This window comes from Citrobacter sp. MGH110 (genome assembly GCF_001037515.1).
GTDB lineage: Bacteria > Pseudomonadota > Gammaproteobacteria > Enterobacterales > Enterobacteriaceae > Citrobacter > Citrobacter portucalensis.
In genome coordinates this window covers 597,034-653,253 of the sequence record NZ_KQ089830.1, presented here as the reverse complement: position 1 = coordinate 653,253, position 56,220 = coordinate 597,034, and the positions used below count along the sequence as shown (strand labels likewise).

General features: G+C 52.9%; 63 protein-coding genes, 1 pseudogene, 1 riboswitch and 1 other annotated feature (2 of these 66 cut by a window edge). Of the genes and pseudogenes, 32 read left to right on the top strand and 32 right to left on the bottom strand.

Going from position 1 to position 56,220, the window contains the following annotated elements; all coding sequences use genetic code 11:
- The 20 genes from cobU to pduF form a co-directional block, all read right to left on the bottom strand.
- Positions 1-458, bottom strand: partial view of a bifunctional adenosylcobinamide kinase/adenosylcobinamide-phosphate guanylyltransferase gene (gene cobU / locus SK38_RS03030; RefSeq protein ID WP_048216012.1) — the 5' portion only. It extends 88 nt beyond the left edge of the window; the window shows 458 of its 546 coding nt (coding positions 1-458); it begins with the start codon at positions 456-458; its stop codon lies off the left edge, out of view.
- Positions 455-1,975 carry a cobyric acid synthase gene (locus SK38_RS03025; protein WP_048216011.1) on the bottom strand — a complete coding sequence of 507 codons (1,521 nt, stop codon included), beginning with the start codon at positions 1,973-1,975 and terminating at the stop codon, positions 455-457. The genes cobU and SK38_RS03025 overlap by 4 nt, the downstream gene beginning before the upstream one ends.
- Positions 1,972-2,787 carry an energy-coupling factor ABC transporter ATP-binding protein gene (locus SK38_RS03020; RefSeq protein WP_003839037.1) on the bottom strand — a complete coding sequence of 272 codons (816 nt, stop codon included), beginning with the start codon at positions 2,785-2,787 and terminating at the stop codon, positions 1,972-1,974. The genes SK38_RS03025 and SK38_RS03020 overlap by 4 nt, the downstream gene beginning before the upstream one ends.
- 8 nt (positions 2,788-2,795) lie before the next feature.
- Positions 2,796-3,473: an energy-coupling factor ABC transporter transmembrane protein gene (locus tag SK38_RS03015; protein WP_003834087.1), complete on the bottom strand. Its 678-nt coding sequence runs from the start codon at positions 3,471-3,473 to the stop codon at positions 2,796-2,798.
- Positions 3,460-3,741, bottom strand: coding sequence for an energy-coupling factor ABC transporter substrate-binding protein (locus SK38_RS03010; protein ID WP_003030289.1), 282 nt, complete (start codon positions 3,739-3,741; stop codon positions 3,460-3,462). The genes SK38_RS03015 and SK38_RS03010 overlap by 14 nt, the downstream gene beginning before the upstream one ends.
- 2 nt (positions 3,742-3,743) lie before the next feature.
- The gene (gene cbiM, locus SK38_RS03005) at positions 3,744-4,481 is read right to left on the bottom strand and encodes a cobalt ECF transporter S component CbiM (RefSeq protein ID WP_003834098.1); all 738 of its coding nucleotides are present in this window, start codon (positions 4,479-4,481) and stop codon (positions 3,744-3,746) included.
- A complete protein-coding gene (locus SK38_RS03000) occupies positions 4,478-5,191 on the bottom strand; it encodes a cobalt-factor II C(20)-methyltransferase (RefSeq protein WP_048216010.1) in 714 nt (237 codons plus the stop codon). The genes cbiM and SK38_RS03000 overlap by 4 nt, the downstream gene beginning before the upstream one ends.
- Entirely contained in the window at positions 5,188-5,982 is a 795-nt protein-coding gene (gene cbiK / locus SK38_RS02995; RefSeq protein WP_048235110.1) for a sirohydrochlorin cobaltochelatase, read from the bottom strand. The genes SK38_RS03000 and cbiK overlap by 4 nt, the downstream gene beginning before the upstream one ends.
- Positions 5,983-5,992: 10 nt before the next feature.
- On the bottom strand, positions 5,993-6,778 hold the full coding sequence (locus SK38_RS02990; RefSeq protein ID WP_008785136.1) for a cobalt-precorrin-6A reductase: 786 nt from the start codon (positions 6,776-6,778) through the stop codon (positions 5,993-5,995).
- Positions 6,775-7,500, bottom strand: a complete 726-nt coding sequence (locus tag SK38_RS02985) for a precorrin-3B C(17)-methyltransferase (RefSeq protein ID WP_048235108.1) — start codon at positions 7,498-7,500, stop codon at positions 6,775-6,777. The genes SK38_RS02990 and SK38_RS02985 overlap by 4 nt, the downstream gene beginning before the upstream one ends.
- The gene (gene cbiG / locus SK38_RS02980; protein WP_003834107.1) at positions 7,500-8,555 is read right to left on the bottom strand and encodes a cobalt-precorrin 5A hydrolase; all 1,056 of its coding nucleotides are present in this window, start codon (positions 8,553-8,555) and stop codon (positions 7,500-7,502) included. Before cbiG ends, SK38_RS02985 begins: the two co-directional genes overlap by 1 nt.
- Complete coding sequence (locus SK38_RS02975; RefSeq protein WP_003030275.1) at positions 8,536-9,309, bottom strand: cobalt-precorrin-4 methyltransferase; 774 nt, start codon at positions 9,307-9,309, stop codon at positions 8,536-8,538. The genes cbiG and SK38_RS02975 overlap by 20 nt, the downstream gene beginning before the upstream one ends.
- Positions 9,302-9,871: a decarboxylating cobalt-precorrin-6B (C(15))-methyltransferase gene (locus SK38_RS02970; protein WP_048235107.1), complete on the bottom strand. Its 570-nt coding sequence runs from the start codon at positions 9,869-9,871 to the stop codon at positions 9,302-9,304. Before SK38_RS02970 ends, SK38_RS02975 begins: the two co-directional genes overlap by 8 nt.
- The gene (locus SK38_RS02965; RefSeq protein ID WP_048235106.1) at positions 9,861-10,466 is read right to left on the bottom strand and encodes a cobalt-precorrin-7 (C(5))-methyltransferase; all 606 of its coding nucleotides are present in this window, start codon (positions 10,464-10,466) and stop codon (positions 9,861-9,863) included. The genes SK38_RS02970 and SK38_RS02965 overlap by 11 nt, the downstream gene beginning before the upstream one ends.
- Complete coding sequence (gene cbiD / locus SK38_RS02960; protein WP_048235104.1) at positions 10,460-11,596, bottom strand: cobalt-precorrin-5B (C(1))-methyltransferase CbiD; 1,137 nt, start codon at positions 11,594-11,596, stop codon at positions 10,460-10,462. The genes SK38_RS02965 and cbiD overlap by 7 nt, the downstream gene beginning before the upstream one ends.
- Positions 11,593-12,225: a cobalt-precorrin-8 methylmutase gene (locus SK38_RS02955; protein WP_008785140.1), complete on the bottom strand. Its 633-nt coding sequence runs from the start codon at positions 12,223-12,225 to the stop codon at positions 11,593-11,595. The genes cbiD and SK38_RS02955 overlap by 4 nt, the downstream gene beginning before the upstream one ends.
- Positions 12,226-12,235: 10 nt before the next feature.
- Positions 12,236-13,195 (bottom strand): adenosylcobinamide-phosphate synthase CbiB, encoded by a 960-nt coding sequence (gene cbiB / locus SK38_RS02950; RefSeq protein ID WP_048235101.1) that lies wholly within the window; start codon positions 13,193-13,195, stop codon positions 12,236-12,238.
- Positions 13,192-14,571: a cobyrinic acid a,c-diamide synthase CobB gene (locus tag SK38_RS02945; RefSeq protein WP_048235100.1), complete on the bottom strand. Its 1,380-nt coding sequence runs from the start codon at positions 14,569-14,571 to the stop codon at positions 13,192-13,194. The genes cbiB and SK38_RS02945 overlap by 4 nt, the downstream gene beginning before the upstream one ends.
- Positions 14,572-14,659: 88 nt before the next feature.
- Positions 14,660-14,834, bottom strand: a riboswitch (cobalamin riboswitch).
- Between the two features lie 332 nt (positions 14,835-15,166).
- Positions 15,167-16,078, bottom strand: a complete 912-nt coding sequence (pocR, locus tag SK38_RS02940; protein WP_003834122.1) for a transcriptional regulator PocR — start codon at positions 16,076-16,078, stop codon at positions 15,167-15,169.
- A gap of 203 nt (positions 16,079-16,281) precedes the next feature.
- Positions 16,282-17,091, bottom strand: coding sequence for a propanediol diffusion facilitator PduF (gene pduF, locus SK38_RS02935; RefSeq protein ID WP_003030258.1), 810 nt, complete (start codon positions 17,089-17,091; stop codon positions 16,282-16,284).
- A 525-nt stretch (positions 17,092-17,616) separates the two neighbouring features.
- On the opposite strand from pduF, the gene pduA reads away from it, so the two are divergent.
- The 21 genes from pduA to SK38_RS02830 all read left to right on the top strand — a co-directional run bounded on the left by pduA (position 17,617) and on the right by SK38_RS02830 (position 34,377).
- Positions 17,617-17,898, top strand: coding sequence for a propanediol utilization microcompartment protein PduA (pduA, locus tag SK38_RS02930; RefSeq protein ID WP_003030255.1), 282 nt, complete (start codon positions 17,617-17,619; stop codon positions 17,896-17,898).
- On the top strand, positions 17,898-18,710 hold the full coding sequence (pduB, locus tag SK38_RS02925) for a propanediol utilization microcompartment protein PduB (RefSeq protein ID WP_003834129.1): 813 nt from the start codon (positions 17,898-17,900) through the stop codon (positions 18,708-18,710). The genes pduA and pduB overlap by 1 nt, the downstream gene beginning before the upstream one ends.
- A gap of 18 nt (positions 18,711-18,728) precedes the next feature.
- Positions 18,729-20,393, top strand: coding sequence for a propanediol dehydratase large subunit PduC (gene pduC, locus SK38_RS02920; protein ID WP_003030249.1), 1,665 nt, complete (start codon positions 18,729-18,731; stop codon positions 20,391-20,393).
- A 10-nt stretch (positions 20,394-20,403) separates the two neighbouring features.
- Complete coding sequence (gene pduD, locus SK38_RS02915) at positions 20,404-21,078, top strand: propanediol dehydratase medium subunit PduD (protein ID WP_003834131.1); 675 nt, start codon at positions 20,404-20,406, stop codon at positions 21,076-21,078.
- A gap of 14 nt (positions 21,079-21,092) precedes the next feature.
- Positions 21,093-21,611: a propanediol dehydratase small subunit PduE gene (pduE, locus tag SK38_RS02910; RefSeq protein WP_003030243.1), complete on the top strand. Its 519-nt coding sequence runs from the start codon at positions 21,093-21,095 to the stop codon at positions 21,609-21,611.
- Positions 21,612-21,626: 15 nt separating this feature from the next.
- Positions 21,627-23,459, top strand: a complete 1,833-nt coding sequence (locus SK38_RS02905) for a diol dehydratase reactivase subunit alpha (RefSeq protein ID WP_048235098.1) — start codon at positions 21,627-21,629, stop codon at positions 23,457-23,459.
- Positions 23,449-23,799: a glycerol dehydratase reactivase beta/small subunit family protein gene (locus SK38_RS02900; RefSeq protein ID WP_003834139.1), complete on the top strand. Its 351-nt coding sequence runs from the start codon at positions 23,449-23,451 to the stop codon at positions 23,797-23,799. Before SK38_RS02905 ends, SK38_RS02900 begins: the two co-directional genes overlap by 11 nt.
- A 19-nt stretch (positions 23,800-23,818) precedes the next feature.
- Positions 23,819-24,094 (top strand): propanediol utilization microcompartment protein PduJ, encoded by a 276-nt coding sequence (gene pduJ, locus SK38_RS02895; RefSeq protein WP_001057752.1) that lies wholly within the window; start codon positions 23,819-23,821, stop codon positions 24,092-24,094.
- 24 nt (positions 24,095-24,118) lie between these two features.
- A complete protein-coding gene (locus SK38_RS02890; protein WP_048235096.1) occupies positions 24,119-24,583 on the top strand; it encodes a BMC domain-containing protein in 465 nt (154 codons plus the stop codon).
- On the top strand, positions 24,583-25,215 hold the full coding sequence (locus SK38_RS02885; protein WP_008785145.1) for a phosphate propanoyltransferase: 633 nt from the start codon (positions 24,583-24,585) through the stop codon (positions 25,213-25,215). Before SK38_RS02890 ends, SK38_RS02885 begins: the two co-directional genes overlap by 1 nt.
- Positions 25,212-25,703, top strand: a complete 492-nt coding sequence (gene pduM, locus SK38_RS02880) for a microcompartment protein PduM (protein ID WP_048235095.1) — start codon at positions 25,212-25,214, stop codon at positions 25,701-25,703. The genes SK38_RS02885 and pduM overlap by 4 nt, the downstream gene beginning before the upstream one ends.
- Before the next feature lie 3 nt (positions 25,704-25,706).
- On the top strand, positions 25,707-25,982 hold the full coding sequence (locus tag SK38_RS02875) for a EutN/CcmL family microcompartment protein (protein WP_003030211.1): 276 nt from the start codon (positions 25,707-25,709) through the stop codon (positions 25,980-25,982).
- Between the two features lie 8 nt (positions 25,983-25,990).
- Positions 25,991-26,998 (top strand): two-domain cob(I)yrinic acid a,c-diamide adenosyltransferase PduO, encoded by a 1,008-nt coding sequence (gene pduO / locus SK38_RS02870; RefSeq protein ID WP_048235094.1) that lies wholly within the window; start codon positions 25,991-25,993, stop codon positions 26,996-26,998.
- Entirely contained in the window at positions 26,995-28,380 is a 1,386-nt protein-coding gene (gene pduP, locus SK38_RS02865) for a CoA-acylating propionaldehyde dehydrogenase PduP (RefSeq protein WP_048215996.1), read from the top strand. The genes pduO and pduP overlap by 4 nt, the downstream gene beginning before the upstream one ends.
- 10 nt (positions 28,381-28,390) lie before the next feature.
- A complete protein-coding gene (locus SK38_RS02860; RefSeq protein WP_048235093.1) occupies positions 28,391-29,503 on the top strand; it encodes a 1-propanol dehydrogenase PduQ in 1,113 nt (370 codons plus the stop codon).
- The gene (gene pduS, locus SK38_RS02855) at positions 29,500-30,855 is read left to right on the top strand and encodes a cobalamin reductase PduS (RefSeq protein ID WP_048235091.1); all 1,356 of its coding nucleotides are present in this window, start codon (positions 29,500-29,502) and stop codon (positions 30,853-30,855) included. The genes SK38_RS02860 and pduS overlap by 4 nt, the downstream gene beginning before the upstream one ends.
- A 2-nt stretch (positions 30,856-30,857) precedes the next feature.
- A complete protein-coding gene (gene pduT / locus SK38_RS02850; protein WP_048235090.1) occupies positions 30,858-31,412 on the top strand; it encodes a propanediol utilization microcompartment protein PduT in 555 nt (184 codons plus the stop codon).
- Complete coding sequence (gene pduU, locus SK38_RS02845) at positions 31,412-31,762, top strand: propanediol utilization microcompartment protein PduU (protein ID WP_008785151.1); 351 nt, start codon at positions 31,412-31,414, stop codon at positions 31,760-31,762. Before pduT ends, pduU begins: the two co-directional genes overlap by 1 nt.
- A 4-nt stretch (positions 31,763-31,766) precedes the next feature.
- Entirely contained in the window at positions 31,767-32,219 is a 453-nt protein-coding gene (pduV, locus tag SK38_RS02840; protein ID WP_008785152.1) for a propanediol utilization protein PduV, read from the top strand.
- Positions 32,204-33,418 (top strand): acetate/propionate family kinase, encoded by a 1,215-nt coding sequence (locus SK38_RS02835; RefSeq protein WP_048235088.1) that lies wholly within the window; start codon positions 32,204-32,206, stop codon positions 33,416-33,418. Before pduV ends, SK38_RS02835 begins: the two co-directional genes overlap by 16 nt.
- Positions 33,419-33,510: 92 nt before the next feature.
- Complete coding sequence (locus tag SK38_RS02830; RefSeq protein WP_003834174.1) at positions 33,511-34,377, top strand: GHMP family kinase ATP-binding protein; 867 nt, start codon at positions 33,511-33,513, stop codon at positions 34,375-34,377.
- A gap of 40 nt (positions 34,378-34,417) precedes the next feature.
- On the opposite strand, the gene SK38_RS02825 is transcribed toward SK38_RS02830, so the two are convergent.
- The 7 genes from SK38_RS02825 to phsA all read right to left on the bottom strand — a co-directional run bounded on the left by SK38_RS02825 (position 34,418) and on the right by phsA (position 41,691).
- Positions 34,418-34,753: a DUF496 family protein gene (locus SK38_RS02825; RefSeq protein WP_003834176.1), complete on the bottom strand. Its 336-nt coding sequence runs from the start codon at positions 34,751-34,753 to the stop codon at positions 34,418-34,420.
- A gap of 238 nt (positions 34,754-34,991) precedes the next feature.
- Positions 34,992-36,050, bottom strand: coding sequence for an FUSC family protein (locus SK38_RS02820; RefSeq protein WP_048235087.1), 1,059 nt, complete (start codon positions 36,048-36,050; stop codon positions 34,992-34,994).
- Positions 36,051-36,157: 107 nt separating this feature from the next.
- Positions 36,158-36,625, bottom strand: coding sequence for a DNA gyrase inhibitor SbmC (sbmC, locus tag SK38_RS02815; protein ID WP_008785156.1), 468 nt, complete (start codon positions 36,623-36,625; stop codon positions 36,158-36,160).
- 123 nt (positions 36,626-36,748) lie between these two features.
- Entirely contained in the window at positions 36,749-37,921 is a 1,173-nt protein-coding gene (gene dacD / locus SK38_RS02810) for a serine-type D-Ala-D-Ala carboxypeptidase DacD (protein ID WP_048235085.1), read from the bottom strand.
- 139 nt (positions 37,922-38,060) lie between these two features.
- The gene (gene phsC / locus SK38_RS02805; protein ID WP_048215989.1) at positions 38,061-38,828 is read right to left on the bottom strand and encodes a thiosulfate reductase cytochrome B subunit; all 768 of its coding nucleotides are present in this window, start codon (positions 38,826-38,828) and stop codon (positions 38,061-38,063) included.
- On the bottom strand, positions 38,825-39,403 hold the full coding sequence (gene phsB, locus SK38_RS02800) for a thiosulfate reductase electron transport protein PhsB (protein ID WP_048215988.1): 579 nt from the start codon (positions 39,401-39,403) through the stop codon (positions 38,825-38,827). Before phsB ends, phsC begins: the two co-directional genes overlap by 4 nt.
- 14 nt (positions 39,404-39,417) lie before the next feature.
- On the bottom strand, positions 39,418-41,691 hold the full coding sequence (phsA, locus tag SK38_RS02795; RefSeq protein ID WP_048235084.1) for a thiosulfate reductase PhsA: 2,274 nt from the start codon (positions 41,689-41,691) through the stop codon (positions 39,418-39,420).
- A 399-nt stretch (positions 41,692-42,090) separates the two neighbouring features.
- Between phsA and sbcB the strand changes: the two genes are divergently transcribed.
- On the top strand, positions 42,091-43,515 hold the full coding sequence (gene sbcB, locus SK38_RS02790) for an exodeoxyribonuclease I (protein ID WP_048215987.1): 1,425 nt from the start codon (positions 42,091-42,093) through the stop codon (positions 43,513-43,515).
- Between the two features lie 59 nt (positions 43,516-43,574).
- On the opposite strand, the gene plaP is transcribed toward sbcB, so the two are convergent.
- The 4 genes and pseudogenes from plaP to SK38_RS02775 form a co-directional block, all read right to left on the bottom strand.
- Entirely contained in the window at positions 43,575-44,936 is a 1,362-nt protein-coding gene (gene plaP, locus SK38_RS02785; protein WP_003834188.1) for a putrescine/proton symporter PlaP, read from the bottom strand.
- The gene (yoeI, locus tag SK38_RS25370; protein ID WP_099045591.1) at positions 44,926-44,988 is read right to left on the bottom strand and encodes a membrane protein YoeI; all 63 of its coding nucleotides are present in this window, start codon (positions 44,986-44,988) and stop codon (positions 44,926-44,928) included. Before yoeI ends, plaP begins: the two co-directional genes overlap by 11 nt.
- Before the next feature lie 162 nt (positions 44,989-45,150).
- Positions 45,151-46,135, bottom strand: a pseudogene (locus SK38_RS02780) (LysR family transcriptional regulator).
- Positions 46,136-46,176: 41 nt separating this feature from the next.
- A complete protein-coding gene (locus tag SK38_RS02775) occupies positions 46,177-47,001 on the bottom strand; it encodes an SDR family oxidoreductase (protein WP_008785162.1) in 825 nt (274 codons plus the stop codon).
- A 174-nt stretch (positions 47,002-47,175) separates the two neighbouring features.
- On the opposite strand from SK38_RS02775, the gene hisL reads away from it, so the two are divergent.
- From hisL to hisIE, 9 genes are all read left to right on the top strand, one after another.
- Positions 47,176-47,223, top strand: a complete 48-nt coding sequence (gene hisL / locus SK38_RS24865; protein ID WP_100250077.1) for a his operon leader peptide — start codon at positions 47,176-47,178, stop codon at positions 47,221-47,223.
- Positions 47,199-47,321: a sequence feature (His leader region), on the top strand. It overlaps the preceding gene by 25 nt.
- A gap of 45 nt (positions 47,322-47,366) precedes the next feature.
- Complete coding sequence (hisG, locus tag SK38_RS02770) at positions 47,367-48,266, top strand: ATP phosphoribosyltransferase (protein ID WP_003834191.1); 900 nt, start codon at positions 47,367-47,369, stop codon at positions 48,264-48,266.
- 127 nt (positions 48,267-48,393) lie between these two features.
- Positions 48,394-49,698: a histidinol dehydrogenase gene (gene hisD / locus SK38_RS02765; RefSeq protein WP_048235082.1), complete on the top strand. Its 1,305-nt coding sequence runs from the start codon at positions 48,394-48,396 to the stop codon at positions 49,696-49,698.
- The gene (gene hisC, locus SK38_RS02760; RefSeq protein WP_048235080.1) at positions 49,695-50,774 is read left to right on the top strand and encodes a histidinol-phosphate transaminase; all 1,080 of its coding nucleotides are present in this window, start codon (positions 49,695-49,697) and stop codon (positions 50,772-50,774) included. Before hisD ends, hisC begins: the two co-directional genes overlap by 4 nt.
- A complete protein-coding gene (gene hisB, locus SK38_RS02755) occupies positions 50,771-51,838 on the top strand; it encodes a bifunctional histidinol-phosphatase/imidazoleglycerol-phosphate dehydratase HisB (RefSeq protein WP_000080054.1) in 1,068 nt (355 codons plus the stop codon). The genes hisC and hisB overlap by 4 nt, the downstream gene beginning before the upstream one ends.
- Positions 51,838-52,428, top strand: coding sequence for an imidazole glycerol phosphate synthase subunit HisH (gene hisH / locus SK38_RS02750; protein WP_048215981.1), 591 nt, complete (start codon positions 51,838-51,840; stop codon positions 52,426-52,428). Before hisB ends, hisH begins: the two co-directional genes overlap by 1 nt.
- Positions 52,428-53,165, top strand: coding sequence for a 1-(5-phosphoribosyl)-5-[(5-phosphoribosylamino)methylideneamino]imidazole-4-carboxamide isomerase (hisA, locus tag SK38_RS02745; RefSeq protein WP_048235079.1), 738 nt, complete (start codon positions 52,428-52,430; stop codon positions 53,163-53,165). Before hisH ends, hisA begins: the two co-directional genes overlap by 1 nt.
- Positions 53,147-53,923, top strand: coding sequence for an imidazole glycerol phosphate synthase subunit HisF (gene hisF, locus SK38_RS02740; protein WP_000880132.1), 777 nt, complete (start codon positions 53,147-53,149; stop codon positions 53,921-53,923). Before hisA ends, hisF begins: the two co-directional genes overlap by 19 nt.
- On the top strand, positions 53,917-54,528 hold the full coding sequence (gene hisIE / locus SK38_RS02735; RefSeq protein WP_048235078.1) for a bifunctional phosphoribosyl-AMP cyclohydrolase/phosphoribosyl-ATP diphosphatase HisIE: 612 nt from the start codon (positions 53,917-53,919) through the stop codon (positions 54,526-54,528). Before hisF ends, hisIE begins: the two co-directional genes overlap by 7 nt.
- Before the next feature lie 55 nt (positions 54,529-54,583).
- Here hisIE and wzzB read toward each other — a convergent pair whose 3' ends face one another.
- Positions 54,584-55,567, bottom strand: a complete 984-nt coding sequence (gene wzzB / locus SK38_RS02730; RefSeq protein WP_048235076.1) for an LPS O-antigen chain length determinant protein WzzB — start codon at positions 55,565-55,567, stop codon at positions 54,584-54,586.
- 399 nt (positions 55,568-55,966) lie between these two features.
- Between wzzB and SK38_RS02725 the strand changes: the two genes are divergently transcribed.
- Positions 55,967-56,220, top strand: partial view of an NAD-dependent epimerase gene (locus SK38_RS02725; RefSeq protein ID WP_048235074.1) — the 5' end (the start) only. 751 nt of this gene lie beyond the right edge of the window; 254 of the gene's 1,005 nt are visible here — the first part of the coding sequence; it begins with the start codon at positions 55,967-55,969; the stop codon falls past the right edge of the window.

Sequence of the window (56,220 nt, the reverse complement as noted above, 5' to 3'; positions counted from 1 at the left end):
TCACGAAAATGCCGCGCCAGACGGTTCTCCGGCACAATCCCCATTCCCACTTCGTTAGTGACCAACACGATCTTTGCCGGGCAGCGCTGACAGGCTGCGATCAGCGAACGGATTTCACCTTCGATAGACTGCTCCATCGCCGCGTAATCCCAGCTGTCCGGATCGCTTTCACCGCCCAGCGCAAACAGCAAGTTGGTCACCATCGTGGTGATGCATTCCAGCAGAATAGCTTCCTGAGGATCGTTCGTGTCCGTGATCAGTTCATCAAGATGTTGCCAACGTTCGGCTGTCCGCCAGTGCGCAGGACGTCCATCGCGATGATGCTGAATTCGCGCAGCCATCTCCTCATCAAAAATCTGCGAAGTCGCGATATACAAAACGTTTGGGGAATCAGCGATCAGCGCTTCCGCATGCCGACTCTTACCGCTTCGCGCGCCGCCAGTAACCAGAATCATCATACTGGCTCCCGGTGTTGCTGCATGATGGTATAAATTTTTTCAATATCGATGTGTTGCCGCATCGCATCCGCCAGCAGATCAAACTGCTGCGATTTATATTGCGCGTAATGGAAGGTGGAATCCAGCGGAGCTAACCCTTTACGTTCTCGCAGGCCATTGACCAACGCACGGGTGAAATCATCGCTGTCGAAAAGACCGTGAAGATAGGTGCCGAACGCCAGGCCATCCGGAGTGACCGCGCCGTCAACAACGTTGCCGCCGTCTTTGTGCAACGTCATCACCGACCGGCATTCATCGGTTAATGCTGTTTCGCCCATATGAATTTCATAACCGCGAACGGATAACCCCGCCGTGCCCGCCAGCCAGTCAGGCAGCGATGAAGACATTTGTCCCTCAACCAGGGTCGTGGTTTTGTGCTGGGCAAAATGGGTGACTGTATTAAGTAAGCCCAGACCCGGCAGCGTACCGAGGCCCGACTCTACTTCATCAATGATGGTGTCGCCGAGCATTTGATAGCCGCCACAAATCCCAACCACCGGTACGTTATTACGATGTAATTGCACGACGCCATGCGCCATCCCGCTTTCACGCAGCCACACCAGATCGCCAAGGGTGTTTTTGCTACCCGGCAAAATCACCAGATCGGCCCCCGCCAGCTCTTCAGGCTGGCGAACATAGCGCACGCGCACGTCCGGCTGAGCAGCAAGCGCATTGAAATCAGTAAAGTTAGAAATGTGCGGTATTTGAACTACGGCGATATCGATATCGCGTTTGTCAGTGCGCAAATACTTGCCCTTTTGCAGCGCAACGCCGTCTTCATCTTCCAGATCAACATCCAGCCATGGCATCACGCCCAATACCGGAACACCGGTCAGCGCTTCAATTTGCTCGATACCGGAGTGCAGTAGCGTCACATCACCGCGAAACTTGTTGATGATCACCCCTTTTACCCGCGCGCGTTCGTGATCGTGCAACAGCGCCAGCGTGCCGTAAATGGAGGCGAACACCCCGCCACGATCGATATCCGCCACCAAAACGACAGGGCACTGCGCCATCTCTGCCATACCCATATTGACGATATCGCGATCGCGCAGGTTAATCTCTGCCGGGCTCCCCGCACCTTCCAGCACCAGCACATCGAACTCCTGCGCCAGGCTATTATAAACTGACAAGATCTGTTCCCGCAGACGTGGCTTGTACTCGTGGTAACTCACCGCGTCCATATCGGTTGCCACTTTACCCATCAGCACTACCTGCGCTTTTCGATCGCTGGTCGGTTTAAGCAACACCGGGTTCATACGCACATCTGGCGTAATGCCTGCGGCTTCGGCCTGAAAAATTTGCGCGCGGCCCATTTCTTTTCCCTCTGGCGTAATGCCAGAGTTCAGCGCCATGTTCTGCGATTTGAACGGCGCGGTATGCAGTCCATCCTGATAAAAAATACGACACAGCCCGGCGACCAATACGCTTTTACCCACATCAGATGCCGTTCCCTGCAACATTATTGCCTGCGTCATGACGCCTCCTTCAGTGCGTTCTCTCGCATACAGCTAAAAAATTCAGCCTCTGTTTTACACAGCGGGAAGCCCAACTCTGTATGCAGCTTCACCAGCCAAGGCTGAGTTAATCCCGCTTGTTCAATAAGATCCGTACGGGCGAAAACGTCGCCTGGCGTACCGTGCGTGAGCACTTCGCCCCGGCGTAAAACGTACACCGCATCGCTGACTTCATAGATAAGATCGATATCATGGCTGGAAATTACGACGTGGTTTCCTTGCGCAACGATGCGTTTGATTATCTCAATCATCTGCGTGCGGCCTGACGGGTCGAGGCCCGCAGTAGGTTCATCCAGCAGCAGATACTGCGCCTGCAACACCAACGCCCCGGCAATCGCTACGCGTTTTTTTTGCCCATGGCTTAAACACTGAATGGGCTGATGGCGAAAATGCTGGGCGTCGACCAGCGTAAGCGCATCTTCCACGCGGCGAGCGATTTCAGCTTCATCCACCCCAAGATTGCGCAGGCTAAAGGCGATATCGCTGTCGATATCGGTATAAAAGATTTGCTGATCGGGGTCCTGAAATACCGTTGCCACCTGTTGACGCAGCGCCAGCAGGCCGCGCTTGCTGTAATCCAGCGGTTTGCCCTGCCACATCACCGCGCCTTGCTGTGGGCGCAATAAGCCACTCAGGTTCATAAACAGCGTGGATTTCCCGCAGCCATTAGCGCCTACCAGTCCGGTGACGGCATGCGTCGAAAAATCCAGAGTTAGCCCTTTGAGGATCGGGTCATCCTGATAGCGAAACCAAAGCGCTGAGGTGGCAAGCATACTTTTCCTTACAGGTGAAAATCACCCTGATACAGTTTGATATCCAGTGTGGTGGTCATTTGCTGGTAGCGGATCAACACACGGGTAAACAGCAATCCCACCAGCATTGCCAGAGAGCGGTAGCCCAACGGCAAGCTACGATAACCAAAACGCAGCGTTTGTGCGCGATGAATAGCCAGCGCCTCGTCTAACAGGATAAAAATAAACCGCCAGGTCAGCAGGATCTGCTCAGTTAGCAGGCGAGGAACGTGCGCGCGTTTGAGTAAGATAATTAATTGCGGAAACGGCAGATTCAGTACCAGCCAGAAGGTTGCCGCCAACGCGGCAAGGCTGCGCCAGAAGGTTTCATTGGCGGTTACCAGGCCTGGTGCGCTGATCCCCAACCAGTAACTTCCCACAGGTATGCTGGCCAACAGCGTCTGTGGATCGCGGCTGATGCTAAACAAAATGGTCACCACGCCAACCGTGAGAAAACCAAATGGCAATGCCATCCAACGGCACCAGCGCCAGAAGGAAATACGCAGCAGCCAGCAGCTCAGCGCGGCAATAAGTAAAAGCTCAATACCCTGCCCCAATGGGGGCAGAGTAAACGCCAGAATCATCATCACCAGCCAGAGCAGAAATTTCCGCACCGGCGAGACATGAACCCAACGGCTTTGATAGCTAAGCCTGTCAAGCCCGGTCATCACGGCGTTGCCTGCCCTTGGTGTAACCCAGGATATAGAAAATCACGGCTGCGCCAAGCGATCCCTGGAGCGTAAACAGCAGACTTTCAATTTCACCGCTTGCGGGTTCATACAACGGCTGGAACCAGGGCTCATAATGCGGGGCAATAGCCTGAATCTGGCTTTCCGCCTCACCATCTGAACCGCCGTACTCCCCACCGTGGTTGATAAAGAACGGCAGGATCACCAGCGCCACTACCATGCCCAATATAATCAGCGTCTTTTTCATCGTTAATGCCCTTGTGCGGTTATCAACTGGCGTTTGGTTAGCTGATCGTAAATCAGCACGGTAAGTAACCCTTCCGCAATCGCAATTGGGATCTGCGTCAGGCAGAAAATCCCCATGAACTTAATGATTGAGCCGGTAGCACCAGCAGAGGGATCCGGGAACGCAACGCCCAGCTGTACAGAAGTCACAAAATAGGTGACGAGATCCGCCAGCATCGCACACAGGAAGACGCAGACATCACGACGCAGCCCTGCGCGGCAGGCCATTTTCCACACCATGTAACCCACTACCGGGCCAATTACCGCCATCGACATGCCGTTCGCGCCGAGCGTTGTCAAACCACCGTGTGCCAGCAGCAGAGCCTGGAACAGCAGGACAATCGCCCCAAGGATGGCTACCACGCCCGGTCCAAACAGGATAACCGCCAGGCCTACACCGGTAGGATGTGAGCAGCTTCCAGTAACGGAAGGAATTTTCAGCGCCGACAGCACAAAAATAAAGGCGCCACACAGGGCCAGCAAAACCTTCTGGTGGTTATCCTCCTGCACGATTTGGCGCAGACGTACCAGTCCGTACCACAGGCAGGGTAAAAACAGCAGCCACCAGGCCAGCGCCCACATCGGCGGCAAGAAACCTTCCATAATGTGCATGGCGAACGCTTGTTCAGGAACAATCATCAGTAATAGCGCCGCAGCCAACCCGCTGAAAGACAGCTGTTTTAGCTGTTGTTCAAGCTTCATTGTGCATACTCCCACTGTTTATTGACCAGAATGGTCGAGAAGTAAGGCAGCGGCTGATCGTCGCTCACCTCATCGAGATGACGCCAGCACTGTTCACCTGGCAGCGTGGCTTCAGACATCATTAATGCACAGTCCAACAAACCCTCTTGTTGTAGCAGCGCTTTAATACGCGCAAAACGACCGTACACTTTCATCAACACCAGACTGTCATGCTGTTTTAACGCTTGCTGGATTTCCGCTTCCGGTGCGGTACAGGAGACCACCGCCAGTGACTGCTGTTCCATAGCGAGCGGCGTTTTGGAACGCGCGGCAATCGCGGCGAAAGACGTGACGCCAGGAACGATTTCCAGCCAGTCAGGACAACCAATACGCTGAAGTAAAAAGACCCAGGTGCTGAACAGCATCGCATCGCCGAGAGTGATAAACCCCACCTGCTTACCGGCCTCGACTTCCTGAACCAGCGCGGCAGCAACTTCATCCCAGACGGCCTCTTTTTCAGCGCTATCGGCACTCATAGGAAAATGGCAGCAGCGGACTTCGGTCTGTTCACCGATATACTCACGTACAATCGACAATGCCAGACTGTCGCCGCCTTTACGCCCGGCAGGCGCATAGAGAATATCCAGCTCGCCCAGCGTGCGTGCGGCACGCACGGTAATCAAGTCGGAAGCACCTGGCCCGGTGCTCAGTGCATACAGTTTTCCGCTCATGCTGCTTCCTCCATCGCCACATTAAGCGCCTGCTGTAAATGTGCCACGAACATGGCGCGAACCGCTGGGTTCTCACCCAGACCACTAAGCCACGGCGTAGCCGGTATCCCTGCTGCATTGAACAACGTTTTCCAGGAATCATCTTCGTCGGAGGCCATATCGTTGATGGCATGGTCGCCAGCGACTAACATCAGCGGCATCAGATGCACCGCCGTCACCCCTTCCTTGATCAAGCCCTCAATAATAATATCCACTTCTGGATAGCTTTCCACTGCGCCTACCCGCGCCGGAAAGCGCTGCGCCGTCATCATGTGGTCGAGACAGGCATAGGCGGCAAAAGCATGGTGGCTGGCACCGTGTCCCATAAAGACCACTTTTTCACTTTCGCCAAGCGCCGGCATCTGCTGTTGCAGCGCCAGCATCAACTGTGCGTAATCTTCATGGCTGCTCAGCAGCGGTACGCCGAGCGTCAGGCGTGAAAACAGCGGACGCATACTTTGCACTTCGCGGACAATTTTTTCGTATTCGTCACCATTAATAATGTGCAGCGACTGAATAGCCACATCCTGATACCCCTGCTCCGCCAGTTTTTGCAGCGCCTGCAGCGGCGTGTCGATTTCAATGCCGTCGCGCTGCTTGAGCTTGCGGATTATCATCCCGGAGGTAAACGCCCGGAACAGGTCGCGGTCAGGGCAGCTAGCTGCAAGATCGCGCTCACAGGCCACGATATTTTTCTCGCAGGTGTCGTGATAGCTGGTGCCAAAGCTGACCACCAGAAGCGCCTTTTTCATCTCAAACTCCTTAAGCAGTGGCCAGCCAGCGCGTTAAACGCGCCCCAAAGGCGGCCTGACTTTCCAGTAACTCTTCTCCCGTCACCAACGGTGCCGGACGTGTAATCACGATGCAGGGGATTCCGGCATCCAGACAGGGTTGAACCTTTTCCTGATAACCACCTTCAGCGCCAGATGCTTTGGTGATCACCACATCAGCCTGGCACTGGCGATAAAACGCAGCGTTGAACTCGGCGCTAAACGGTCCGCACAGTGCGAAGATTTCACCGACGCCAAATCCCAGATCCGCGCATTGCTGAATGACCTCAGGAACAGGCAGAACGCGCGCCAGCAGCGTTTTTTCAGGCAACCCTTCGCGCCAGATAGCCAGATCTTTACTGCCGGTCGTCAGCAGCACACGATCGCCGAAGCGTCGCGCCAACTCACAGGCTTGCTGAATGCTTTGTACGGTATACAGGTGCGGGTGAGTTAAACCACTCAACTGCTCAGGGCGCTGGTAGCGGCTCAGCAGTACGCCCGCCGCTTCGCAGGCGCTCATGATGTTGCGGCTCACCACCTCGGCGTACGGATGCGAGGCATCGATCACCCAGCGCGTCCGATTTTCCTGTAGCCAGGCAATCATTTGTTCGCGCTCCAGACGCCCGCAGCGCACCTGGCCTTTGATGTCTCCCGCCAGTTGTTTCCCTGTTGGGGTTGCAACTGACAGGGTGTAGGCCACGTTTGCCGCATCCAGTTGCTGGCACAGCATGCGCGCATCGCTCGTACCGCCCATGACCAGCACATCACCGTAATTCACAGCACATAACCTCGTGGCGTGATCATCAGGCCGTCCTGAACATAGGTTGTTTTGTTACCCACGATCACAAGGCTGGTCATATCAACCGGTTCGAAATCCATTTCACCGAGCGTGGTTAACCATTTTTCCTGCTTTTTACGTCCGGCAGACTTCACAATACCCACCGGCGTTTGTGCGCTTTTGCTGGCGGAAAGCAGTTCAAATGCGCGCGCCAGATGACCTTCGCGACCCCGACTGCGCGGGTTGTAGAAACAGATAACAAAGTCTGCCTCACCGGCGGCAACGATGCGTTTTTCGATAACCGGCCATGGCGTTAACAGATCGCTTAAGCTGATGTGGCAGAAGTCGTGCATCAGCGGCGCGCCCAGCAAAGAGGCCGCGGCAATGCTGGCGGTCATGCCAGGGATGAGCCTGACCTCAACATCCAGCTTTTGCTTGCTGACCAGTTCGAGCACCAGCCCGGCCATACCGTAAATCCCCGCGTCACCGCTACTGATCAGCGCCACGTTGTGACCCGCCAGTGCCAGTTCGATCGCCGCCTGGCAGCGTTCAATCTCTTTGCACATTCCGGTTTTGATCACCTGCTTGTCACCCGTGAACGCTTTTACCAGATGGGTGTAGGTTTTATAGCCAACGATGATTTCCGCTGCCTGCAGTGCTTCAACGGCTTCCATGGTCATCATTGCCTGCGAGCCAGGGCCAATTCCAATTACGCTTAACATCAGTGTGAAACTCCCAAAGTGATAGTGACGCCCTGTTCTCGCAGGGTCTCGCCCAACAGTTTTCCGTGGCTCAACAGCCAGGCTGCAGGACCGGAAACGCTTCCTGTACCCACCGTTTTGCGAACAAACGATGAGGCTGGAAAACGGTGCTCATGCTCACGCAGCGCGTCAGCAGTAAAGGTTTCGAAAGGAACGCGGCAGCACGAAGCCAGTTGGATAAGTCCCTGTTCATCCTTTTTCAGCGTGATGCTGCCAATCGCTTTTAGTGCCAACGGATCGAGCTGTTGAGCTTCAAGTTGCCGGGCAAGCAGCGCAGCCAGCAGAGGGAACGGCGTATCACGGCGACAGCCAATTCCGGCCACAACCCGCTGTGGCACCAACTTCCAGTGCGGAACAGGCAGGTCAGGTAAATTGGTGCGTAAGGTGATGCACACCAACGCATCCAGTTCGGGAAGCTGATTGAGATCGGTTACCGTGATAAAACCACGGCGATCACAATGGCTGACATCCTGGGTCAGTTCGTCATCCCACCACAGGCCAACCCGTTTGTTGCTGACCAGCATCTGATTAACGATCTTCACCGCCGAACGGAAATCACTCATCCGGGCATTCAGTTGAAATGCCAGCGTATCCAGTGCCGCCATATCGTTCACATCCGTCGCGGTAGTGATAACCGGGTCAGCGCCCAGCATGCCCGCCAGATAACGCGCCAACGCATTGGCACCGCCCGCGTGACCGGAGAGCAGGCTGATGACATGCTGGGCACGTTCATCAATGACCACCACCGCCGGATCGCAGAATTTGTCGTTGACCAGCGGGGCCAGTACGCGCACCGCAATGCCGGTCGCACCGATAAAAATCAGCGCCGAATAATTCGTAAACGCTTCGCGGGCGGTATTCGCAAAGCCGTTTTCAAAGGGAATAAACCCCTCCTCCAGCAGCTTTTCACTGGTAAAACAGGTAACCGGCAGCATAGCTGCCAGACGTTTCGCCAGCACAACGCCGCCAGGAGTCAGGCAAAAAAGCGCAATTGACTCAGGCTTTACGGTATTCATGGCTAAAGTCCGCCGCATAGAGTTTGGAGTAGTGATACTCCGAGCCCAGGAAATTACCGACCAGAATAAGGGCCGTTTTACGGATCCCCGCATCGCGAACCTTGTCGCCAATATCCGCCAGGGTCCCGCGCACGGTCTGGCTTTCCGGCCAAGTTGCTTTATAGATCACCGCCACGGGCGTGGTCGCCGGATAGCCGCCTTCAATAAGACGCTCGGCCACCCGATGAATACGCTGGACGGAAAGATAAATCGCCATTGATGTCTGATGGCTGGCAAAAGACTCCAGCTGTTCACGCTCTGGTACCGGGGTGCGGCCTTCCAGGCGCGTAATGATCAGGCTCTGTGAAACTTCAGGTACGGTGTACTCCACGCCCAGCTCCGCCGCCGCGCCGAGGAACGCGCTGACGCCGGGGACCACCTGCCAGTCAATCCCGCGTTTGGTCAGCTCCTCACCCTGCTCGCGTACGGAACCGTACAACGAGACATCACCGGTTTGCAGGCGCACAACGGTCTTGCCCGCTTTCACTCCGGCCTCCATCAGATCAAGGATCTGCTCCAGATGCAGTTCGGCACTGTCGTGACATTCAGCACCGGCAGGGCAATACTCCAGCAATTCAGTGTTAATCAGCGATCCGGCGTAGATAACAACCTGCGCCTGCTGCAGCAACCGGTAACCTTTGAGGGTAATCAGCTCGCGATCGCCAGGACCTGCGCCAACAAACCACACGCTACGGGGATCAAAAATCTCAGACATGGTTTCCTTCCTTCTGACAGGCGATAACAAATACGGGGTTATTCGGTTTAAAATAGTGACCATTGCCAAGCGAGGTAAGCGAGGAAACCTGTAGCTGCAGGCAATCCACTCCCTGTACGCCAAGATGATCCAGATGTGCCAGCGCGGTGTTGAGGTTTTCCTGGAGGATAAACGTCATCACCAAACGCCCTGCGGGATGCAATTGGCGCATCGACCAGTCAATCAGTTCGGTCAGATGGCCGCCGCTACCGCCCATAAAAATGGCATCGGCTTTTTCAGCGATGGTCATGGGAGCAACGCCGGGAAAAATATCGATATTTGCGCAGGCAAAATGCTGGCGGTTTTCATCCAGCAATCTGAGCGCCGCCGGGTTACGTTCGATGGCCGTTACACGTAATCCGGGATATTGCAACGCGGCTTCTATCGACACGCTGCCGGTTCCGGCACCAATATCAATCAGGTGACTGGCGCGGTGTAATTCAAGTTTTGAGAGGGCAAGTGCGCGTACCGCTTCTTTGGTCATCGGCACTTTCTCTCCACGCAGAAACAGCTCATCTTTCATCAAGGATCACCACTGCATTCATGTCATAGTCAGCGTTAACTTCACGCACAGGCAGGAAATGGATCTGTTCGTTTTCCATCGCCAGGTTTTCGCCAATCACCATCCAGCGATGCCCCTTGCCTCGGGCAATGAGCTGCTGCGCGATTTCACGCGGGCCACACAGCGCATCAGTCACCATCGCCACCTTGTTATGTCGCGCCAGCTCATCAAAACAGACGCTGCGGCCATGGCTACTGGTCAGCCACATATCGTTCATATCAATACCGGACTGCGCGCACAGGTACTGCACCGCACTAATGCCGGGAATAATCCGCACATTCTCAATACCAAAATGCGCCACCATGCGCGTCCCGATGCCGTAAAACAGGGGATCGCCAGACGCCAGTACCACAACATGCTTCTCCTGGTGCGCGCTAATCCAGCTCAGGAGTTCCGGGATATTGGAGCCAAGAGCAAACTGTTCACCGGCAAAATCCGGGAATTGCTGCAAATGCCGCTTTCCACCGACCAGAACATCCGCCGTCGCGACCGCTTCTCGTGCCGCAGGCGTCATCAAATGCAAACCGGCGGGGCCCATCCCTACAACGGTTAACATTGCATCTCCTCAGCAATCTCTGAGACCGGACGATTACTTCCAAGAACCTGATTATCAAAAGAAAACATGATGGCATCGCAGGTCGGGGGATTTTTGGTAAAGCGCAGCGTTTGCAGGACACGCATACAAATGCGCTGAGCCAGATGGTCATAAATGTGCTGGAAGCCGTACGCCTCGATATGTTCCATCGCCGCTTCGGTGGTATCGCACTCGCTGACCAACGTCAGCAGTTCCAGCGGTGCGCCAAGTAGCGCGAGGTGAGCCACCAGCGTTTCCATGCGGGCATCGGCAATATGGCTATGGGTATGGAAAATCCCCGCCGCGATTTTGACGAGCTTGCCTGGATGTCCCACCAGCACGATTTGCCGGAACCCCAGACGTACGGCTTCTTCAATCATGTAACCGACAAAGTTGCTCATGGTGACCACAACCTGGGTGTCGATACCCATCTGCTCGCGCACAAAACGCTCGCCGTGGTTTCCCGGCACCAGTACAACACGCTCCAGCCCTGCCGCCCGCTTAATTTCCAGCTCAAGCGACAGTGAACGCTTCCAGCTCTCTTCTGACATCGGCGTGACAATACCCGTGGTGCCGATAATCGAAATGCCGCCAAGAATGCCAAGGCGAGAGTTGTAGGTTTTTTGCGCCCGTTCTTCGCCTTCTGGCGCGAAGATTTCAATCTGCGCCCCACGATTTGGGCCAATCGCTTCGCGGACGGCTGATTCAATGGTCTGGCGAGGTGTACGGTTAATCGCCGAACTGCCCACCGGCAGGCCAATCCCTTTGCGGGTTACCGTACCGACCCCTTCACCGCCCTGTAAGGCAATCACGCCACTATCGTCTAACGTCACGCGAGCAAAAATCAGCATGCCGTGGGTGGCGTCCACATCATCTCCACCGTCTTTGCGGATGGCCGCTATTGCCTGCTGCCCTTCGATATGCGGTGACTCCACGTTCAGGCACAGCGTCACCCCGGAAGGCGTCACGATGGAAACCTGATGGATGAGGTGTTGGCGCAATACCATCAACGCGGCAACTTTTGCCGCCGCTGTGGCGCACGATCCCGTGGTATATCCTTTACGCAGCGCTTTACCGTTGTGCCACACCGGCGTATCGAAGGCCTCGCTCATCGCGCCCCCTGCATGTGATAAAGCATGGCGTTGACGATAGCGGCGGCGACATTGCTTCCCCCTTTGCGGCCTAACGCTGCAATGGCGGGCAAATTGCTTTGGGTCAGGGCATCTTTCGACTCTTCAGCACCAACGAACCCGACCGGTACACCCACCACACCGCTGACGGCAACATCATGCTCAAGCAGGCGGAACAGCGCAGTCGGCGCGTTGCCAAAGACAAACAGCTTTTCCCCCTCTTCCTTCACCGCAATGTCGACTGCCGCCATGGACCGGGTAATACCCTGCTCTTTTGCCGTACGCACAACCCGCGGGTCGCTGATGTAGCAGCGGCATTCACCGCCGAATTTTGCCAGCAGCGTTTTATTGATCCCGGAAAGCGCCATCGTGGTATCGGTGTAAATCACGCTCGAACGGCTAAGCGCCGCACAAAACTGCTCCAGCACATCACTGGAAAACCACAGAATGTCCAGCCAGTCGAAATCTGCCGTCGTGTGAATAACCCGCTTGATAATGGCTTCATGTAACGGACTGGCAAACTGATAGTCCGGACGGGTTTCACGGATGATCTCGCCAATAATGTCGAAACTTTTGGCTTCAATCGCTTGGGGTTGCTGGATGTATTGCATTATGTTGTCCTCAGGCTACACCGACCCACAGCCACCGCAGCGCAATAAACAGCGCCAGTGCCAGCGTCGATGCCACCCACATCAGTCGAATCGTATGGGAAATGTCGTCTACCGAAATGTCGCGTTGAGCATCACCGATCCACGGTTTCTCAACGCGCTCGCCAAAATAGTCATTAGGACCACCCAGACGAATGCCTAATGCCCCGGCTACGGATGCCTCTGACCACGCACAGTTTGGGCTGCTATGGTTGTAGCGATCGCGCCAGCCAATCTGTAAAGCTCGCGAGCCGTCTTTACGACATAAAAATGCCGCCACGCCCAGCAACAGCCAGCTCAGTCTTGCAGGAATAAAGTTCGCGACATCGTCCAGACGCGCGCTGACCATACCAATAGCGCGGTATTTTTCATGTTTGTAGCCCACCATGGAGTCAAGGGTGTTTACCGCTTTGTAGGCCATCGCCAAGGGCGCACCGCCGAGGAGGAGAAAGAACAACGGCGCGATAATGCCGTCTACGGTGTTTTCAGCCACGGTTTCCACCACCGCGCGATTGATCTGCTGCGGTTGCAGCTGTGAGGTATCACGCCCCACAATCCATGACAATTTCTCCCGACTCTGAGCAAGGTCACCGGCCCGTAGAGGACGTTCGACATCCTGCGCGGCCTTTGCCAGGCAGCGTCCGGCCAGCACGGTAAAGATCATCCATATCTCTACCACCCACCCCAACCAGGGATGAATAGATTCTGCCAGTGCCAGCACGCCCCAGGACACAGCCCAGGTCAGACCAACCACCACAATCCACATCACCGCGCCGCCGATGCGCAGCGCACGGTCGCTATGGCAATAACGCCGAATAACTCGCTGCACGGCAGAAATCAGATTGCCAATCCAGCGCACCGGATGTGGCCAGTTCTGCGGATCGCCGATGATAAAATCAAGCAGCCAGGCAATACACCATGCAAGGATCGTCATAGCGCACTCCTCGCAGCTGCCAGCCAATGGTTAAGCATCTGCGGACGTTGAGCAAAATGAACGTGTAGATAGCTGGCGAAGGTGTTTCCGACCTGCCAGCCGCCGGACCAGGCTTGCAGCGTTTTACCATCGCGCACTTTGCGACAGTTCATTACTGCTGGCGTTTCAGGAGTAAAATCGGAGTAGTGGAATTCATGTCCGCGCAGCACTTCGCCTTCTGCAGCTAACAATGTTTGCTGCGCGGCCTGCGCTTCGCAGTAGCCAAATCGGGTCAGACGTTTCCCCATTTTGCTGTGGCCGGGAATGATATCCGCCATCAGCCAGGTATCGCCGTTGCTGTCCTCAAGCGAACTGCCGAGATACATCAGCCCGCCGCACTCTGCATAAATCGCGACGCCACGTTGATGTGCCTCTCGCAGTTGATTCAGCATCGAGACATTGCGAGCCAGCGCCGCAGCGTGTAGCTCTGGATATCCGCCACCTAACCAGATCATCTGACAGTCCGGTAAACAGGTGTCGTGCAACGGGCTAAAACGAACAATATTTAGTCCAGTACGTTCCAGCAGCGTAATGTTATCCGGATAGTAGAAGTTGAAGGCTTCATCATCGGCAATTGCAAGCGTTAGCCCTGCTCCGGCGTCTGCGGCAGGAAGCGCGGGCCATTCGCCAGCAGGAAGATTGGTTGACTGGCTTAATGTCAGCAGCGCGTCGATATCAAGGGTATGCTCCAGAGTCGCGGCAAAAGCCTGCCACGGTTGCTGATTGATAACCGACTCACGTGCGGTTACTAAACCCAGATGACGTTCGGGAAGGGCAACACCCTCCATACGGGGTACGTAGCCCAAGACGGGTACATCGCAGTATCGTTCGATTGCGACTTTCAGTAACTGGTAATGCGTTTCGCTGTTAACCCGATTAACAATAACCCCGGCGATGTTCAGGGTGGGATCAAAATGCTGAAAACCCATTACCGTTGCGGCGATTGAAGTGGAAACGGCTTTGCCATCAACCAGTAAGATGACCGAACAGCCTAACTGTTTAGCCATCGCGGCGGTGCTGCAGTAGTTTGGATCGGTACCATAGCCGTCATACAGCCCCATCACACCTTCAATAACGGCGATATCCGCATGTTGCATCTGCTCGTTGAATAGAGCGTTCAGCGTGGGGACGGGAAGCATGAAGCTATCAAGATTGCGGGAAGCGGTACCGCATACCGCTGTATGCCAGCCGGTATCAAGGTAATCAGGACCCACTTTGCAAGGCTGGACGCGCAAACCGCGTTTTTTCAACAAGCTCAACAAGCCCAGCGTCACCGTGGTTTTACCACAGCCGCTTCCGGTACCTGCAAGAACAAATGCGTGAAAATTGGCCGCCATACCCTGATCCTGTTCAGGGTGGTAGGGGTGTAGAGATACCCAGTCTCTCGACTGTATGCATCTGAACCACCCACTTCCCACCGAAGTTGTTGGTAGTCACTGACAGGCAGGTCTTCTGGCTTAGCGTCATCCTCACCCGTCCTTCCCAATCTTGCGATCAGTGGTCCATACGGGGTCGTCAGCATCACAGCAGCGGGGGCTGCGGGGGATTCTCACCCCCTTCCCTACCACAAATGTGGCAAACCTGTCAGTTCAAGAGCCTGGTTAATTAAGCTCTCTGTTATGAGGTAAATTCACGACCTCATGACAATAATTCAATTTAATATCTTTCCGAGTTCATTCAGCCAATTTTCTGGCCTTAACCCACTTATTCACACGTTCACTTTTTGAATGAAAGTATCAGCTAAGAATAAAGAAAGTCATTCACACAGACACTGTATCTCATCACAAAAATAAAAACTGGTGCAGTTTATCCCTCTAATACCATTATTTTGTTGCGCTATGACAATTTATTGACTGCTGTTGTCACATTTCATTTTATAATGACTAACATAGCGCCCGATATCAAAAATTGGCAATAGCAAAATATTGCTATTTAAGCGGATTCACCGCGTGAAATGACATTTATTTGCTGACGAAATGCCTGCGGCGTAACCTGATAGGTCTGGCGGAAAACTTTGCAAAAATAACTTGTTTGCGAAAAGCCTAAATTACGCGCAATGCTGGCTATACTCCAGTCACTGTGACAAAGCAGCTCTTTGGCACTGGCCATTCTTTGCTGGTTTACCCATGCGTTAAAACCAATACCCTGATATTTTTTGAACAATTTGCTGAAATAGTACGGGCTAAGGAAAACATGAGAGGCAACATCTTCCAGACGTAGATCGTCTGATAAATGTGCATCAATATAGCGCAGGGCTTTTTTCATTTTACTGTCATGAGGGTTGGTACTACGGTTAGCGCGTACCGGCTCTGACTGCTGCGGGTTATCTTTGATAACAACAAAATTAAGTTGTTTCTTAAGGCAATTTTCGACGATGAGCTTGAGTAAATCCGCTGAAGCAATGACGCGAGAATAGTCCATTTCAGGTACATTACGGAACTCGTTTACCAGCTCTGGATCGGCTTGCCAGCGGTCATCGACGTTCAGAATATCAACGAGGCCTACATCGTTACTTAAGCGTACTTGTCCACAAAGCACGAACCCTACCAGGTGTCCCGCGATGACCAGCGGAATTGAGAAATCGGTAAGCCCGGCATGGCAGCGATAAATGCAGGGTTGATCGGATTTAGAGGCTTCCAACCCTCCACAGCGGTCGCTCATACGACAACGCGTACTATGCTGAGGATGCTGGCGCATCAACTGGCAAAAAGGAGTGAAATTAAAAAGCTCAGAAATTTCATCACCGTGAATATTGACAACCACAACAGCCAGACTGGTGGCCTGTGCAAAATCCTGTGCGATTTTATTAATGAGTTCTGAGTTCAGGGCACTCGCAGAAATCATGATAAAACCTCTCAGTTAATTTATTGTTATAAATAAAACATATTATTCACACATTCATTTTCATCTCGCGATCCAGCGCTCTGATGAAAGTCAGCATTGAACATAACAAAAGTCTCCCATTGTTGGGAGACTTTTTAAGCCGTTCAGGAAACCGGATCACGAAAACAGTTTTTACCTTTCAATAATAAACATCTTTCGTGAAGCTAGCTCTCGTTTTCCTCCAACTTACACGAATTACACGGTAAATTTTTGCCAATAAAATAACGATAAATTGCTGCGCCCGCACAGGCGCCGATGATGGGTGCCACAATCGGCACGATGAAATAAGGGATATCGCGCCCCCCGGTCATCGCAACATCACCCCACCCGGCCATCCAGGCAAACAATTTAGGACCAAAATCACGTGCCGGGTTCATCGCAAAGCCGGTAAGTGGACCGGTTGATGCGCCGATAACAGCAACCAGAATACCAATCAGCAGTGGTGCTAACGGGCCTTTGGGAACACCGTTACCGTCGTCCGTTAGCGCCATAATCATCCCCATCAGAATGGAAGTAATCACCACTTCAACCAGTGCGGCCTGCCAGACACTCAGTGCGGCGGCAGGATACGTACTAAAAATGCTGGCAAGTTGCAGGCTTTCCAGACTGCCGCGTACCATTTGGTGGGCTGATTCATACTCAATAAATAAGCTGCCGTACAACAAATAGGCCAGCATAGCGCCACCAAAGGCCCCCGCGATCTGAGCGACAGAATAAGGTAGTACCTTACGACCCGGAAAACAGGCAAACAACCAAAGTGCGATGGTAATAGCGGGATTGAGATGGGCCCCAGAAATCCCGGCTGTCAGGTAAACTGCAAGCGAGATCCCCAAACCCCATATGATGCAGATCTCCCACAATCCCAAACTGGCACCCGCGACCTTCAGGGCGCTCAGGCACCCAATACCAAAAAACAAAAATAGTCCGGTACCCAAAAACTCAGCAATACATTGCGCTCTTAGTGAATCGTTCATTGTGACACCTTCTAAGCAGAGTTCGTGTCTTTACCAGCGGACTCCTTGCTGGCAGGAAGATTACTTCAAGGCTTACTATAAAAATCTGTATCGGCAAATTGTTGGCAATCTGCAAGCGACATGCCCTTAAAAATCGTGTTGTGATAGCAAATTCTTGCTATCACCTTTATTAAAGCAGGCGGTAAAACGAGGATTTACCCTATTAAAAGCACATTTTCAAAATAATAAAATATTGCGAACAGCAGAATTCCATTTTCAAACGATCATCACAATTTCATTTTTCTCGCATAGCAAATGATATTTAAACTGTCACTCGGAAAAGTGTAAATATGGAATTAACATAACCAAATAGTCACATTACTTAAACTAAAAATAACCAACAAAAACAAATTGTTATGATGACATATAGCAATTTTATCTCACCATAACCCCACTATTTTTTCACTCTTACTTTCAACTCAGCCATTCTTTTTCCTCGCTTCTTTTTATAGTCATGAAAATCGGGACAACCCAGGCGAGGTCTTTATGCAACAAGAAGCGTTAGGAATGGTAGAAACCAAAGGCTTAACTGCAGCCATAGAGGCCGCAGATGCAATGGTGAAGTCAGCCAATGTAATGCTGGTCGGCTACGAAAAAATTGGTTCGGGACTGGTAACAGTCATTGTCCGTGGCGATGTCGGCGCAGTCAAAGCAGCAACAGATGCAGGTGCCGCCGCAGCCCGTAATGTGGGAGAAGTGAAAGCCGTACACGTCATCCCACGCCCGCATACCGATGTAGAAAAAATCTTACCGAAGGGAATTAGCTAATGAGCAGCAATGAGCTGGTTGAACAGATCATGGCGCAGGTGATTGCTCGCGTGGCAACGCCGGAACAGCAGGCTATCCCTGAAAATAATCCTCCAACACGAGAAACGGCTATGGCAGAGAAAAGCTGCAGTTTAACGGAGTTTGTCGGTACCGCGATTGGCGACACCGTCGGTCTGGTAATCGCCAACGTAGACAGCGCCCTACTGGACGCGATGAAACTTGAAAAACGGTATCGCTCCATTGGCATCCTTGGCGCCCGTACTGGCGCAGGCCCGCACATCATGGCCGCCGATGAAGCGGTAAAAGCCACCAATACTGAAGTCGTCAGTATTGAGTTACCACGTGATACCAAAGGCGGCGCAGGTCATGGCTCGCTGATTATTCTTGGTGGCAACGATGTTTCCGACGTGAAACGCGGCATTGAAGTCGCACTGAAAGAACTGGATCGCACCTTTGGCGATGTTTATGCCAACGAAGCCGGTCACATCGAAATGCAGTACACCGCACGCGCCAGCTACGCGCTGGAAAAAGCCTTTGGCGCACCGATTGGCCGTGCCTGTGGCGTTATCGTCGGCGCGCCAGCATCCGTTGGTGTCCTGATGGCCGATACGGCCCTGAAATCAGCCAACGTGGAAGTTGTGGCCTACAGCTCCCCTGCCCATGGCACCAGCTTCAGTAACGAAGCCATTCTGGTTATTTCGGGTGACTCTGGCGCTGTTCGTCAGGCCGTTATCTCCGCCCGTGAAATCGGTAAAACCGTACTCGGGACCCTCGGCTCAGAGCCGAAAAACGATCGTCCGTCCTACATCTGATATCAGTGAGGCTGATTCATGAGATCGAAAAGATTTGAAGCACTGGCGAAGCGCCCTGTGAATCAGGATGGTTTCGTTAAGGAGTGGATCGAAGAAGGCTTCATTGCGATGGAAAGCCCGAACGACCCCAAACCGTCGATTAAAATCGTCAACGGTACAGTCACTGAACTGGACGGTAAATCCGCCAGTGAATTTGACTTAATCGACCATTTCATTGCCCGCTATGGCATTAACCTGGCGCGCGCTGAAGAGGTCATGGCGATGGACTCGGTCAAACTGGCCAATATGCTTTGCGACCCTAACGTAAAGCGCAAAGACATAGTGCCGCTGACCACCGCAATGACGCCGGCAAAAATTGTCGAAGTGGTGTCCCATATGAACGTCGTTGAGATGATGATGGCGATGCAGAAAATGCGCGCTCGTCGTACACCCTCTCAACAAGCGCACGTCACAAACGTCAAAGATAACCCGGTGCAGATTGCCGCTGATGCCGCTGAAGGCGCATGGCGCGGGTTTGACGAACAGGAAACAACCGTTGCCGTTGCGCGTTATGCGCCATTTAACGCCATTGCGCTGTTAGTCGGCTCACAGGTTGGACGCCCAGGCGTATTAACCCAGTGCTCGCTGGAGGAAGCTACCGAACTTAAACTCGGCATGCTAGGCCACACCTGCTACGCGGAAACCATCTCCGTCTATGGTACTGAACCCGTCTTTACCGACGGCGATGACACGCCATGGTCGAAAGGCTTCCTCGCATCGTCCTATGCTTCCCGTGGTCTGAAAATGCGCTTTACCTCCGGCTCTGGCTCAGAAGTTCAGATGGGTTACGCCGAAGGCAAATCGATGCTTTATCTGGAAGCCCGCTGCATTTACATCACCAAAGCTGCGGGCGTACAGGGCCTGCAAAACGGTTCAGTAAGCTGCATCGGTGTCCCTTCCGCCGTGCCGTCAGGCATTCGTGCAGTGTTGGCTGAAAACCTGATTTGTTCCTCTCTGGATCTGGAATGCGCCTCCAGCAACGACCAAACCTTTACCCACTCGGATATGCGTCGTACTGCTCGTCTGCTGATGCAGTTCCTGCCGGGTACTGACTTCATTTCTTCTGGTTATTCCGCGGTGCCGAACTACGACAACATGTTTGCGGGTTCGAACGAGGATGCTGAAGATTTTGACGACTACAACGTTCTTCAGCGCGACCTGAAAGTAGACGGCGGTCTGCGCCCGGTTCGCGAAGAAGACGTTATCGCCATTCGTAACAAAGCGGCACGTGCGCTGCAGGCCGTCTTTGCCGGGATGGGATTACCACCAATCACTGATGAAGAAGTGGAAGCTGCGACCTACGCCCACGGTTCGAAAGATATGCCGGAACGTAACATCGTTGAAGACATCAAGTTTGCACAAGAGATCATCAATAAAAACCGTAACGGTCTGGAAGTGGTGAAAGCCCTTGCTCAGGGCGGATTTACCGATGTCGCTCAGGACATGCTCAACATCCAGAAAGCCAAGTTAACCGGGGATTACCTGCATACCTCCGCCATTATCGTTGGCGACGGACAGGTGCTATCCGCCGTCAATGATGTTAACGACTATGCCGGTCCGGCAACAGGTTATCGCCTGCAAGGCGAACGCTGGGAAGAGATCAAAAACATCCCTGGCGCACTTGATCCCAACGAGCTTGGCTAAGGGGTGAAAAATGGAAATTAATGAAAAACTGCTGCGCCAGATAATTGAAGATGTGTTGTCTGAAATGCAGACCAGCGACAAACCCGTCTCTTTCCGCGCATCTACAGCGGCAAGCGCACCTCAGGCTGCGGCGACACAGGGAGACAGCTTTCTGACCGAGATTGGTGAAGCCAAACAAGGCCAGCAACAGGACGAAGTGATTATTGCCGTAGGGCCGGCGTTCGGGCTCTCGCAAACCGTCAATATCGTAGGGATCCCGCATAAGAATATCTTGCGCGAAGTGATTGCCGGTATTGAAGAAGAAGGCATTAAAGCGCGCGTTATCCGCTGCTTTAAATCCTCCGATGTGGCGTTTGTCGCCGTTGAGGGGAACCGTCTGAGCGGTTCCGGGATCTCTATCGGCATCCAGTCAAAAGGTACCACGGTTATCCACCAGCAGGGGTTACCGCCGCTTTCAAACCTGGAGCTGTTCCCTCAGGCACCGCTTCTGACGCTGGAAACCTATCGTCAGATCGGTAAAAACGCCGCGCGTTATGCCAAGCGTGAATCTCCGCAACCGGTCCCTACTTTGAATGACCAGATGGCCCGTCCTAAGTACCAGGCCAAATCAGCCATTCTGCACATTAAAGAGACCAAATACGTTGTGACAGGCAAAAACCCGCAGGAACTGCGCGTGGCGCTTTGATAAAGGATACCTCCATGAATACCGACGCAATTGAATCGATGGTTCGGGATGTGTTGAGCCGGATGAACAGCCTGCAAGGCGAGTCCGCGACTCCGCCCGCGGCGAGTTCATCAGCACATACCGCGAAAGTCACGGATTACCCTCTCGCGAATAAACATCCTGAGTGGGTAAAAACTGCGACCAACAAAACGCTGGACGACTTCACGCTTGAAAATGTTCTGAGCAACAAAGTGACCGCGCAGGACATGCGCATCACCCCTGAAACACTGCGCCTGCAGGCGGAAATTGCCAAAGATGCCGGACGTGACAGGCTGGCGATGAACTTCGAGCGCGCAGCCGAGCTAACCGCTGTTCCTGACGATCGCATTCTTGAGATCTACAACGCGCTGCGCCCGTACCGCTCAACAAAAGATGAGCTGATGGCTATCGCCGACGATCTCGAAAATCGTTATCAGGCAAAAATCTGTGCAGCTTTCGTTCGTGAAGCGGCAGCGCTGTACGTTGAGCGTAAAAAACTCAAAGGCGACGACTAACTCAGGGACAGGATCATGCGATATATAGCTGGCATTGACATAGGCAACTCATCAACGGAAGTCGCTCTGGCTACTCTGGATGAGTCTGGCGTGCTGAGCATCACCGGCAGCGCGCTGGCAGAAACCACCGGAATTAAGGGCACATTACGTAATGTGTTTGGAATTCAGGAGGCCCTTACGCTGGCGGCAAAAAACGCCGGTATCAATGTCAGCGATATTTCGCTCATCCGTATTAACGAAGCCACCCCGGTCATTGGCGACGTGGCGATGGAAACAATAACCGAAACCATCATCACTGAATCCACCATGATCGGCCATAACCCTAAAACACCGGGCGGCGTCGGGTTAGGCGTGGGCGTCACTATTACGCCGGAAGACCTTCTCAGTCGCCCGGCGGATACGCCCTATATTCTGGTGGTGTCATCGGCATTTGATTTCGCCGATGTCGCTACGATGATTAATGCCTCCGTCCGAGCTGGATACCAGTTAACTGGCGTTATTTTGCAGCAGGACGATGGCGTGTTGGTCAGCAATCGTCTGACTCACCCCCTGCCCATCGTCGATGAAGTCCTTCATATCGACCGCATCCCGTTGGGGATGCTGGCTGCCATTGAGGTCGCTGTACCAGGAAAGGTCATTGAAACCCTTTCTAACCCCTACGGCATTGCAACTGTCTTTGGCCTCAATGCCGATGAGACTAAAAACATTGTTCCGATGGCACGGGCGCTGATCGGCAACCGTTCAGCCGTGGTGGTGAAAACGCCGTCAGGTGATGTGAAAGCGCGAGCGATTCCTGCCGGAAATCTGGAGCTACAGTCTCAGGGTCGTACCGTACGGGTCGACGTTGCCGCGGGCGCCGAAACGATTATGAAAGCGGTTGGTGAATGCCCGAAACTGGATAACGTTACCGGAGAAGCTGGCACCAATATTGGCGGCATGCTGGAGCATGTGCGCCAGACGATGGCTGAATTAACCAACAAACCCAGTCATGAAATTTTTATTCAGGACCTGCTGGCGGTCGATACCTCGGTTCCCGTCAGTGTGACGGGCGGACTTGCCGGTGAGTTCTCGCTGGAGCAGGCTGTCGGCATAGCCTCCATGGTGAAATCAGACCGCCTGCAAATGGCGATGATTGCCCAGGAGATCAAGCAAAAGTTCAACATTGACGTCCAGGTTGGCGGGGCCGAAGCCGAAGCTGCCATTCTGGGAGCCTTAACAACTCCGGGCACAACACGACCACTGGCTATTCTGGATCTCGGCGCGGGTTCAACCGACGCTTCTATCATCAATCCTAAGGGCGAAATTATTGCCACGCACCTGGCAGGCGCAGGCGATATGGTCACGATGATCATTGCCCGTGAACTGGGCCTGGATGACCGTTATCTCGCTGAAGAGATTAAAAAGTATCCGTTGGCGAAAGTTGAGAGCTTGTTCCACCTTCGCCACGAAGACGGCAGCGTTCAGTTCTTCCCTACGCCTCTCCCACCAACGGTTTTTGCGCGCGTGTGCGTAGTGAAACCCGATGAACTGGTGCCACTGCCTGGTGAACTGGCGCTGGAGAAAGTACGGGCCATTCGTCGCAGCGCCAAGGAGCGCGTTTTCGTTACTAACGCACTCAGAGCGCTACGTCAGGTCAGTCCGACCGGGAACATTCGGGATATTCCCTTTGTGGTACTGGTTGGCGGCTCATCTCTGGATTTTGAAGTTCCACAGCTGGTCACCGATGCTCTGGCGCATTATCGACTGGTTGCCGGGCGCGGCAACATTCGTGGTACCGAAGGTCCGCGCAATGCGGTTGCGACAGGACTGATCCTCTCCTGGCATAAGGCATTCGCTCATGGAAAGTAATCTCACCACACCAGCCATCGTTATCTTCACCAGTGCTGACTGTGCTGACGTCTGGAATGACGTACTGCTGGGTATTGAAGAAGAAGGGATCCCCTTTGTGATTCAGGAGAGTAGCTCAACTGACGTTATCCACAACGCATGGTTGGCCGCCTGCCAGTCGCCATTGCTGGTCGGTATTGGCTGTAGCCGCGAAAAACTGGTCGTGCACTACAAAAACTTACCCACGTCAGCACCACTTTTTACGCTGACGTATCAACAAAATAGCCACGATCGCCGCAGCATTGGTAACAACGCTGCGCGGCTGGTTAAAGGCATTCCGTTCCGGGAATGCCACTCATAACCCACAGGAGAAAAGCAGTATGAATAACGCACTGGGACTGGTTGAAACAAAAGGGCTTGTCGGCGCTATTGAAGCCGCTGATGCCATGGTGAAATCCGCAAACGTGCAGTTGGTTGGTTACGAAAAAATCGGCTCTGGCCTTATCACCGTTATGGTTCGCGGTGATGTCGGCGCGGTGAAAGCAGCCGTAGATGCTGGAAGCGCAGCCGCAAGCGCCGTTGGTGAGGTGAAATCCTGCCACGTTATCCCGCGTCCGCACAGCGACGTTGAAGCCATTTTACCTAAATCCGCATAAGTCGTTGCAACCAAGGAGCACAGCGTGAAGCAATCACTGGGATTACTTGAAGTTAGTGGTCTGGCATTAGCCATCAGTTGCGCGGACGTCATGGCGAAAGCCGCCTCCATCACGCTGGTGGGCCTCGAAAAAACCAACGGCTCAGGCTGGACGGTGATCAAGATAATCGGGGATGTGGCCTCCGTCCAGGCGGCCATTTCCACCGGTGTCAGTTTCGCTGACCAGCGAGATGGACTGGTGGCTCACAAAGTCATTTCCAGACCCGGGGATGGGATCCTGTCGCATAGCGTTGTCCTGGAGCCTGAGCCAACGCCCGAACCCATACCAGCCGTAGCGCATGAAGAGATATTTGTAGACCATGATGTACCCGAAGCACCGCAAGATGCAGAGTTGATTAGCTGCAATTTGTGTCTTGATCCTGCCTGCCCTCGCCAAAAAGGCGAGCCGCGCACGCTTTGTCTTCACTCTGGCAAACGAGGTGAAGCGTAATGGATAAACAGCAACTGGAGACCACTGTCGCTAAGGTTCTGGACGAAATGCGCGAGCGCCCGATTCCGCTGGGGATCTCTAATCGTCATATTCATCTGTGCGCTGAAGATTACGGTCGCTTGTTTCCCAATCACCCCATTAGTGAGAAAAAAGGGCTGCTGCAGCCAGGACAATATGCAGCAGAGCAGACTGTCACGCTGGTGGGGCCAAAAGGTCAGTTAAAAAATGTGCGTTTACTCGGCCCGCTGCGCAGTACCAGCCAGGTCGAAATTTCTCGTACCGACGCCCGCACGTTGGGAATTGCTGCTCCGCTGCGGATGTCGGGCAATATTCAGGGCACACCCGGTGTTCGTCTCGTCAGCCCATTTGCTGAACTGGACTTAGCATCCGGGGTGATCGTCGCCCAACGGCATATCCATATGTCTCCGCTCGATGCTCTGATTCTGCGGGTTTCCCATGGCGATAAAGTTTCGGTCGCCATTAATGGCGATGAACGTCGACTGATTTTCGATAACGTCGCCGTACGCGTTTCGCCGGATATGCGCCTCGAAATGCATATTGATACAGACGAAGCCAATGCTGCAGGCGCTGATAATCCCCAGGCATTCGCCACACTGGTGACCTCACGATGAACAACGAACTGCTGCAACGCATTATCGAGGAGGTTGTTTCCCGATTAAAAAAACGCGCGGAAAGCACGCTCACTCTTAGCGTCGCGCAGTTACGGGAAATCGATTCACGAACAGTATGCTGCCAGTACTCGTCGCTCCATCTCCAGCAAGTGGATCTGCCATTACTGGAGCAAATTGCCGAAGGCTGCCCAGCCAACATGTCGGTGGGAAAGATTCACGACGCGCTGGCATGCGGAGTCCGCGTGAAAATTTCACTACAACACCGATTGTTACCGGCAATCCCCGTGAAAAAACTCGCACGTCTGCCGCTGGAGTTCGATGACGAACGGGGACGAATCATCTTTTTGCATCCTGAGAAGCTTCTCAGCTATGCCGACGTCGCCCAATTAAGGGATGGCGTACTGGTGTTGCGCCGTCGGTGTGTCGTGACGGCTCTGGCTCAGGAAGCAGTCAGTCTGCGAAATGTCCAACTAATTAAGCAGGAGTGAGCTATGCATCTGGCCCGGGTTACAGGCGTTGTGGTTTCCACGCAAAAATCCCCATCACTGGTGGGAAAAAAACTGTTGCTGGTACGTCGGGTAAGTGCTGACGGAGAGCTTCCTGCATCCCCTGTGAGTGGAGATGAAGTCGCTGTTGATTCTGTCGGCGCAGGGACCGGCGAACTGGTATTACTCAGCAGCGGATCCAGCGCCAGACACGTTTTTTCTGGCCCTAATGAGGCCATCGATCTGGCTATCGTCGGCATTGTCGACACGCTTTCTCGTTAGGAGGAACTATGGCGATTTATACCCGCACTGGTGATGCCGGAACAACAGCCCTCTTTACCGGACAGCGCGTGAGCAAAACGCATCCACGCGTGGAAGCCTACGGTACGCTGGACGAACTGAACGCGGCGCTAAGTCTGTGCGTTTGTGCAGCGAAAACCCCGCAGCACCAGCAGTTACTTGAAAATATCCAGCTGCAGCTTTTTTGGTTCAGCGCCGAACTGGCAAGCGAAAGCGAAGAACCAACGCCAGAGCAGCGCTACATCAGCTCAGAAGAAATTGCGGCACTGGAAGCGGCCATCGATACCGCAATGGGAAGAGTACCGCCCCTGCGCAGCTTTATTTTACCTGGCCGCAGCGAAGCCGCCAGCCGACTGCACTTTGCCCGTACGCTGGCACGCCGTGCAGAGAGACGACTGGTCGAACTCTCCACCGAGATATCCGTCAGACACGTGCTGATGCGTTATATCAATCGCCTGTCCGACTGCTTATATGCGCTTGCACGGGCAGAAGATCATGACACCCATCAAAACGACATCATTCAGAAAGTGGCTGAGCGCTATCTCGCTGCCGTTCAAGCACCAGCCATAAAGGAGCCGACTATGTCTCTGTCTTTTCAGGAGCTCCACCAACTCACTCGCGCTGCGGTGACGAGAGCAGAAGAACTTCAGGTTCCGGTCGTCATTAGCATTGTTGATGCCAACGGAACCCAAACGGTGGTCTGGCGCATGCCTGACGCATTACTCGTGAGTAGCGAACTGGCACCCAAAAAAGCCTGGACTGCCGTGGCGATGAAAACCGCCACGCATGAGCTGACATCAGCAGTGCAACCCGGCGCCGCGCTTTACGGTCTGGAAAGCCATATGCAGGGAAAAGTCGTCACCTTCGGTGGCGGGTACGCATTATGGCGTGAGGGTTTACTCCTCGGGGGTCTTGGCATCAGCGGGGGAAGCGTTGAACAGGATATGGACATTGCAGAAACGGCCATTGCGGCGATTAACGTGAGAACACATCAATGAATACTTCAGAACTTGAAACCCTTATTCGTAACATTTTGAGTGAGCAACTCGCCCCGGCAAAAGCAGAAGTTCAGGGTAACGGTATTTTTCCGTCCGTTGGCGAAGCTATCGATGCAGCGCATCAGGCTTTTCTGCGTTACCAGCAATGTCCATTGAAAACCCGCAGCGCCATCATAAACGCCCTACGCGAAGAACTGACGCCTCATCTTGCTTCACTGGCCGCTGAGAGCGCTGCCGAAACGGGGATGGGTAACAAAGAGGATAAGTTCCTTAAAAATAAAGCCGCGCTGGACAACACTCCGGGTATCGAAGATCTCACCACCACGGCGTTAACCGGCGACGGCGGCATGGTGTTATTCGAGTATTCACCGTTTGGCGTGATTGGTTCTGTCGCCCCCAGTACAAACCCGACAGAGACCATTATTAACAACAGCATCAGCATGCTGGCGGCAGGGAATAGCGTTTACTTCAGTCCGCATCCGGGTGCTAAAAAGGTTTCACTCAAGCTGATTGCCATGATCGAAGATATTGCTTTCCGTTGCTGCGGAATTCGTAATCTTGTCGTCACGGTCACAGAACCCACTTTTGAGGCTACCCAGCAGATGATGGCGCACCCTAAAATCGCAGTTCTGGCGATTACCGGTGGCCCTGGCATTGTTGCTATGGGCATGAAAAGCGGGAAAAAAGTCATCGGCGCAGGCGCAGGAAATCCCCCCTGCATTGTTGATGAAACGGCCGACCTGGTTAAGGCGGCGGAAGATATCATCAATGGCGCATCCTTTGATTACAACCTCCCCTGCATTGCCGAGAAGAGCCTGATTGTTGTTGATGCCGTTGCCGAACGGCTGGTTCAACAGATGCAGTCTTTTGGTGCGATGCTTCTCAATAGCGAAGAGGTAGACAAACTGCGCGCTGTCTGTCTACCAGAAGGCATAGCCAATAAAAAACTGGTGGGTAAAAGCCCGGCAACCTTACTGGAAGCAGCAGGAATACCGGTTCCGGCAAAAGCACCTCGACTACTGACAGGCATCGTCAAGGCTGACGACCCGTGGGTTACCAGCGAGCAATTGATGCCAATGCTCCCCGTCGTAACGGTGAGCGATTTTGACAGTGCATTAACGTTGGCCCTGAAAGTTGAAGAGGGATTGCATCACACCGCCATTATGCATTCGCAAAATGTGTCACGTTTGAACCTTGCCGCGCGCACGCTTCAGACCTCCATCTTTGTGAAAAATGGCCCCTCTTACGCCGGGATCGGCGTTGGTGGCGAAGGTTTTACAACCTTCACTATTGCGACGCCAACCGGTGAAGGAACAACATCTGCTCGCACTTTCGCACGCTCTCGTCGTTGCGTGCTGACAAACGGTTTTTCTATTCGCTAATGGGGCCGTTATGAAAAGCTTTTCACTGCAAACTCGATTGTACAGCGGCCAGGGAAGTCTGGATGTGCTCAAGCGCTTCACGAATAAGCATATCTGGATTATCTGCGATGGTTTTCTCGCGCGTTCTCCCCTGATTGAAAAGCTGCGCAACGCTCTGCCAGCGGATAACCGCATCAGCATTTTCAGCGATATCACCCCCGATCCCACCATCGGCACGGTAGTACAAGGGATTGCACAAATGCAGTCCCTGCGACCGGACGTCGTGATGGGTTTTGGTGGCGGCTCAGCACTGGACGCCGCAAAAGCCATCGTCTGGTTCAGCCGACAGTTCGGTATTGAAATTGAAACCTGTGTCGCAATTCCCACCACCAGCGGCACAGGCTCCGAGGTAACCAGTGCCTGCGTGATTAGCGATCCGGATAAAGGCATTAAATATCCATTGTTTAATAATGCGCTTTACCCGGACATGGCCATCCTTGATCCAACGTTGGTCGTCAGCGTACCACCTGCCATCACCGCGAATACCGGCATGGACGTGTTAACGCATGCGCTGGAGGCTTACGTGTCCACGAAGGCCAGCGACTTCACAGACGCACTGGCTGAAAAAGCGGCTCAAATCGTCTTCCAGTACCTGCCTGTCGCCGTCAGCAAAGGCGACTGTCTGGCAACCAGGGGGAAAATGCACAATGCATCAACGCTCGCGGGAATGGCATTTAGTCAGGCTGGACTGGGGATCAATCATGCGATTGCCCATCAGTTGGGTGGTCAGTTTCATCTGCCGCATGGACTTGCCAATGCGCTGCTGCTGACCCATGTCATTCATTTTAATGCCCGCGACCCGCGGGCTGCGAAGCGCTATGCCCGTTTCGCTAAAGCCTGCCATTTATGCCCGGATAACGCGAACGATACAGCGGCATTGAATGCGCTCATTCATCATATCGAGCTACTCAAAAAACAGTGTGCGTTGCCTTCTTTTGTTGACGCGCTTAAAGACGGAAAGCAAGCCTGGTCACAACGTATCCCATTGATGGTTCAGGCCGCGCTGGCTGACGTCACGTTGCAAACCAATCCTCGTGTTGCCGATGCCAGTGCCATGCAGGAACTGCTTGAGGAATTATTATGAAGACAGCCATGACGGCAGAGTCCACGCTTTATGATGCGCAGACTATTCGCGAACGCGTTCGCGCAGCGGGTGTTGTCGGAGCCGGAGGCGCAGGCTTTCCTGCTCACGTAAAATTACAGGCGCAGGTCGATACCTTTCTGGTCAATGCGGCTGAATGTGAGCCAATGCTGAAAGTTGACCAGCAGTTGATGGCCGTCCAGGCTGATCGACTTATCCGCGGCGTTCAATATGCCATGACGGCGACCGGAGCCAGTGCCGGAATTATTGCGCTCAAGGAGAAATACCAGAAGGCTATCAATGCATTAACGCCCCTTCTACCTACCGGGATCCGCTTACATATTTTGCCCGATGTCTACCCGGCTGGTGACGAGGTTTTGACCATCTGGATGGCAACAGGTCGGAGAGTTCCGCCTGCCGCGCTGCCGGTCAGCGTCGGTGTGGTGGTCAATAACGTCCAGACCGTGCTCAACATCGCCAGAGCAGTTGAGCAGCAGTACCCCGTTACGCGTCGCACCCTGACCGTTAACGGCGCAGTCGCCAGTCCCATAACACTCACTGTCCCTATCGGAATGTCTTTACGTGACGTTCTGGCGCTGGCCGGTGGTGCAACCGTTGACGATCCCGGTTTTATTAACGGTGGTCCGATGATGGGCGGCCTGATTACTTCACTGGATACCCCCGTAAGCAAGACCACCGGGGGCCTGCTGGTTTTGCCTAAGTCTCATGCGTTGATTCAGCGGCGGATGCAGGATGAACGCACCGTGCTTTCTGTAGCAAAAACCGTTTGCGAGCAGTGCCGTTTGTGTACGGATTTGTGCCCAAGGCATTTGATCGGCCATGAATTATCCCCGCACCTGTTGGTTCGTGCGGTTAATTATCAGCAGGCGGCCACACCGCATCTGCTGCTCACGGCCCTGACCTGTTCAGAATGCAACGTGTGTGAAAGCGTAGCCTGCCCGGTTGGGATTTCACCGATGCGCATCAACCGTATGCTGAAACGCGAGCTGCGGGCGCTCAACCATCGTTATGAAGGGCCGCTAAATCCTGAGGATGAAATGGCGAAATACCGGTTGATCCCGGTTAAGCGCCTTATTACCAAACTGGGTCTTAGCGACTGGTATCACGATGCGCCACTGGCTGAGACTGATTATTCCACAGATAAAACGACGCTGTTGTTACGCCAGCATATTGGTGCCAGCGCCATCCCATGTGTAGAACAAGGCGAACGCGTTGTTCGCGGTCAATGCGTTGCCGATGTGCCGTCCGGTGCATTAGGCGCGCCTGTTCACGCCAGCATTGACGGTATTGTCAGCGAAATCACTGAGCAATCTATCACGGTAATTAGAGGTTAATCATGTCTCAGGCTATAGGGATTTTAGAACTCACCAGCATTGCCAAAGGGATGGAAGCTGGTGATGCCATGTTAAAAAGCGCGAATGTGAATTTACTGGTCAGCAAGACCATCTGCCCGGGAAAATTTCTACTCATGCTCGGTGGTGACGTAGGTGCCGTACAACAGGCGATTGCCACTGGAACATCTCTTGCTGGCGATATGCTCGTTGACAGTCTGGTACTCCCCAACATTCATGCCAGCGTACTCCCCGCAATCAGCGGACTAAACAGCGTGGATAAGCGTCAGGCTGTTGGTATTGTCGAAACATGGAGCGTTGTTGCCTGCATCTGCGCCGCCGACCGGGCGGTTAAAGCCTCCAACGTCACGCTGGTACGTGTCCATATGGCATTTGGTATTGGCGGCAAGTGCTACATGGTCGTTGCTGGCGATGTATCCGATGTGAATAACGCAGTGACGGTTGCCAGTGAAAGTGCGGGTGAAAAAGGCCTGCTGGTTTACCGCTCGGTCATACCTCGCCCGCATGAAAGCATGTGGCGACAAATGGTGGAGGGATAATGGAAAGACAACCCACCACGGATCGAATGATTCAGGAATATGTACCAGGCAAACAGGTCACGCTGGCGCATCTTATTGCTAATCCAGGTAAAGATTTGTTCAAGAAGCTGGGATTACCAGATGCGGTTTCCGCAATCGGTATTCTGACCATTACCCCCAGCGAAGCCTCAATCATCGCCTGTGATATCGCCACGAAATCCGGGGCGGTAGAGATTGGTTTTCTCGACAGGTTTACCGGCGCGGTGGTACTGACGGGTGATGTTTCCGCCGTTGAGTACGCGCTGAAACAGGTAACCCGAACGCTCGGCGAAATGATGCGTTTTACCGCGTGTCCCATCACCCGGACGTAATATCATGAAACGTATCATGCTAATTGGCCCCAGCCAGTGCGGTAAAACGTCGCTCACGCAGTGCATGCGGGGAGAGGCGCTTCACTATCAGAAGACCCAGGCCATAGTCTGGTCTCCTACGACAATAGACACACCGGGTGAATATCTTGAGAACCGCTGCCTGTACAGCGCGCTGCTGGCCAGCGCCTGTGAAGCAGACATTATTGCGCTGGTACTCAATGCTGACGCGCCGTGGTCACCATTTTCTCCCGGTTTTACCGGACCAATGAACCGACCCGTTATTGGCCTCGTTACCAAAGCCGATTTAGCCAATCCGCAGCGTATTTCTCTTGTGGAGAGTTGGTTAGTTCAGGCTGGTGCGCAAAAAGTATTTGTCACCAGCGCGCTGGAGAATACTGGGGTCGATGAGATGTTCATTTTTCTGAATGCAAAGGAACCTTCATGTCTCACAAAATAATGGCCATTAATGCAGGTAGTTCCTCGCTTAAATTTCAACTACTGGCGATGCCGCAGGGTGAAATGATCTGTCAGGGGTTGATTGAACGTATCGGTTTGTCTGATGCGCAGGTCACCCTAAAAACGCCAGCGCAGAAATGGCAGGAGACTTTGCCCGTAGCCGATCACCGTGAAGCCGTAACGTTGCTCCTGGAAAAACTGCTCAACCACCACATTATCAACAGTCTGGAAGAGATCGACGGCGTGGGTCATCGCGTCGCGCACGGAGGAGAATCTTTTAAAGACTCCGCGCTGGTAACTGATGAAACGCTGGCAGAAATCGAGCGACTCGCGGAACTGGCCCCTCTGCATAACCCGGTAAATGCGTTGGGGATCGCGGTATTCCGCCAGCTATTGCCCAAAACACCAGCCGTTGCGGTGTTCGACACCGCCTTTCATCAAACGCTTGATGCGCCTTCTTTCATCTATCCCCTGCCCTGGCGTTACTATGCAGAGTTGGGTATTCGTCGCTATGGTTTTCATGGTACCAGCCACAAATACGTTAGCTCACAGCTTGCTGAAAAACTGGGTGTACCACTCAGCGCCCTGCGCGTTGTTTGTTGTCATCTGGGCAACGGCAGCAGCATCTGCGCCATCAAAGGCGGACAATCGGTGAATACGTCAATGGGCTTTACGCCGCAGTCTGGCGTGATGATGGGCACGCGAAGTGGCGATATCGATCCGTCCATTTTACCGTGGATTGCCCTGCGAGAAGGCAAAACACCGCAGCAGCTCAACCAATTGCTCAACAATGAGTCCGGATTGCTCGGTGTTTCTGGCATCTCACCTGACTACCGCGACGTTGAACATGCCGCAGATACGGGCAATAACCAGGCGGCGCTGGCGTTGACGCTTTTTGCTGAGCGCATTCGTGCCACCATTGGTAGCTATATTATGCAGATGGGCGGTCTGGATGCCCTGGTGTTTACCGGTGGTATAGGCGAAAACTCCGCACGGGCGCGCGCTGCGATTTGTCGTAATCTGAATTTCCTGGGGCTGGCCGTTGATGAGGAAAAAAATCAGCGTAATGCCACCTTCATTCAGACTGAAAATGCGATGGTCAAAGTGGCGGTGATTAATACCAATGAAGAGCTGATGATTGCGCAAGACGTTATGCGTTTAGCGATATCTGAAACTGTGACATTGGGCATTCCTGCATAATACTGCCGCACCGCAAATTGCGGCAAATCATGGTAATAGCGCGATCGCCATGACACTATGCGCCGAAGATTTCTGATCACATAGGTGAAGACGTGGCTGTTGCGCAATGTCCCGCATCGTGCGGAGAACTTATCCAGGGCTGGATTCTGGGCAGTGAGAAATTGGTCTCCTGCCCGGTTGAATGGTATAGCACCGTTGAGGTCACTTCAGGTTCACCGCTGACAGATGAACGTCCACTTTCGCGGGCGATGGTTGAGAGGTTATTGCTGCACTGGCAATACCCGGCACAAATGAGTCAGGATATTCGAATTGATGTCCAGTCAACCATTCCTGTCGCTAAAGGGATGGCCAGCAGCACAGCGGATATCGCCGCCACGGCAATCGCCACGGCGCAGTATCTGGGTCATCAGCTAGACGAATCCACTCTGGCGCAGCTTTGCGTTTCGCTGGAACCTACCGACAGCACCGTTTTCCGCCAGCTTACGCTGTTCGATCACAACGACGCCTCCACGCAAATTGCCTGTGAAGCCCAGCCTCAACTCGATCTGCTGGTTCTCGAAAGCCCGGAAACCTTGCTTACTGCTGATTATCACCGTACTCCACGTCAGTCAGGGTTACTGGCAGGCGCTCCAGCGCTGAAACGCGCATGGGAAAAGGTACAGGAAGCCTGTATCAGTCAAAATCCTTATCGGATGGGTGAAGCCGCCACGCTGAGCGCGATCGCCAGCCAGTTGCTGTTACCTAAACCAAATTTTGATTCACTTTTAGCGCTGGTAGAAGAATGTGATTTATACGGTGTCAACGTTGCGCACAGTGGCAGCGTAGTCGGTCTGATGCTCGACAGAAAGCGTCATGATGTGGACTACATTAAATGGATGCTGACGCAGAAAAAATTGACGGAACACTGGCCGGAACAGCATTTGTTGCGGATGGTAACTGGCGGGGTCGAACTGCAATAAGGGCCGCCGCTAAGCAGCGACCCGAACAAGCATAAAATCGTTACTCGGCTTTCGCTTCGCCGTTCTTCACTTCGCCCATCGCTTTCAGCTTTTTAGAGATGTCGCGGCGCTCTTTAGAGATCTCAGCGTTTTTGATGATGTAATCATCAACACGATCTTCATAATCGCTTTTCATGCTGGCGATAATGCCCTGAATCGCTTCCACGCTCATTCCAGGCTTGATGTAGTCGCTCAGGTTGTCCAGCAGCAGAACACGTTTCTGGTTGTCACGGATCTTTTTCTCAACGTCCTGGATTTCACGTTGCAGTTTGTTTTTACGACGGAACAGACGAACAAATTCCAGCACGTCCTGGAAAGAAGGCTTGGTAGTTTCCATTTTTACACCCCTGATAATGTGAGATTCGGATTCGTTAAAACAACGGCTAAAGTGGGTCAACATTACTTTCATGCCCGCCATACTTCAAGTTGCATCTGCATCGACCATGCATGGTTGAAACCTGAATTATCGAGGGTAAAGCCATTGCAGTTACCAATGGTTTTAGCCTTTTTCAGTATCATACCTCTAATCGTTGCTGAATCGAAGCAGCAGTAGAACCAATCCCCTCATCTGCTCTTTATTTGCGCAGCGCGCGACAGATCAAATGAGAGAGCAACTCCAGCTGTCGCGCCAATTCCATATTTAGCCAAACGTAGCCGTGAATGGGCGTTTCAGCGACATTATCGCCCTTATGCTCAGCAATAAGCTGACGTAACTCCACCACGGTGTCATTGAGTTTTTCCGTATTGGCAAGCACCGGTTGTGGATTACCTTCATACAATGCGTGGGTTATCGTCAGTAGCGCCTGTTGTGTCCTGAGCTGTGTTTCACGCAAAGTATGCGCATTCAACATGACAAAGTGGCTGGTACGGCTGGCCCATAGCGCATTGATTTGCAGCTCAAGCATGCAGACCAGGTTGCGATTAACCGTCTGAATAGCTTCAAAGATTGATTTTTGAATGCGGGTTTCTTTGCTGGCAGGAACGATGAGCCCACGCATTTTGACAACATCGCTTAAAAGCTGTTGTAAATGCTTTTCCAGTCGCGGTTGCTCCAGCAGGTTGGGAGATAGCGCAGCCTGATACACCCGATTGTACCCCGTTACGCAATGCGCCAGCTGAATTCGCCAGTGTATAAATGCCCGCTGCGGCCAGATACCGGTAAACAGCATTGCCAGTAATGAACCCAGAATAACATCGCCACCGCGCCATAACGCTGTGTTCATATCTCCAGCGGGGGCACCCACAACGACCGCAAGCGTTATACCAATCAGCAACGCCTGATACGGCTTTTTACCCAGTGCCAGCCAGCCGCAGAGAAACATCGCCACCGCGCACCATATCAGCATTAGCGGAAGTGAAAAGAGCTCCAGACGAAGAGCCACCAGCCCAAGTACCGAACCCAGAATTGTCCCGCCAATACGCTCAAACGCTCTGGGGACAACGTTCCCCCAAAAGGAAATAGGCCCCATGATTACCACCAGCGTAATCAGAGGCCATGTACCTTCAGGAATGTTCAACAGGCGAACCAACAGAAAAGTAAAAAGAAACGCCAGCGCAATGCGAACACCATGCACCACACGATAATGACGATACAAACGAATTTCAAAAGGACTCAGTGACTTATCTGCACGCACTCATGCACTCCGTCAGGGAATTGCAAAGAACAGAATTGTACCTGTTTTTTAAGTGAAAACATCACCCTGATGACCAGGACATTCATCCTGATTTACACCAAAAACAGTTACTTCGACTGTACCGGCACGTACATTTCAATGTCCCAGTAACCGTCCTCCATGCCATTGTTCATATAAACTTCAAAGCAGGGTTTAGCGGCTATCGCATACGTCGAATCCTGCAGCAGGCGCTCAAAGAACTGATACCACGGCGTCGCGAAGTCATGATTTTCAACGCGCGCAACGGCGATAGCATAGTCGCCCCCCGCCAGTTCGGTCTGGATCACCCCTTCGCTGTTTTCTGGGATCTCAAAACCTTCAGGCACAGACACCACGGTATCACAACGCAGTTTTTCCGCCGGAACAACGTCAGGATTGTCGTAATAAACGGCTATCCATTCCAGCGGTACGATCTGCTTACCGTCGACCCACATCATTAACTGCTCGAAACCCTGCTTTACCGTTTGTTCCCACGGTCCAACCATATGGAAACCGGCAATTATGCGTTTCTCAACCTGCTTTATCTCGTACTCCATATAACCTCCGTTATTACACTGTATTTATATACAGTGTAATTTTTAGGTATGACGGCCACAAGGAATCAGTGATTATTATGTGAGCAGATTCGCACTCTTGCCAGTCAGGCACATCAGGAAAAACTACGCCTTGTGGTGGAAGTAATCGCTCAAACGCGAGAAGACGCCGCCTTCGTTGACAGACTCCAGCGTAACCAGAGGCCAGTGAGCCACCAGTTTATCCCGATCGTAGAGTTCAATTTCCCCCACACGTTGATGGGCAGCAATGGGGGCAACCAGTTCTTTCTTATCAAGAACATATTTTGCCTTGATATTAGCGACTTCGGCTTTAGGCAGAGCCATCCAGAAATCCTGCTCTGTGCCAAGGCTAATTTTTTCTTTATCGCCGTACCAGATCCGTTCAATACCAACCTGCTTACCGCTACGTAAAACCTGCACGGTATCGAAGTTCTGTTGTCCCCATTGCAGCAGTTTTCGCGCCTGGTCTTCACGCCCTTTCGCACTCTCCGCCCCCATCACAACCGCAATCAGGCGGCGCTGACCATCAACAGCTGAAGCAATCAGATTGAATCCAGCGCCGGAGGTATGCCCAGTCTTCAGACCGTCGACGTTCATGGTTTTATCCCACAACAAACCGTTACGGTTTTGCTGCGTAATTCCGTTCCAGGTAAGGCTTTTTTCACTGTACATATGGTAGAAATCCGGCTCTCCATGGATGATAGCTCTCGACAGCACGGCCAGATCGTATGCTGAGCTGTGCTGACCTGGCGCATCCAGACCATGTACCGTTTCAAAATGCGTGTCCCGCAAGTTCAGCTTTTGCACATAGCTGTTCATCATCGCGACAAACTGCGGCTGCCCTCCGGCGATGTAATCCGCCAGCGCCACGCAGGCATCATTACCGGAATCAACAATTAGCCCGCGACTCAGGTCGCGCACAGAAACGCGATCACCTTCTTTCAGGAACATTAAGGATGAACCGACGAATACCGGATTATCTTTCGCCCAGGCATCGCGCCCTACGGTGACAATATCTGTCGGACTAATACGCTTGCTGTCGATTGCGCGATCAACAACATAGCCGGTCATCAGCTTGGTCAGGCTGGCAGGGTTGCGCTGCTGGTGTTCATTTCCGGCTGTCAGGATTTGGCCCGTGGTGTAATCCATTAATACCCACGCACCGGCATTAATTGCCGGAGGCTGTGGAGCGAAACTGGCGACGTCGGTCGCGTACGCGGGCGAAAAACTCATCGCAAATAGTGAAGCGGCAATAAACAAACGGCGTTTCAACAGCATGTCCTCAGGAAATGGAGAAATAGCCGTTCTTTTTACGGAAGTTCTGGCGAACAAACATGGATAAATTGCAAGAAAATGTGACATAAGGCACATTTTCTTGCTGTAAGGAAAGGTTTTCAGATATCAACCGCGGCGGGCATTACCCTTTGCGCGGTGCTGTCTCTGCGTGATGGCTGCGATGACGATGATAGCCATCTATCATGCTGCGGAAAATTTGCCCCGGCGTGTCACCCAGCGTGCACAGGTAAATATGTGCACAGATGAACAGTAAGCCGACAATCGCCAACACCATATGCAGCACCAGCATCACAGGCCCTGCCCCTATCACCTGCGGGTAGAGGCATAACAACCCGCTGATGATTAGCAGCGGAACCAGCGCATACATGATGGCCAGATAAGCCAGCTGTTGTAGCGGGTTAAATTTACTCTCTGCCGTTGCGGCAAACGGGTGTGGTTCACCCTTCATGATGCCATACAGATAAAAGCGCGTTTGCAACAAGCAGCGTGATATCAACCCATTAAACTTCACCCGGTAATGACAACCGTTGCCGCTGGTTGCGTTGATTAGCACAAAACCAACCCAGAAGGCCAACAAGGCGAAACCGCACCAGGTATGTATCTGCACCATCAATGCCACCGGTCCGACAGAGAAGTGCCCAAACAGGCCACTCAGCAAAAGCAGGATAAAAAGCAGCGCATTACCCCAGTGCCAGCGGCGGACTGCCAGAGAATAGAGGTAATCCCGGTGCTCTTCTCCGGTTGCCGTCTTGGGTGCCAGCATCCGACGTAACAGCGCGTGCATAACCAGGCCCGCAATCATCAGCACAACAACAACGCCTGCATAAATGAGCCACAGCGGCCAGTAGTCCGGCGCATAGTTAAGCTCTGCTCCCCAGATAGAATTCATGCTTTACCCTCCTGATGGATCTCTTTACGCCGATAAACACTCACCGGACCGCTACGCGTATCCTGCTGGCGATAAACCTCTTTTTGATTTATCCAGTGCTGAATTTCCGGATCGTCACGACGACCAAATTTCAGCGCATCCGTCGGACAAACGGAAACGCAGGCGGGCGAGTGACCGCTCTCGAGTCGGGTATCTGCGCAGAAGTTACATTTGTCGGCAATTCCCGTTTGCGGATTGAGATAACGGACATGGAACGGACAAGCGGCAACGCAGTAGTCACAGCCAATACAGCGAGACTTATCCACTTGCACAATGCCATTTTCGTCGCGAAATGATGCACCGGTCGGACAAACGCTGACGCAAGGCGCATCTTCACAATGCTGACAGGAAACGCGAACAAACTGGAAGTGGGACAGTACCTCGGGTTCATGTTCGGGTGAACGGATCTGCACCTGTAGACGGCTAAATCCCTCTGGCACATCATTCAGAACTTTGCAGGCAACCGTGCATGCCTGACAGCCGATACAGCGTTTCTCGTCATGCAGCATGACATAAGGGTTTGTAGATTGATTCATGATGTTCTCCTTTCTCATGCCCGACGAAGCGTAACGCCAGCGGTGTGGACCACCGTACCGGAAACCGGACTGGTAACATGCGGAAGCAAATTACCGCAATGGATACCGTGCGTTGTCGCTGCGGTTTTGGCTCCCGCCTTGGCGCCAAATCCCATATAAACAAACAGCGTATCGGGCCGAATTCCGGCGGTGACCAGCGCTTTGCCTTTTTCCTTGCCGGTCGCATTTTCCAGCCAGATGTCATCACCGCTTTTGATGCCTTTTTCACGGGCCGTTTGCGGGTGGATCCACACCGCGTTATCCCACATCAACTCGCTAAGCAGTGGCACGTATTGCGTCGCACCGTTGGTATGAACCGCCACTTTTCCCTGGATAAAATAGAGTTCACTGTCGCCTTTAAGCGCAAAATTGCGCGCGCGCGGAATACCATAGCCAGGCAGGAGCGTTTCCAGCTCTTCGGAATAGAGTTCGATTTTTCCTGACGGAGATTTAAAGCGCAGTTGCTCGCCATAGGTACCGTCGCTGTCAACCGCCACCGCGCCCGGATAGCGTTCCACAAACTGACGCACCGCTTCAGGTTCACGCAGCAGCAACGGAACACCCCACTCCCGATACCCTTTCTGACGCAATTCAGCAGATAGCGCATGATCGCCATTAAGCTGGTATAACTGACGCGTTTGCATATCCTGCCATGGGTAGAATTGGCCAAGGCCTAACTGCACGGCCAGCTCTTTCCAGATTTGCCAGCTCGGACGCGCATCACCAATAGGTTCTACTACCTGCTGACGCAGGGCATAGGCTGGATTCAGACCCGACATGTCTGAAACTTCTTCATCGCGCTCAAGATAAGTACATTCAGGCAAAAGGTAGTCGGCATACGCCGCGCTTTCGCTTAGGTAGACATCACAACTGACCACAAGGTCGAGCTGTTCAACGGTTTTGACCAGATCTGGTCGACAGGTTACGGTTTGGAAAGGGTTGTGTCGGGACATAATCCATCCCTTCACCGGATAAGGCGTCTGGTTTAACACAGCATCAATGATGCTTTGCACCACACCACCGCCCGCCGCGATGTACTTAAACTGCGGGGCTACCAGATCGATACGCTGCGCCGTTGGCTTGGGTAATTTGACATCGGGTTTTGCCAGCACCGGAGCGACCTTCTCTCCAGCCAGCTTATTGTAAGTTGCCGCCGCTTTTTTCTGATACAAACCGCCTTCACGCTCAATATTGCCAAGCAGCACATTGAGGGTAAAAATCATGCGCCGCATATCAATTTCTTCTTGCGAAAACGTCGCGCGATGGCCCGGACTGACGATGGCATGAGGCGCGCAGGCGGCCATTTCGCGGGTGACCCGAACAATGACATCAGCAGGCACATCCGCGAGCTGCTGCGCCCATTCCGGCGTGGTCTCTTGTACCGCTTCTGCCAGTTGCTCAAACCCCGTGGTGTAGCGCGCAACAAAGTCCGCGTCATACAGATTTTCATTGATCATGACGTGACACATGGCCATCAGCACCGGTAAATCGCCGCCCGGCTTGAGCGCATGCCATTCATCCGCCTTGCTGGAGAATACGGACAGACGGGGATCGAAGCTGACCATCTTCGCCCCCTTCTCCTGCGCGGTCATCAGCTCATGCGTATCAGCAACCTCGATCCCTTCATAGAGGTTATGGCCAAAAGAGACCATATAACGGGTATTGGCGATATCCATGGCTAAATCGCCACCCATCATAACTTTAGCGGCAATGGATTTACCGGCAGGACACGTTGATGCGTGAGTAAAGGTATTCGGTGACCCGAAAGCCGTCGCGAGGTGAAATAAATGGCCAGACAGCGAGCCAGATTTAGACGAGAAGACGACTCCCTGGGGACCATATTGCGTTTTTATTGCCGTCATTTTTTCGGCGATTTCTTTATACGCCTGTTCCCAGCTAATAACCTGCCAGTCACCGCTCCCGCGAGGTCCTGTGCGTTTCATGGGTTTAACAATGCGATGAGGGTCGTTGACCAGGCTAACGCCGCTGCCGCCGCGAGCGCAGACACGTGTCCCCTGCTGTGGCGCATTAGGGTTTCCCTGAATAAAAACCGTTTTATTATTAATCACCTGAGCCTGAATTGGGCAGCGAAAAGAACACATCTCGCACAAACTTGGCGTCAGGGATGTTTTCCCTTTGATACTCTCTGGAGAATTTCGCGCCAGTGCCCCAGGCGGGAAACTGCCTATCGCACAGGCTGAACAGCCTATACCCACTCCTCGCAAAAAATTACGCCGACTAATGCTCATATAACCTCCTGTTATTAGATATATCCAATAATTATATGGCGTTTAGATTATTTATTTTTTACATCAATCACATTTCATTACAATGCATGACAGCGAATTGACATAAATAAAAAACCATTGTTTATAAAAGATTTTTAAAGTTTCCAGAACACAGTAAATAAAAGGGAAATAACAATAATGGTTATCAGTTAGATTATTTACAAACCCGCAACCTCAAGATATTTTATTTCCGTAATTTATTTTAACAGTACGGAATTTATTAATTAATTCCATTAATGTCCTGTTTATCTCAATTTTATTGCGTACACAATCCAGCTTCGATAATGCCATAGCTGATTATCTCGCTATTTTTTGGTATTCTTGAACCAGCGCTAAATTGATCCCGGACATAACTGAACAATGAATGACGGCAAGCAGCAACCTGGTTTTCTCTTCCACGATTACGAGACCTTTGGTACCCATCCAGCGCTGGACAGACCCGCGCAATTTGCGGCTATCCGCACAGATAATGATTTCAACATCATCGGTGAACCAGAAGTCTTTTATTGCAAACCCGCGGACGATTATCTGCCGCAGCCTGAGGCGGTGTTGATTACGGGTATCACACCGCAGGAAGCACGTGAAAAGGGAGAAAATGAAGCCGCTTTTGCTGCACGCATCCACGCCCTGTTCACCGTGCCGAAAACCTGTATCCTGGGCTATAACAACGTGCGCTTCGATGATGAGGTGACGCGCAACATCCTGTATCGCAATTTCTACGATCCCTATGCCTGGAGCTGGCAGAACGATAATTCGCGCTGGGATCTGCTGGATGTGATGCGCGCCTGCTATGCCCTGCGCCCTGAAGGCATTAACTGGCCGGAAAACGACGACGGCTTACCCAGCTTCCGCCTGGAGCATTTGACCAAAGCCAACGGTATTGAGCATACCAATGCTCACGATGCGATGGCGGACGTATACGCCACAATCGCAATGGCGCAATTAGTGAAGTCGCGCCAGCCGCGTCTTTTTGATTATCTCTACAGCCATCGTAATAAGCACAAGCTGGCCGCCCTGATTGATGTCCCGCAAATGAAGCCGCTGGTCCATGTCTCTGGTATGTTCGGCGCATGGCGCGGCAACACCAGTTGGGTAGCGCCGTTGGCGTGGCATCCGGAGAATCGTAACGCGGTTATTATGGTCGACTTAGCCGGTGATATTTCGCCGCTGCTCGAACTCGACAGTGACGCCCTGCGCGAGCGGCTCTACACGTCTAAAGCGGATCTGGGTGATAACCCGGCCGTACCGGTTAAACTGGTGCACATCAACAAATGCCCGGTACTGGCACAGGCGAATACCCTGCGTCCGGAAGATGCTGACCGTCTTGGCATTAACCGCCAGCACTGTCTGGATAATCTCAAAGTTCTGCGTGAAAATCCGCAGATACGCGACAAAGTGGTCGCGATCTTTGCCGATGCGGAACCCTTTACACCATCAGATAACGTAGATGCCCAACTTTATAACGGCTTTTTCAGCGATGCTGACCGTGCGGCGATGAAAATCGTTCTGGAAACCGAACCGCGCAATTTACCGGCGCTGGATATCTCCTTTGTCGATAAGCGCATTGAAAAACTGTTGTTTAATTACCGTGCACGTAACTTCCCCGGAACGCTGGACGAAGCTGAACAGCAGCGCTGGCTGGACCATCGTCGCCAGGTATTCACACCGGAGTTTTTGCAAAATTACGCCAATGAACTGCAGCTATTGAGCCAGCAATATGCGGATAACAAAGAAAAGTTGATGCTGCTGAAATCACTCTGGCAGTATGCCGAAGAGATTGTATAAATCCCACGTATAAAAAAACGGAGAACATGTCTCCGTTTTTTTTTAGTTAAATGCCGTTATTACGCGACATCTTCGTCGTACTGCGGCACCGGATTGCGGAAGCTTTTGGTCACACAAGCCAGGTAAATCAGACCGATACCGGCCCAGATCAGACCCAGAACCATTGAGCTCTCTTCCAGATTCACCCACAACGCACCAACGGTCAGCGCGCCGCACATCGGCAGGAACAGATACTGGAAGTGGTCTTTCAGCGTCTTGTTACGCTTCTCACGGATCCAGAACTGGGAGATCACCGACAGGTTAACGAAGGTAAACGCCACCAGCGCACCAAAGTTAATCAGCGCCGTCGCCATCACCAGGTCGAAGTTGATTGCCAGCAGAGCAATCGCACCAACCAGAATGATGTTCATAGACGGAGTACGCCATTTCGGGTGTACATAACCGAAGAAACTTTTCGGGAACACGCCGTCACGCCCCATCACGTACATCAGACGCGCTACGCCAGCATGCGCCGCCATACCGGATGCCAGTACGGTAATGGTAGAGAAAATCAGCGCGCCAACCTGGAAGAACTTACCGGCGACGTACAGCATGATTTCCGGCTGCGAAGCGTCTGGATCCTTGAAGCGCGAGATATCCGGGAAGTACAGCTGCAACAGATAGGTGGAGACGATAAAGATCAGGCCACCAATCAGCGCGGTCAGGAAAATCGCACGCGGGATCACGCGCTCAGCGTCTTTGGTTTCTTCTGACAGGTTGCTGATACCGTCAAAACCGGTGAACGAGAAGCACAGGATGGTCGCGCCCGTGATCATCGGGATCACGTGTGCATCACCTGACCAGAACGGACGGCTGCTCGCCAGCGTACCGGCACCTTCCCCTTCGAACACGCCATAAACGACCATGCCGAGGATCACTGCAATCAGCACCACCTGCAACAACACGATTACGGTGTTGAAATTCGCAACGGATTTAAGGCTGCGCAGGTTGAAGGCGGTCATAAAGGCCACCAGCGCCACCACGAATATCCATGACGGTATCGACGGCACCAGGGCTTCAAAATAAATTTTTGCCAACAGAATGTTGATCATCGGAGCGAACAGGTAGTCCAGCAGTGATGACCAACCCACCATAAAGCCAACGGTCGGGCTAATGGATTTCTGGGCATAAGTGTAGGCAGAGCCTGCAGACGGATAGCGACGCACCAGTTTACCGTAGCTCAGTGCGGTAAAGAGGATGGCGATCAGTGCAAAGGCGTAAGCTGTCGGGACGTGACCATCGGTCATTCCTGATACGATACCGAATGTATCGAACAGCGTCATCGGCTGCATATAGGCAAGGCCCATCATGACAACCGGAACCAGCGTAAGCGTTTTACGTAATTCCACGCGAGAGGTGTTTGGAGTAGCGTTATGCGACATGGTTATCCCCCATTACGGCGAAAACCGTCGCGTAAGCAAAAAATTGCCCCATTTTTTGTTAATCCTCAGCGACAACAACTGTCGATTTTTAAGTAAGTATCTATCCGGTACGAAGCCCGGCCTCTTTTATGAATGATTGGTTTGATGCAAAAAAATAACCGACGCGTATTAAAACGTCGGTTAATGTCATTTTTTGCAAGCGGCGTATTTTGCCCTAAATTGGGGAGAAATAACAAGAGATTGAAGCGGCCACAAAAGAATATTTTTTCTTAACTGATTGATTTGTCAGCAGCCGTTTTAACATACACCCCCGCAATAGCACTATTTGCTAAAATTTCATCCCGCCACCAGGCACTGGCCAACCCGGCGGTCTGTTCATTCCAGCCTATCCACACGGGTTCAAAGACAATTTGCGCGACCACTTTTTTCTCAATCAGTGCGCCGCTCTCCAGAAATCGCTGCGCCAGGTAGCGCGGAATATAGCCACATCCCAGACCGCTGATTTGCAGTTCCAGCTTGGTTTTGAAGTCAAAAACGGTAATGGCTTCTTGATCGTCAAGCACCTGGGAGCCTGAGACGTTGGCATGCTGCGCATTGTCCCCCACCACAATGGCGCGAAAACGGCGAATGGTACGACGATTTAACGGTTCCTGTTCCTGCGCCAGCGGGTGATGCGGCGCAACCACAAACACCTGTTCCAAAACCCCGAGCCGTGCAAAGCCAAATTCGCTCGCTGCTGGGGGTTCATGCATTGCGCCAACGATAATATCCGCCCGGCCCTGAGTGAGGGCATCCCAGGAGCCGCCCAGCACGCCATTGATAAACTTCAGGCGCGTCACGCTGTGGTGTTGATAGAAAGATTCGATGAGTGGGGCCAGCAGTGAAAAGGGAAACGTATCATCTACGCCAATAACCAGTTCATTCTCCCAGCCTTCGTGAAGTTTAATCGCCTGCTTTTCAAGTTCGCGGACGGTGTGCAGCACCTCCCGCCCCTTTTCCAGCAGCATCTGCCCGGTGCGGGTGAACTTAGCCCGGTGTCCGCTGCGATCGAGTAGCTGAATATTAAGATCGCTTTCCAGCTTATGGACGGTGTAGCTAAGCGCAGACGGCGTCTTAAACAATTTTGCCGACGCCGCCGCGAAACTGCCCTCTTTTTCTAATGCATCGAGGATGATAAGAACGTCCAGCAGTGGTTTCATACTCGCCCCCTGGCGGTATACAGCGGCACTCTGCTGGATTGTCACTCCATCGGCATCACCAGCGGGTCAGGATACTGGTACTCAAACCCAAGCTCATTACAAATACGGTTGCCATCAATGACTTTACCTTTACCGTTATCCGTACCGCCGCGAAATTCCGGCGGCTCCATCCCCAACTGGCGGGCCATCTGCGGATAGAACACGTTACGCGCCGGATGCATAGGCGCACATATATTATAGATGTGTCCCCCTTTAGGCGCTTGCAGCAGTAACGTGATGGCAGAAACCACATCGTCCAGATGCACCAGATTGACGCCATGATGTCCGTCTGGTGCCGTCTTGCCGGCAAAGAAGCGACCAGGATGTCTTCCCGGACCGACCAACCCGGCCAGACGCAAAATATCCACCGACGTGCCTGGCAAATTGTGCAACCAGTCTTCAAGTTCTTTCAGGACACGACCGCTCGCCGTGACCGGATTACGCGGCGTCCCCTCTTTCACTGTGCCTTGAACGTCACCATAGACTGACGTCGAACTGGTAAAAATAATTCGTGGGATCCGATACGCCAGCGCGCTGTCGACCAGCTCCTGCATTGCCTGCAAGTAAAATGCTTCCCCAGGACCGCTACGACGCGCAGGCAGCGTAATAACCAGCGCATCGGCGTCCATCAGTGCATCGAGATCGTCAGCCTCACAGACCAGTTCAGGTTCCAGGCGCAGCGAATAACTCTCGATACCGCTCATGCGGGCCGCTTCCACCCCATCCAATGTGGTTTTGCTGCCGGTAACCTGCCAGCCTCTCGCCGCCAGCGACATGGCTAACGGCATGCCTAACCAACCTAACCCGACAATTGCGACCTTTTTCATGCCTTCTCTCCTGACTTTTGGCCTATAACGCAAGGCTACGCCAGCCCACGGTGGCTGACAATTCATAGTATCAATATGAAATGAATTAATGATCAAAAAAAGCCCTTGCTTTCCGTAGCTAAAGTGGTTTAGGTTAAAAGACATCAAATGAATAAACATTCATCGAGAAAATTTATGACACGCGCTCAATTCAAACACCATCATCACCATCATCCTGACTAGTCTTTCAGGCGATGTGTGCTGGGAGACGTTTAAATCTTCCAGCGGTGCATGAGCGTATGAGAAAGCCCCCGGAAGATTTCTTCCGGGGGCTTTTTTTTGTGCGTGACCCAAACTGATTCAGACAGGATAACGAGGAATAAAGAATGTTAGACAACACCCGTTTACGCATAGCTATGCAGAAATCAGGCCGCTTAAGCGATGATTCACGCGAATTACTGGCCCGTTGCGGCATTAAAATTAATCTTCACACCCAGCGCCTGATTGCGATGGCGGAGAACATGCCGATCGATATTCTGCGTGTGCGTGATGACGATATCCCGGGTCTGGTGATGGACGGTGTCGTTGACCTCGGCATCATCGGGGAAAACGTTCTGGAAGAGGAACTGCTCAACCGCCGGGCACAGGGTGAAGACCCTCGCTATTTTACCCTGCGCCGTCTGGACTTCGGCGGCTGCCGTCTCTCGCTGGCTACCCCGGTTGATGAAGCCTGGGATGGCCCGGCAGCGCTGAACGGTAAACGTATCGCGACCTCTTACCCACACCTGCTCAAACGTTATCTCGATCAGAAAGGAGTTTCGTTTAAATCTTGTCTGTTAAACGGTTCTGTAGAAGTTGCTCCCCGTGCGGGTCTGGCTGATGCGATTTGCGATCTGGTGTCCACCGGCGCAACGCTTGAAGCCAACGGTCTGCGCGAAGTAGAAGTGATCTACCGCTCTAAAGCCTGTCTGATTCAGCGCGACGGCGAAATGGCCGAAGCCAAGCAACAACTGATCGACAAACTGCTAACCCGTATCCAGGGGGTTATTCAGGCCCGTGAATCCAAATACATCATGATGCACGCGCCGAGCGAGCGTCTGGACGAGGTCATCGCCCTGCTGCCCGGCGCTGAGCGCCCTACCATTCTGCCTCTGGCGGGCGACCAGCAGCGTGTTGCCATGCACATGGTCAGCAGCGAAACCCTGTTCTGGGAAACAATGGAAAAACTGAAAGCGCTCGGTGCCAGCTCAATTCTGGTGTTGCCGATTGAGAAGATGATGGAGTGATCTGATGCCTGATGGCGCTTCGCTTATCAGGCCTACAAGAATTGTCACAATCATTGATATTACGGGTCTTGTTGGCCGGATAAGGCAGCGCCGCCATCCGGCAACACCCGATGATGGAGTAACGACCATGAGCTTCAATACCCTGATTGACTGGAATAGCTATAGCCCTGAGCAGCAGCGCGAACTGTTGATGCGCCCGGCAATTTCCGCCTCTGAAAGCATCAGCCGCACAGTGGCTGAGATCCTTGAGAACGTCAAAAATAACGGCGACCGGGCGCTGCGTGAATACAGCGCAAAGTTCGATAAAACCGAGGTTGGCGCGCTGCGCGTGACCGAGGAAGAAATCCAGCAAGCCAGCAGTCGCCTGAGCGACGAACTGAAACAAGCCATGCAGGCGGCGGTGCGTAATATTGATACTTTCCACACCGCGCAGATCCTGCCACCGGTGGATATCGAGACCCAGCCAGGCGTGCGTTGCCAGCAGGTTACCCGCCCTATCGCTTCCGTGGGCCTGTATATTCCTGGAGGTTCGGCGCCGCTGTTTTCCACCGTATTAATGCTGGCGACCCCGGCGCGCATCGCCGGCTGCAAAAAAGTGGTGCTGTGCTCACCGCCGCCGATTGCCGATGAAATCCTCTACGCCGCGCAGCTGTGCGGCGTAAAAGAGGTGTTTAATGTGGGCGGCGCGCAGGCTATTGCCGCGCTGGCGCTGGGCACCGAATCTATTCCTAAGGTCGATAAAATCTTCGGGCCAGGCAATGCATATGTGACCGAAGCCAAACGCCAGGTCAGCCAGCGTCTTGACGGCGCGGCCATCGACATGCCTGCTGGCCCGTCCGAAGTGCTGGTTATCGCCGACAGCGGTGCGACGCCGGACTTTGTTGCCTCTGACCTGCTTTCTCAGGCAGAACACGGCCCCGACTCGCAGGTTATTCTCCTGACGCCAGACGCTACGCTTGCCGAAGGCGTTGCCAAAGCCGTTGAACGCCAGCTCGCTGAGCTTTCCCGCGCTGAGACCGCACGTCAGGCGCTCTCCGCCAGCCGCTTAATCGTGGCGAAAGATCTGGCGCAGTGCGTTGAAATATCTAACGCCTACGGTCCGGAACACCTGATTATTCAGACCCGCAACGCGCGTGAACTGGTTGATGAGATCACCAGCGCCGGTTCGGTGTTCCTCGGGGACTGGTCGCCGGAATCCGCAGGCGACTATGCTTCTGGCACCAACCACGTTCTTCCGACCTACGGCTATACCGCGACCTGCTCAAGCCTTGGGCTGGCTGATTTCCAGAAACGGATGACCGTACAGGAATTAACCCCACAAGGTTTCTCTGCCCTGGCCTCAACCATTGAAACACTGGCCGCTGCTGAACGACTGACTGCCCACAAAAATGCCGTCACCCTGCGCGTTAACGCCCTGAAGGAGCAAGCATGAGCACTGACAACTTTCTCAGCGTCACTGATTTAGCCCGTAAGAATGTTCGCGAATTAACGCCCTATCAGTCTGCCCGTCGTCTCGGCGGTAACGGCGATGTCTGGCTCAACGCGAATGAGTACCCAACCGCCGTTGAGTTCCAGCTCAGTCAGCAAACGCTGAACCGCTACCCTGAATGCCAGCCGAAAGCTGTGATTGAGAATTACGCGCAGTATGCTGGCGTCAAGCCGGAGCAGGTGCTGGTCAGCCGCGGCGCAGATGAAGGGATCGAACTGCTCGTGCGCGCGTTTTGCGAACCCGGTAAAGATGCGATTCTGTACTGCCCGCCAACTTACGGCATGTACAGCGTCAGCGCCGAAACGATTGGTGTTGAGTGCCGCACCGTTCCAACCCTTGATAGCTGGCAACTTGATTTGCAAGGCATCGCGGACAAGCTTGATGGCGTGAAAGTTGTTTACGTATGCAGCCCGAACAACCCAACCGGCCAACTGATCAAGCCACAGGATCTGCGTTCGCTGCTCGACATGACGCAGGGTAAAGCTATCGTGGTTGCCGATGAAGCGTATATCGAGTTTTGCCCACAGGCCACGCTGGCAGGCTGGCTGTCTGAGTATCCGCATCTGGTGATATTACGCACGTTGTCCAAAGCGTTTGCGCTCGCCGGTTTACGCTGCGGGTTTACGCTGGCGAATGAAGAGGTTATCAATCTGCTGTTAAAAGTGATTGCCCCTTACCCACTCTCTACGCCGGTGGCAGATATCGCCGCCCAGGCGCTGACGCCGCAAGGGATTTCCGCCATGCGTAAACGCGTAGAGCAGATCCTGGAAGAGCGTCAGTATCTGGTAGATAACCTGAAAACAATTCGCTGTGTAGAGCAGGTATTCGATTCTGAAACTAACTATGTTCTGGCGCGCTTCACCGCATCAAGTAGCGTATTTAAATCTTTGTGGGATCAGGGCATTATCTTACGAGATCAGAATAAACAACCTTCGTTAAGCGGCTGCCTGCGAATTACTGTCGGAACCCGTGAAGAGAGCCAGCGCGTCATTGACGCCTTACGTGCGGAGCAAGTATGAGCCAGAAGTATCTTTTTATTGACCGTGATGGAACCCTGATTTCCGAACCGCCAAGTGACTTTCAGGTCGATCGCTTTGACAAACTTGCCTTCGAGCCGGAAGTTGTTCCCGTTTTACTGAAACTGCAAAAAGCAGGTTTTAAGCTGGTTATGATCACTAACCAGGATGGACTCGGAACCCAGAGTTTCCCGCAGGCTGATTTTGACGGTCCGCATAACCTGATGATGCAAATTTTCACCTCTCAGGGCGTAACGTTTGATGAGGTATTGATCTGCCCGCACTTGCCAGCGGACGAGTGTGATTGCCGTAAGCCAAAAGTGAAGCTGGTTGAACAGTATCTGGTTGAACAGGCCATGGATATGGCGAACAGCTACGTCATTGGTGATCGGGCGACCGATATTCAGCTCGCTGAAAACATGGGCATTAGCGGATTGCGTTACCATCGCGATACCCTGAACTGGGCTATGATCGGCGAGCAGTTGACCAAACGTGACCGCTACGCACACGTTGAGCGCAATACCAAAGAAACGCAGATTGACGTCAAAGTCTGGCTGGACCGCGAAGGCCGCAGCAAAATCAATACTGGCGTTGGCTTCTTTGACCACATGCTGGATCAAATCGCCACCCACGGCGGTTTTCGCATGGAGATTGCCGTCAAGGGCGATCTGTATATAGACGATCACCACACCGTTGAAGATACCGGTCTGGCGCTGGGCGAAGCCTTAAAGCTGGCGTTAGGCGATAAACGCGGCATCAACCGTTTTGGTTTTGTGCTGCCGATGGATGAGTGTCTGGCACGTTGCGCGCTGGATATCTCCGGCCGCCCACACCTGGAGTACCGCGCGGAGTTTACCTACCAGCGCGTTGGCGATCTGAGCACGGAGATGATCGAACACTTCTTCCGTTCACTCTCTTACACTATGGGCGTCACCCTGCACCTGAAAACCAAAGGCAAAAATGACCACCACCGTGTGGAGAGCCTGTTTAAAGCCTTTGGCCGTACGCTGCGTCAGGCGATTCGTGTAGAAGGTGACACGCTGCCCTCCTCAAAAGGAGTGCTGTAATGAACGTGGTGATTCTGGACACCGGTTGCGCCAACCTGCACTCGGTAAAATCCGCCGTCGCACGCCACGGATACGATCCTGTTGTCAGCCGTGACCCGGACGTAGTGCTGCGCGCCGATAAACTGTTTCTGCCGGGCGTCGGCACCGCGCAGGCGGCTATGGACCAGTTGCACGAGCGCGAACTGATTGAACTGATTAAAGCCTGTACTCAACCGGTACTGGGGATCTGTTTAGGTATGCAACTGCTGGGCCGTCGCAGCGAAGAGAGTAACGGTGTCTCCCTGCTGGGCATTATTGAGCAAGACGTCCCGAAGATGACCGATTTCGGTCTGCCGCTGCCGCATATGGGCTGGAATCGCGTCTATCCGCAGGCGGGGAACCGTCTGTTCCAGGGCATTGGAGATGGCGCCTATTTCTACTTTGTACACAGCTACGCTATGCCGGTAAACCCGTGGACCATCGCCCAGTGCAATTACGGCGAACCGTTTACCGCGGCAGTACAAAAAGACAATTTCTTTGGCGTACAGTTTCACCCGGAACGTTCGGGCGCGGCTGGGGCACAGTTGCTGAAAAACTTTCTGGAGATGTAATGATTATTCCGGCATTAGATTTAATCGACGGCACGGTGGTGCGTCTTCATCAGGGCGATTACGCTAAGCAACGTGATTACGGCAACGATCCTCTCCCCCGTTTGCAGGATTATGCAGCCCAGGGTGCTGAAGTGCTGCACCTGGTAGATTTAACCGGCGCAAAAGACCCGGCGCAGCGCCAGATCCCGCTGATCAAAACGCTGGTCGCTGGCGTCAATGTTCCGGTACAGGTTGGCGGCGGCGTGCGTACGGAAGCAGACGTGGCGGCGCTTCTTGACGCAGGTGTGGCGCGCGTGGTGGTGGGTTCGACGGCGGTAAAATCTCCCGAGATAGTCAAGAGCTGGTTTGCCCATTTTGGTGCCGATGCGCTGGTACTGGCGCTGGACGTTCGTATTGACGAGCACGGGAATAAACAGGTTGCGGTCAGTGGCTGGCAGGAAGATTCAGGGGTTTCACTGGAAGAACTGGTTGAGACCTATTTACCCGTTGGCCTGAAGCACGTGCTGTGTACCGATATCTCCCGCGACGGTACGCTGGCAGGCTCAAACGTCGCGCTGTATGAAGAAGTGTGCGCCAAATACCCGCAGGTGGCATTTCAGTCATCTGGCGGCATTGGCGGAATCGAGGACGTAGCGGCCCTGCGCGGGACTGGTGTTCGTGGCGTGATCGTCGGACGCGCCCTGCTGGAAGGAAAGTTCACCGTTGAGGAGGCCATTCAATGCTGGCAAAACGCATAATTCCTTGTCTGGACGTCCGTGACGGGCAGGTGGTAAAAGGCGTCCAGTTCCGTAATCACGAGATTATTGGTGACATCGTCCCGCTGGCAAAACGCTATGCCGATGAAGGCGCAGATGAACTGGTGTTCTATGATATCACCGCTTCCAGCGATGGCCGCGTAGTGGATAAAAGTTGGGTATCACGCGTGGCGGAAGTGATCGATATTCCGTTCTGCGTAGCTGGCGGCATTAAATCCATCGACGATGCGGCGCGCATTCTCTCCTTCGGGGCGGACAAAATCTCCATCAACTCCCCGGCGCTGGCCGAACCGGAGCTTATCACCCGTCTGGCGGACCGCTTCGGCGTGCAGTGCATCGTGGTGGGCATTGATACCTGGTATGACGCCGACACCGGCAAATATCATGTAAATCAGTATACCGGAGATGAAAGCCGTACCCGCGTCACGCAGTGGGAAACACTGGACTGGGTGCAGGAAGTCCAAAAACGCGGCGCGGGCGAAATCGTCCTGAACATGATGAACCAGGACGGCGTACGTAACGGTTATGACCTTGAACAACTGAAAAAAGTGCGTGATGTTTGCCACGTACCGCTGATTGCCTCCGGCGGTGCGGGCACCATGGAACACTTCCTCGAAGCTTTCCGGGATGCCGACGTTGACGGCGCGCTTGCCGCCTCCGTCTTCCACAAACAAATTATCAATATTGGCGAATTAAAAGCGTACCTGGCAACACAGGGCGTGGAGATCAGGATATGTTAACGAAGCAACAATGCCGCGAGCTGGACTGGGAAAAAACCGACGGACTGATGCCAGTCATCGTGCAGCATGCGGTTTCCGGTGAAGTATTGATGCTGGGGTATATGAACCCGGAGGCGCTGGATAAAACGCTCGAAAGCGGCAAAGTGACCTTTTTCTCACGGACCAAACAGCGCCTGTGGACCAAAGGAGAGACCTCCGGTCACTTCCTGAATGTGGTGCGCATTGCGCCTGACTGCGACAACGACACCCTGCTGGTGCTGGTTAACCCGATTGGCCAAACCTGCCATAAAGGTACCTCAAGCTGCTTTGGTGACGCAAGCCACCAGTGGCTGTTCCTGTATCAGCTTGAGCAACTGCTGGCCGAACGTAAAACCGCTGACCCGGCCAGCTCCTACACCGCGAAACTGTATGCCAGCGGCACCAAACGTATCGCGCAGAAAGTAGGTGAAGAAGGCGTAGAAACCGCGCTGGCTGCGACCGTTAACGACCGTTTTGAGCTGACAAATGAAGCTTCTGATCTGATGTATCACCTGCTGGTGCTGCTGCAGGACCAGGACCTCGACCTGACGACGGTGATTGAGAATTTACGTAAGCGTCATCAGTAAGTTGCAGATATGAAAAAACCGGGCACTGCCCGGTTTTTTGTTGTCAGCTTTAGACTTACTCAGCTTTGGCTTTGTAACCACGCAGAGCATTTCGCCCCAGCACCACGCCTGCACCAATCATCCCACCGAGCAAAACCGCCAGCACGAGGGTAATCGCTTTTTTCGGGCTGTCACGACGAATCGGTAACGTTGGTTTCATCACATAGCGATAGGCGTGCAACTCAGTCCCTTCAAGCTTAAGATTTTCGATATCCAACAGCTTTTGTTTGGTCTGAAAGTAGTTATCAGACAATATCAAAGGGCGTGTAGATTCGTGCTCAATCATGGACTTCAGGGCATCACTACCCAACAGGAACATACTGTCCTGCGTCACATCCTGCGTCTGCTGAATTTGCGGTTTCGTCACACCTGCTTGTTCTGCATAACGTAGCGCTTCCTGGATTTGCTTAATTCGCAGATCTTTTTGCTCCTGAGCAACCACTTCCTGAGTTTTCAGAGAGTCTTGCAACGTGGTGGTTTGCAACTTGATATTATCAATCAGGTCAAGCTTCAGCTCTTTAGCAACCTTTTCATCTGTTTGTTGAATGTATTCGGCGAGCTGACGCTGAGCGTCTTCTGGTGAGCTACCCACATAAGAAACCGCCAACGGCAGCGGTTGACCTTTAACAGATTGTTCAATTGACAGTTTCTGTGGTTCTTCCTGATTATCAAGCGTTTCAGCCAATGCAGAGAGAGAAGTACTGAAACGACCAACCACGTTTGTCTGCAGTTCAGTAGCCTTGGGGGCGCTGACACCATACAACACATTGAGGGCGTTGTTATATGTGGCTATCTGACCAACATCCGGTTGAGTAATAATGGCTGTTGAGGTCCATTTCTCCTTAGCAACTGCCAAATAGCCCACAGCAAGCACTATGGCAATAACAATCGCGATAACGATTGTTACTTTCCCACGCCACAACTGTACCAATAAATCAATCAGATCAATCTGTTCCGGATCGTGACTGCGCCCGGACATGTTGTTATCACTTACAGACATAGAAACCCTAGATAAGGAAAGACTTAAACTGGAATCAGTTTAGCTATAAATCGAGGTAATGCCATAGGATTAATGATAAAAAAATCAAATTGTTTCAGGGATTTTGATTGGTATTTCAATCACTACTGAAAAACGATACGATTAAAAAAAAGTGTCAATACTCAAAGAACATCTTCATGCGCAAAAAACCATCAACAAACAGGTTTCATGCCCGCTAATCGTTATACTTTACAATTCATTTTATTGAATTCATATCGTGAATACTTACCGTCTGACCAGTAAAAATGGTAGGCGTAAATAATATAACAATTAGCTTTTTTACCATCTAACGGTATCATTCCACTTTTTAGTAGCACCTGTTGGTGCCTGGCTATTATTTAGCCAAAAAGAGGAATAAACATGAAATACCTGGTTACGGGTGCCGCTGGTTTCATCGGCTTCCACGTTAGCAAACGCCTCCTTGAGGCTGGCCATCAAGTAGTCGGTATTGATAACCTGAACGATTACTACGACGTCAGCCTTAAACAAGCTCGTCTGGAATTACTGGCACAGCCTGGTTTCCAGTTTCATAAAATTGATTTAGCCGACCGCGAAGGCATGACTGAACTTTTCGCATCCGGGCATTTTGAGCGTGTGATCCATCTCGCGGCACA

Coding starts and splice junctions, on each gene's coding strand:
- SK38_RS03010 (WP_003030289.1), bottom strand. CDS start 3,741: ATGAAAAAGACGCTGATTATATTGGGCATGGTAGTGGCGCTGGTGATC.
- hisD (WP_048235082.1), top strand. CDS start 48,394: ATGAGCTTCAATACCCTGATTGACTGGAATAGCTATAGCCCTGAGCAG.
- pduE (WP_003030243.1), top strand. CDS start 21,093: ATGAATACCGACGCAATTGAATCGATGGTTCGGGATGTGTTGAGCCGG.
- sbcB (WP_048215987.1), top strand. CDS start 42,091: ATGAATGACGGCAAGCAGCAACCTGGTTTTCTCTTCCACGATTACGAG.
- SK38_RS02955 (WP_008785140.1), bottom strand. CDS start 12,225: ATGCAATACATCCAGCAACCCCAAGCGATTGAAGCCAAAAGTTTCGAC.
- pocR (WP_003834122.1), bottom strand. CDS start 16,078: ATGATTTCTGCGAGTGCCCTGAACTCAGAACTCATTAATAAAATCGCA.
- cbiD (WP_048235104.1), bottom strand. CDS start 11,596: ATGAGCGAGGCCTTCGATACGCCGGTGTGGCACAACGGTAAAGCGCTG.
- pduO (WP_048235094.1), top strand. CDS start 25,991: ATGGCGATTTATACCCGCACTGGTGATGCCGGAACAACAGCCCTCTTT.
- hisA (WP_048235079.1), top strand. CDS start 52,428: ATGATTATTCCGGCATTAGATTTAATCGACGGCACGGTGGTGCGTCTT.
- pduB (WP_003834129.1), top strand. CDS start 17,898: ATGAGCAGCAATGAGCTGGTTGAACAGATCATGGCGCAGGTGATTGCT.
- pduS (WP_048235091.1), top strand. CDS start 29,500: ATGAAGACAGCCATGACGGCAGAGTCCACGCTTTATGATGCGCAGACT.
- pduT (WP_048235090.1), top strand. CDS start 30,858: ATGTCTCAGGCTATAGGGATTTTAGAACTCACCAGCATTGCCAAAGGG.
- cbiG (WP_003834107.1), bottom strand. CDS start 8,555: ATGAATACCGTAAAGCCTGAGTCAATTGCGCTTTTTTGCCTGACTCCT.
- SK38_RS02775 (WP_008785162.1), bottom strand. CDS start 47,001: ATGAAAAAGGTCGCAATTGTCGGGTTAGGTTGGTTAGGCATGCCGTTA.
- sbmC (WP_008785156.1), bottom strand. CDS start 36,625: ATGGAGTACGAGATAAAGCAGGTTGAGAAACGCATAATTGCCGGTTTC.
- pduV (WP_008785152.1), top strand. CDS start 31,767: ATGAAACGTATCATGCTAATTGGCCCCAGCCAGTGCGGTAAAACGTCG.
- hisH (WP_048215981.1), top strand. CDS start 51,838: ATGAACGTGGTGATTCTGGACACCGGTTGCGCCAACCTGCACTCGGTA.
- pduU (WP_008785151.1), top strand. CDS start 31,412: ATGGAAAGACAACCCACCACGGATCGAATGATTCAGGAATATGTACCA.
- cbiK (WP_048235110.1), bottom strand. CDS start 5,982: ATGAAAAAGGCGCTTCTGGTGGTCAGCTTTGGCACCAGCTATCACGAC.
- SK38_RS02985 (WP_048235108.1), bottom strand. CDS start 7,500: ATGTTAAGCGTAATTGGAATTGGCCCTGGCTCGCAGGCAATGATGACC.
- hisC (WP_048235080.1), top strand. CDS start 49,695: ATGAGCACTGACAACTTTCTCAGCGTCACTGATTTAGCCCGTAAGAAT.
- pduF (WP_003030258.1), bottom strand. CDS start 17,091: ATGAACGATTCACTAAGAGCGCAATGTATTGCTGAGTTTTTGGGTACC.
- hisB (WP_000080054.1), top strand. CDS start 50,771: ATGAGCCAGAAGTATCTTTTTATTGACCGTGATGGAACCCTGATTTCC.
- SK38_RS03000 (WP_048216010.1), bottom strand. CDS start 5,191: ATGAGCGGAAAACTGTATGCACTGAGCACCGGGCCAGGTGCTTCCGAC.
- cbiM (WP_003834098.1), bottom strand. CDS start 4,481: ATGAAGCTTGAACAACAGCTAAAACAGCTGTCTTTCAGCGGGTTGGCT.
- SK38_RS02945 (WP_048235100.1), bottom strand. CDS start 14,571: ATGGCGGCCAATTTTCACGCATTTGTTCTTGCAGGTACCGGAAGCGGC.
- pduP (WP_048215996.1), top strand. CDS start 26,995: ATGAATACTTCAGAACTTGAAACCCTTATTCGTAACATTTTGAGTGAG.
- SK38_RS02970 (WP_048235107.1), bottom strand. CDS start 9,871: ATGAAAGATGAGCTGTTTCTGCGTGGAGAGAAAGTGCCGATGACCAAA.
- SK38_RS02965 (WP_048235106.1), bottom strand. CDS start 10,466: ATGTTAACCGTTGTAGGGATGGGCCCCGCCGGTTTGCATTTGATGACG.
- SK38_RS02825 (WP_003834176.1), bottom strand. CDS start 34,753: ATGGAAACTACCAAGCCTTCTTTCCAGGACGTGCTGGAATTTGTTCGT.
- pduA (WP_003030255.1), top strand. CDS start 17,617: ATGCAACAAGAAGCGTTAGGAATGGTAGAAACCAAAGGCTTAACTGCA.
- hisIE (WP_048235078.1), top strand. CDS start 53,917: ATGTTAACGAAGCAACAATGCCGCGAGCTGGACTGGGAAAAAACCGAC.
- plaP (WP_003834188.1), bottom strand. CDS start 44,936: ATGTCGCATAACGCTACTCCAAACACCTCTCGCGTGGAATTACGTAAA.
- hisG (WP_003834191.1), top strand. CDS start 47,367: ATGTTAGACAACACCCGTTTACGCATAGCTATGCAGAAATCAGGCCGC.
- SK38_RS02835 (WP_048235088.1), top strand. CDS start 32,204: ATGTCTCACAAAATAATGGCCATTAATGCAGGTAGTTCCTCGCTTAAA.
- SK38_RS02885 (WP_008785145.1), top strand. CDS start 24,583: ATGGATAAACAGCAACTGGAGACCACTGTCGCTAAGGTTCTGGACGAA.
- SK38_RS03020 (WP_003839037.1), bottom strand. CDS start 2,787: ATGCTTGCCACCTCAGCGCTTTGGTTTCGCTATCAGGATGACCCGATC.
- phsC (WP_048215989.1), bottom strand. CDS start 38,828: ATGAATTCTATCTGGGGAGCAGAGCTTAACTATGCGCCGGACTACTGG.
- pduJ (WP_001057752.1), top strand. CDS start 23,819: ATGAATAACGCACTGGGACTGGTTGAAACAAAAGGGCTTGTCGGCGCT.
- SK38_RS03025 (WP_048216011.1), bottom strand. CDS start 1,975: ATGACGCAGGCAATAATGTTGCAGGGAACGGCATCTGATGTGGGTAAA.
- SK38_RS03015 (WP_003834087.1), bottom strand. CDS start 3,473: ATGACCGGGCTTGACAGGCTTAGCTATCAAAGCCGTTGGGTTCATGTC.
- cbiB (WP_048235101.1), bottom strand. CDS start 13,195: ATGACGATCCTTGCATGGTGTATTGCCTGGCTGCTTGATTTTATCATC.
- hisF (WP_000880132.1), top strand. CDS start 53,147: ATGCTGGCAAAACGCATAATTCCTTGTCTGGACGTCCGTGACGGGCAG.
- SK38_RS02860 (WP_048235093.1), top strand. CDS start 28,391: ATGAAAAGCTTTTCACTGCAAACTCGATTGTACAGCGGCCAGGGAAGT.
- pduC (WP_003030249.1), top strand. CDS start 18,729: ATGAGATCGAAAAGATTTGAAGCACTGGCGAAGCGCCCTGTGAATCAG.
- SK38_RS02875 (WP_003030211.1), top strand. CDS start 25,707: ATGCATCTGGCCCGGGTTACAGGCGTTGTGGTTTCCACGCAAAAATCC.
- SK38_RS02905 (WP_048235098.1), top strand. CDS start 21,627: ATGCGATATATAGCTGGCATTGACATAGGCAACTCATCAACGGAAGTC.
- phsB (WP_048215988.1), bottom strand. CDS start 39,403: ATGAATCAATCTACAAACCCTTATGTCATGCTGCATGACGAGAAACGC.
- phsA (WP_048235084.1), bottom strand. CDS start 41,691: ATGAGCATTAGTCGGCGTAATTTTTTGCGAGGAGTGGGTATAGGCTGT.
- pduM (WP_048235095.1), top strand. CDS start 25,212: ATGAACAACGAACTGCTGCAACGCATTATCGAGGAGGTTGTTTCCCGA.
- SK38_RS02900 (WP_003834139.1), top strand. CDS start 23,449: ATGGAAAGTAATCTCACCACACCAGCCATCGTTATCTTCACCAGTGCT.
- pduD (WP_003834131.1), top strand. CDS start 20,404: ATGGAAATTAATGAAAAACTGCTGCGCCAGATAATTGAAGATGTGTTG.
- SK38_RS02975 (WP_003030275.1), bottom strand. CDS start 9,309: ATGTCTGAGATTTTTGATCCCCGTAGCGTGTGGTTTGTTGGCGCAGGT.
- wzzB (WP_048235076.1), bottom strand. CDS start 55,567: ATGTCTGTAAGTGATAACAACATGTCCGGGCGCAGTCACGATCCGGAA.
- dacD (WP_048235085.1), bottom strand. CDS start 37,921: ATGCTGTTGAAACGCCGTTTGTTTATTGCCGCTTCACTATTTGCGATG.